This window comes from Thomasclavelia sp. (genome assembly GCF_017889095.1).
Classification (GTDB): Bacteria; Bacillota_I; Bacilli_A; order Erysipelotrichales; family Coprobacillaceae; genus Thomasclavelia.
In genome coordinates this window covers 1-48,665 of record NZ_JAGHEW010000124.1, presented here as the reverse complement: position 1 = coordinate 48,665, position 48,665 = coordinate 1, and the positions used below count along the sequence as shown (strand labels likewise).

The window sequence follows — 48,665 nt, the reverse complement described above, 5'->3', positions numbered from 1 at the left end:
ATCAATGATGCTGTTACCGTCAAAGGCTGCAGCGTTAAAGATATCTACAAAATTAACAGCTTTTTTTAGATGATGCTTTAAAATTGAATCATTTTTAATTTCTGTTTTCATCTTTATCCTCCTATCTCAATTAGAAGAATAAAGCATTAAATCTAAAGACATTATACTACATAATTTATTCCTCTACTATCTATATACAACCGCACTTAGTGTTTTTTCTTTTTTTATTTTAAATTTTTTAAAAAAAACTAGATTATCAATCTAGCTTGGTAACTTCAATTAATTGGTTTGTATAAGGATGGATAAACGATAACGAAATACTATCTAAATGGTAGGGTCCTGGCTGTTTAGAACCATATAAATCATCACCCGTTAAAGGATGATTAAGACTAGCTAGATGAACCCTTATTTGATGAGTACGTCCTGTTTCTAAAATACACTCTAGTTTACTTTGAAATTCATTATAAGATAAAGTCCGATAATGAGTTATTGCCTGTTTACCATCAGGAGAGATCAAACGTTTTACACTATTACTATCTTTAATAATAGGCTGATTGATCGTACCTGACCCCTTTAATTTACCATCAACCAAACAGTGATAAACACGTTTTACTTGTTTAATATCTTTAGAAAGTAAATAGTGACTATAGCTGTTTTTAGCAATCAGCAAAAGTCCCTGGGTATCTTTGTCTAAACGATTAACTAAATGAATCGTTGCTTTAAGCTGATTGTTTAAATAATAAGCTGTTAATGCATTAGCAAGAGTTTTATCTACGTAGCGTTTAGTTGGAATACTTGGTAATCCTGGCGGTTTATCGACAATTAAATAATAATCATCTTCATAATAGATTTTTAAAGGTAAATCATAAGGAGTTAACTGATTTTGTTCTAATGGCCAAACTAGTTCCACGATATCACCTACTTTTAATTGATATCTAACAGTCTGATGAATCCCATTAACTAATATATCTCCTTGCATTTTGATTCGTTTAAGTGCTTTTTTACTAATATTCTGGTTTAATAAAAAATCACGCAACAAAATATCTTGATTTGATTTTAATATCATTGCCAAATAAACGCCCTTCTAATTCGCTGAATGAAAGAAATCGGACGATATTCGATAAATTTAACGGTTTGATCAGCTATTTTAATTTCAATTTTTTTTACATCCGTAAAATCAAAATGAAGATTATCAATTCCCATGCTAAGCTGTTTAAAATGTTTACTTTCAAGTTTGATAACCCGACTAGCATCTAAAATCATACTCGCTCCTAAACTGCGATAAGCATTGTGCTGGATTGGAGCAACTTCACTTAACTGCATTAATGGTGTACCCGGATAAATTACAGCACCACCGATTGATTTATTATAAGCAGTAGAACCTGATGGTGTCGAAACACATAAACCATTACCTCTAAATACTTCTAATAATTCATCATCAATATAAACATCAATCACCTGGGTTACAAAACCATAATCAATACGCATTTCATTAAGGGCTAAATAAACTTCTTTTTGATCCTGATAAAAAACAGTAACTTCTAGTAAATTACGATGATTTATTTTGTATTGATTACTTTTAATCGCTTCGATCAATTCATCAATTTCATCTTTTAAATAATCAGTATAAAAACCTAAAGTACCAGTATGTACTCCAATGAAGCCAACATCTTGATTTAAATACTGATGAACTGATGTTAGCATCGTTCCATCACCGCCAATACTTATTACTAAATCCGGATTTTCCTGATTGTTGATAGCAAATGATGTCAGTCCTGCTTTAATCTGATTAGCTATTTGATTTGAAATTTCATCTTGTTTTTTAAGTATTGCATATTGTAACATTGTTTTCACCAACCTTAACGTCTATAATATATTATATAACAATGGAGGATACTATGGAAGAAAACTTAGAAATAGAATTTAAAATACTAATTACGAAAGATATTTATAATCGAATCATCAATGAATATCCGCCTAATCGTACTTACCAGCAAACTAATCATTATTTATTACATCCTCGTTTATCGAAACTGCGTTATTCACTTAGAATTCGGGATAAAGATAATCAGTTTGAATTAACTTTAAAACAGCCACAAAAACAAGGAACTTTAGAAACTAATTTAATGATTGATCAGGAAACTAAAGATAAAATCTTAAATCATCAGTTAGTTGAAAATGAAGTTTTTGATAAACTTAAACCTTTAAATCTAAATAGTATGATGTTTATCACTGATTATTATTTAACTACTATTCGTCATGAAATAGTCACTAATGAAGGATTAATCTGCGTTGATTTTAATTCCTATAATCATCTTTACGATTATGAATTAGAGTATGAGGTCAATGATTATCAAACTGGTAAACAAGCTTTTCTTGATTTTATTGGTCAATATAATTTAACATACGAACATAATTGTATGAGTAAAATTAATCGTATGCTTACTAGCATTCCAAAATAAAAAGCAGTGAATTTTATTATCACTGCTTATTTTCTTGGTGATAAGCCTCTTTAATCGAATTTGGATTATTTATGAATTGAGGGCAGAGGTCACTATTAGGACATTCTGCTAATTTCCGTAATTCACGAGGAATGAAAACTCTAATCTCCTCAGCATTATAACCAACCTGAAAACGACGTTCATCGATCATAATTGGTCTTTTTAATACTGATGGATTAGCTTGAATGAACTTAATTAATTCATTAATTGACATACTATCTAAATCAATATCATTTTCTTTGATAACTTTACTTCGTTTAGAAATGATATCATCAGTACCATTTTCACTTCGCTCTAACAATTCTTTTAATTCAACTTCTCTAAGCAAGGTTGAAAAAATATTTTTTTCCACATAAGGAATATTATGTTCTTTCAGCCATGCCTTAACCTTTCGACATGATGCACAACTTGGTGCAGTATAGATACGAATCATAATATCATCTCCCTTACCTATACTATTATACATAAAATTTATTTTTTTTCTATCTTTTTTAACGAATAAGTCAAGTTTGATTGTCTAATCACTCAACTATTTTAGTAAATAATAAAAAAAATCAAGGAATTTGTAACTATTCAAATTCCTCGATCATTTTAATAATCATATTTTTATCATAGCCCATTTCCTGCATTTCATTTAAAAAAGCAGCAATTTTTTCATTAATAACTTCTTTTTTCATTCTTTCAATTAATTCAATATCTTCACCTACATAACGGCCAACCGCTCTTTTACTGTAAATAATACCTGTCCGTTCTAATTCATTAAGAGCTTTTTGAATCGTATTAGGATTCACACCATAGGCCAGCGCCATTTCTCTAACTGAAGCAATTTTATCACCAGGATTATAATGATGGTCAAAGATCTCGTTTTTAATTATCTCCATTACTTGAAGATAGATTGGTAAATTAGAGTCAAATTCATATTTCATCTTATTCAACTTCAATTTGATGATTGATCAAATATACTGTTGCTACAAAAAAGATCAATGACAAACAAACTCCTAAGCAAATAGATGATATTTCATTACTATAGACAATAGGCAATCTTTCTAAAAAGCTAAAAATTACTATCCAGCTAATAAAATATATCGCAATTCCGACAAATGTTTTATATTTAGGTATAAATTTTGTTTTGGTAAAAGTAATCACTAAATAAAATGATAAAATAATTGCTGACATAAAAGCAAGATAATCAACTAAATAGATCAAAAAAACGTCAAAGTTACTAAATGTCCTTTTTACAACTATTATTAGTGCTTCAAAAAAATTTGCCATCCTAACTTCACCAGTTGTAAATAAAAGAATCGTAATCCCAACTAACAGCACAAGCATACTGGCACTGATCCAGATTAAGCTGCCAATTAATTTAGCACCAATTAACTTTTCACTGCTTACTGGCAGCGTCAAAGTTAAATAACCAGGTCGTTTATACATTGAACGATTAAAGCTGATGATCACATTTAAAAACATCGCAATAATAATTCCAAAAAAACAAACGGAAGTTAAAACGCTTAAAATACCCGTAATTGTTGTAATGGGCATTAAAGGAGTAACAACACACAATAATAAAAAGACTAAAAAAGTTAATAAATACTGCCGATATGATTCAATAATTTCATATTTTAATAGTTTTAACATTTAAATACCTCCCTAAATGCCTCATCGATTGATTGTTTTCGTTGTAATCTTAATTCTTCTGTTTCTTGATGTAAGACTACTTTCCCTTCTTTTAAGAAAACTACTTCATCAAAAATAGTTTCCAGATCACTAATTAAATGAGTTGAAATTAGCACTAAAGCATCTTTTTGATAATTATTTAAAATAACATCTAAAATAACTTCCCTGGCAGCGGGATCAACACCAGCAATCGGTTCATCCAAAATATAAATTTTCGCTTTTCTTGACATTACTAAACATAACTGAAATTTTTCTTTCATCCCTTTAGACATTGATTTAATTTTCATATTTGGATTTAAATCAAATCTTTTCATCAATGTTAAACAATTTTCCTGATCAAAATCTTGATATAAATCATTAAAAATATTTAAAACATCTTTAACATACATCCAGTCCTGGAAATAGTTTTCATCTGGTAAGTATGAAATAACTTTACGTGATTCAACCCCTATAGGATTACCAGCAACTAAAATTTCACCCCAAAAATCTTTTAACAAACCATTGATTATTTTAATTAATGTTGTTTTTCCAGAACCATTAGGTCCTAATAATCCAACGATCTTACCAGCTGATAAGTTTAATGAAACATTATCTAAAGCTTTAAAGGATCCATATTTTTTAGTTACACCTCTTATTTCTAATAAATTATTCATATTATACCTCCTACTGTATTAATACACTAATACAGTATCACAGTTATTTATTTTTGTCAACAATTCTATTTTTTTACAAACTGGTTATATAAAAGCTCATGAATAAACGAATAACCAACTTCTAATTTCTTCTTTAAATGCAAATATTTATCAATACTTTTATCACCATGAATTTCTAATTGCTTACATACTTTTAAAAAACGATTATAATCTTCTAAATATAATTTATCGACCATGTGTTCAACATACTGTTTTTTAATTCTTTCCTGTCTTGTTAATCCATATTCTTTAAGCAAACCTTCATCATACATATGATAATTAAAAACAGTAAAGGTTTGCTTATTTAAATAAATATTAATTTCCTGACGCTGTTTCATTGTCATCAAAGAACGATAAGCTAATTTTCCATTAGGATTGATTTCAACAACCACACTATATTTACCATCGCCAACAATAAAAATACGATTAAAATATTCTTGATCAAATAAATTAATACAGCCATAAATAAAATCATGAAGAGTTTTTTGATCAACCCGATAAGCTTCTAAGCGCGAAATAATCTCAAGATCATCATCTTCATCCCATTCATAGGGTTCTAATAACTCTTCATCTTCTTTGACCCAGTTTACAATAACATCTTTCATACATTCCTCCCATATAAATATATGTTATTTTTATTAAATCATGTTTTTTGTATCTTTTTATTTTCAATTAGGCTATAATGGTGCCTGAGGTGAAAAAATGGAATTAATCAAAAACATCATTGTTTATAGTATCCTTGGTGCTATTCAGGGATTTAGTGAACCAATTCCCATTTCAAGTAGTGGTCATCTAGTTATTTTCCAAAGTATTTTTGAAAAACTAGGATTAATGGTCCCACAAATGAATGACATAACTTTTGAAGTTATCGTCAATACTGGTTCCCTGCTTGCAATCATGTATTATTATCGCCAGCAAATAATTGGATTATTCATTGCCTTTTTTAGTTATATTAGTGGCGATACAAGAAAACGTAAATATTATGAATGCGAGTTTAGATATTGTATTTTATTAATAGTTGCTACTATTCCTGCAGCCATTGGCGGATACTTACTCAATGATAAAATTGAAGCAGCTTTTTCTAATCCTAAATTAGTTGGCTGTATGCTTTTAGTAACTGCTAACTTTTTATTGTTAGTACATAAATTTGGTTATCGGGGAAAACGCAAAGCACGAAAATTAAATCTTTTTGATGCCTTGCGGATGGGATTTTTCCAATTATTAGCATTAATGCCAGGGATTTCTCGTAGTGGTTCAACTTTAACTGGTGGGATGTTAGGCGGATTGTCACAAAAGGCAGCTCGGGATTTTTCTTTTTTCATGTTTATGCCGGTAAGTGTGGGCGCAATTATTTTAAAATTGCCTGATTTTATCAATTCAACTACTTTAGCTACTCTATGGCTACCATATTTAGTTGCTTTTATCGTCAGCGGAGTAGTCACTTATGCTGCCTTACAATTATTATTTAAACTGTTAGATAAGAAAAAATTGAATGTTTTTTCTTTATATTGTTTAATTGTTGGGGTTATTAGTATTTTATTTTTATAGGAATTTTAATTTTATTCGTACATAAACAAATAAAAATTGGAGACTTTAATCTTAATATAAAGTCTCCTTTTTTATATAATTATCTTTCATGACAAAATAGCTTATTACTTGTAGCTACCCGCTCTTGCCTAATTGAAAATTTATTTGCAATAAAGTAGTGTGTGGTCAACTCAAACGGTTGTACCCCAGCATACCACATAATGGTTTGTTTTAATAATGGTACATGTGATGATCCAATGATCTTACTTTGTTCTTTATCTGGTAAAGCTGCTCCTAATTCCATATATCCATATGAACGCTCAATTTTTAATTCATCTACGTATTCATTAAAAGAGCCTTCCAATTTTTTAATATTAATCGTTGGTAAAATTTCTTGTGAGATATATGTATACGAAAGGCAAATTAATGAATCATTCCCATACCTGGCACGTACAAAAAAGTGAACAAAATCATTTTCATCAATTTCTAATTTTCTAGCAACATCAGGAATATCTTTTCCTTTAATGATTAAATATTTAATCAATTCACATGATGGCGTTAAACCAGCATTACTAATCATCTCTGTAATACTTTCAAATTCTACTATATCTTTTTCAATTTTAGTCTTATAACCATCATCAACATAAGTCCCTTTTCCTTTTATTCTTTTAATATATCCATGCGCAGCTAATTCATTCATACTTCTAGATATAGTCATATGACTTACTGAAAATTGTTCGATTATTTCATCCTCTGAAGGTAATAAAGTATTTACCACTAACTCTCCATTTTCTATCTTGTCTTTAAAATAATTAAAAATTTCCATATATTTAGCAATTTTTTTCAAAATTTCACCACCCACCTATTTATAAGGCAAACCAATTGGTTTGCCTTATTAATTATTTTAAATAATGCGAAGAAACATAACGCTTTTTAATTGGACTAACCTTAGTATCAATACCAGTATCTTCACATATCAAAGCTGATAACACTTGAAATGGTATAATATAAATAATTGGGGAAAGAATATCAGATGTAGTAATGCTTAGCTTTAAATCTCGATCACTAACTTCTTGATCACTTTCACTCGTTATTACAAAAACATGCTTAGTAAATACATCTTTATAATATCCTAAAAGTTCATTTAATCTTTTTTTCTCAGCTTCACCTTGTGAAGCAATTAAAAAGATATAATTATTCTGGTCATAAGCACGCATTGGTCCATGCATTTGTTCTTCCATTTCATACGCTGTACATGGTCTGCCATAAGTTTCAAAAAATTTAAGACGCCCTTCTAATGCCGTTGGGTAATTATAGCCATATCCAGCAATCGACGATTTAGTCATTTGCAAAAACTCATTTCTATTACGATTATACCAATCAATAGATTCTTTTACAACTAAATCCAAACTATTACTTAACTCTTTTGCCACAAAATCAAGATTTTCAAAATCATCTTTTCCAATGATATTTTTTTGTTTTGCTATTTCAATTGCTTGCAAATAAAATTGAAAAATAGTTTCTGTATAGCCTCTTGTCTCAGGTCCTATTTCTTCCTCTTCACAAACCAAATGACAATATGCTTTACCATATTGTTGTAATACACTATCTAACTGTTCTGTAACAGCGATTGTAAAATATCCATCATCATATGCTTTCTTTAAAGCATCGCATGTTGAAATACTATCACCATGTTGTGAAAATCCAATGACACATATTTCTTGTGGTTCAAAAACTTGTGCTGGATTGATCTTTTCGTGATAAGTAAATAATGTTGGTGGAATTGCACATCCTTCTATATTTAAAAGGTCTACAAATATGTTTTTGATAACTAAAGCTACATGATGGGAAGTTCCCGAACCTAAAAAATAAACTTTCTTAAAATTATTATTTACAAAGGCATCTACAAAATCTTTCATATATAGATTTCTTGTTTCATATGCCTTTTTTAAAACGCGCGAAGTATCTTTAATATGTCCAATCATTGATAATTTATCTTTTTCCATAAATATTCTCCTCATAGTATATTTATCTGATAGTTCTACATTAAATATATCATAATTTTCTATTTTTTCAATATAAATATATATTTATTATGTATAAAATATTCTATTTCTCATTAAATATACAATTATTATTTACTTAAATATATATTTATGCTATTATGATTATAGTCTGATAGTTCTATAATATTGAAAGGAGGAACACATAGAGTTTATGAACCAAATAATTATTTCATCTCACGGTAAACTTGCTTCAGGTATGAAAAATACACTAGAATATTTTGGTGCAAAAAATATCATAATAATAGAACAAACTGTTGATGAATCTAATTTTGAAAATAAAATACGAAAAATTTTAAGAGATAATTTACAAAAAAACTGCATCGTTTTTACTGATTTATTAGGAGGTTCAGTAAACCAATATTTTTTTAAATGTTTAAAAGATTTTAAATTTCATCTTATAACAGGTATGAACCTACAAATGATCTTAGAGTGTGTTTTCAAAGCTGAAGATCTGTCAAGTCAAGAATTACTACAAATAATTGATGCATCAAAACAACAATGCTGTTATATGAATAATTTAATAACTGCTGATATTAAGAAAGGATGTAATGAAAATGATTAGTTTATTAAGAGTAGATGGTCGTCTAGTTCATGGGATGGTTGCTGTTACTTGGGTTGGTGAGCTCAAACCAAATGTTTTGATGGTTGCTAATGATAGTGCTGCAAATGACAATTTTCATAAAATGACTTTAAAACTAGCTAAACCTGCTAATGTTGATATGTATATTTTAACTTTAGACAATGCCATTAAACGAATCAATGAGCCTAAATTTCAGAAAAAGAAAATCTTCATGACTGTTGGAACTATTTTTGATGCTGAATATATGGTAAATCATTGTCCAGAAATTAAAAAAGTTAATATTGGTCCAGAAGTGGATGGTGCAAATGGGCGTACTATGACAGGAAAAATTGAAATAAGTAGTGGTGTATATGCTTCAAAAGAACAATTTGCCAGTCTTAAGCGAATGCATGATAAAGGTGTTGATGTTTTTGCTCAAATAACTCCGCAAGTCCCTCCAGTTTCTTTTAAAGAGTTTTCAAAAAAATTTATAAATGAGGAGGAAAATTAACATGATACTAGAAGCGATTTTAGTTGGACTCGTTGCTGGATATGGACGAATTGAACAATCCTGGTTCGGACAACAAATGATTGCTCGTCCAATTTGGCTTTGTACACTTGTTGGACTTGTTCTTGGTAATCTTGAACAAGGCATAATTATTGGCGGTACTTTAGAATTAGTATGGGCTGGTGTAGTTCAAATCGGAGCTGCACCAACCGAGGTAGTTAGTGGCAGTGTATTAGCATCAGCACTTGTAATAACTAGTAATCTAACTGTTGAAGAAGGTGTAGCTTTAGCTATTCCGGTTGCGTTGTTAGCTAGTGTATTAAATACATTTATTTCTACTGCCAATTCAGCAATTTTATCATCAATGACTAATAAAGCTGTCGAAACCTGTAATACAAAAATGATATGGTGGACTGGTATAGGTGGTGGCATTATTTATTTTATTGTATATTTTGTTGTTATTGCATTAGGATTTTTAGCTGGATCAGTTGCCATTCAAGCTGTAATAGATTCAATCCCAGATGTAATTAGATATGGTCTAAGTAATGCCAGTCAACTATTACCAGCAATTGGTATTGGTATTTTAATGAAGTTCACTTTTGATTGGAAATATGCTGGCTTTTTATTACTAGGCTTCCTTTTACCTACGTATTTTGGATTAAGTACAATGGCTGTAGCCTTAACCGGTCTTGTTTGTGCTTATATTTATTACCAGTTCAAACCAAATGAAGTGGAGGATGATTAAAATGTCAGAAATTAGACTTACAAAAAAAGAATTAAAAAAAGTTTTTTATCGTTCATATCAAGCTCTAGGCTGTTATACTTACGATAAACAACAAGGAATTTCTTACATGCGAGCTTTATTACCTGCATTAGAAAAATTATATCCGGATAAAGAAAAATTACAAGAAGCCTTAAACCGGCATAATGCAATGTTCAATACAACCTGTGCTTTTGTTCCATTTTGCTTAGGAATTACCTGTGCAATGGAAGAAGAATATGCAAATGCTCCAAAAGGAAGTTTTGACCCACAATCTATTAACTCAGTAAAAATTGCTTTAATGGGTCCTTTAGCAGGAATTGGTGATAGTTTCTTTTGGGGAACTTTTAGAGTAATTGCTTGTGGTATTGGAGCACCACTAGCTGCAAAAGGAAATATTTTAGGTGTTATTCTTTACTTGATCTTAAATTTACTTCCTTCTACTCTAACTAGAATTTATGGTTTTAAAATAGGATATCGTGGTGGCCGTGACTTTTTAGCCAAAATTCAAGCTGATGGTACACTAGATAAAATAACTGAGGCTGCAAAAATTCTAGGATTAGTAGTTATAGGTGGTCTAATTCCAAGCATTGTAATTGTCCCTGTTGCTTTAGAGTTAAACTTGGAAGGCGGATCTTTTATACTAGCAGATGTTTTAGATAGTATTATGCCTAATTTATTACCATTAGTTCTTTCTATTATAGTATATCGTTACATTCAAAAGGGAACTAGTGTAAATAAACTGTTATTTATTCTTTTAATATTAGGAATTCTTTTAACTGCTATAGGCTTTTTTCCAATGAAATAAAAATGGAAGTTATAATAATAGTTATATTAGTTTTAAGCAGTTTGATTTTAGGTAGTTGCTATCGCAAAAAATTATTAATCGAAATGTTCAATTTGTTAAATATTGCCTCCAATGATCATGATGAAAAAAATTTTTTAGCCACTTTAAATAATCCAAAATATAAGATGCTCATTTCAAAGGCAACATACATAATCTTAAAATTAAAATTTTATCTTAAGGAAGATAATCATCAAAAGATAATTGATATCCATACAAAAAAAGATCGGATTAAATTTAATAAAAATGACCAGTTAGCCTATTATAAATTACTATATTCATACTTTGTAGATTATGGATATCAACAAGATGCTAAAAACCTATTAAAGGAAATTCATAAAAATTATGATAACCAAAATGATTTAGCCATAAAATATTTCATTTATGATTGTGATATGATTGATGATATTTATTTTAATAAAAATATTACCAGAATTTTAGAGATAGAGAAACTTATTTCCTCTATCTCTAATCAAGAGCTTTTATCAGTCTATAATTATCGTTTAGCAAAATTGTATTCTTATCAAAAAAATATTAAAAAAGCTACTGATTGTTTAATCATTGCTAAAAACAATACTCATGATGAACTTTCAATAAATAAAATAAATAATATTTTAAAAGGAGACTGGTATTTATTATGATCCAAGCAATATTTTTTGATTTAGATGGTGTATTAATTAATAGTGAAAAAATGCATCAACAATTATTTAAAGAATATCTAGAAGAAACTAATTCCCCTATTCCTCCAGAGCGCCTTAATTATTTAATTGGTTCCCATAAATCTTTAGATCCTTGGGATAAAATTCTTGATGGGATAAAGCTAAAGGATACCAAAGAAGAATTTAAAATGAAATTTAAAAAAGCTCATCAAGAAAAATTAAAGCTAGTAGATTATAGTACACTAGCATTCGAAGAAACAGCTATTGTATTAAAAAAACTAAAAGAAAAAAAGATAAAGCTTGCTGTTGCTTCAAGTAGTAATTACAAATACATATATGAAGTTTTAAATAGTAATAAATTAGTTTCCTTTTTCGACCTTATTTTAAGTTGTGATGATTTTGCCAGCAGCAAACCTGCACCAGATATTTATCAATACTGTAAGAAATATTTTGGATACAAAAATAATAATTGTTTGGTTATCGAAGATTCACCAATCGGCATACAAGCTGGAAAAAATGCTAATATTAAAGTAGTTGCTAGAAAAGATAATTTATTTAACTTAGATCAAAGCAACGCTGATTTCTTTATTAATAATTTAAATGAACTTTTTGATATAATAATATATTTAAATAGTCAACAAGAGGATTGGAATATAATCCTCTTTTGACATCTATTTTATTAATCATCTATTTTCTTGATCTGTTCAAATTTAATTTCTTGATCAACAATCACTAATTTTTTTTGATTAAAATCAATCTTACTAACCATCCCCTCTAACATTAAATATTGATCATGATCATAATAGATTACTTTTAACATCATTCCTGGTTTAACGGTTTTAATTTGCCAATTTAAAGTAGCTAAGTCATCTTCACTCAACAAAACAACTTCTTCAACAACTTTTTGTTTTGCTTCAATTAATTCTTTAAACCCTTTTAAAGAATCAAAAGATAAAAACTGTTTAGCTCTAGAAGCATGATTAGATAGCATTATGACCACCAATTAGTTTATTTCGTTTTAAAGTTGTTGCTTTATCAAGTAAATTCATCCCTTTAAAGATGGCATTTTTACCATAACGATCTTTAATTTCAATTAATGCATTTTGAATTTGCCGTTCTTTTTCTATCTGTTTATAATCGATAAATAAATTATAATATTCATAGCTTTCATCAATAACATCACCAAAACTGATTCCAATTTGACGGATTGGATAATTAGGATTGGTCGTTTTTTGATATAAATTTATAAATTCAGTTAATAAAATTTGATAAGAATTACAACAAACCCCAATTTTTAAAGAACCGCCAGTAGCTTTGATGGCATGATTACTATATCCTACATATAAAGCAATATGACTAGTTACTAAATGTCTTTCCACTAAATCCAATACTTTTAATTCCACCATTTCTTTCATTACTAATAAAGCTTGCTGATAATTATAATCTTCAAATAAAATTTGTGAATGAGAAAGCGAATTACATTTAGGAATATATTTTTTTATGTCCGCAATCGTAACTGGTTCTTTACCATAGGCATGATCGATTAAATATTGACCATTTATGCCAAACTCTTTTAAAATTATCTTTTCATCACAATTTACTATTCCCGCCATATCATAAATTTGATATTTAGCTAACCGTTTAGCGATTCCTTTACCAACTTGCCAAAAATCAGTAATTGGACGATGATGCCATAGTGTTTCTTTATAAATTTGTTCATTTAAAATCCCAATATTATTATGATTATGTTTAGCACTGATATCTAAAGCCACTTTACTTAAATACAAATTAGTTCCAATGCCTACTGTAGCAGTAATACCAGTAGTTTTTAAAACATCATCAATGATCATCTTGGCAAGCTGATATGGTGTTTTTTGGTATAGTTTAAAATAACTAGTAATATCTAAAAAAGCTTCGTCAATTGAATAAACATGAATATCATTAGCACTAACATATTTTAAATAGATTTCATAGATCCTGGCTGCATATTCCATATATAAAGACATTCTTGGTTTTACGATTCGATAATCAATTCCCGGTGGAATTTCAAATAAGCGACAACGATTCTTGATTCCCCGGGCTTTCATTTTCGGTGATATCGCTAAACACAAAGCCCCTTTACCACGATCTTTATCAGCAACAACCATGTCGACTTTAAAGGGATCCCAGTTATTTTCAGCACACTCTACAGAAGCGAAAAAAGTTTTTAGATCAATACATAAATAAACTCGATTCATTTCGATCACCTCAATGCCATTATATGCTTTAAAATGTGCATATTCAATTAAATCATGCATGTTTGTATAACTTTTTAAGTTATAATCCTTTATTTTAACTTTATATTTCGTTATAATCAAAGTGAGGTGAAAATATTGGAACTAAAACAATTTATTAAAGAATACAAAAGTTTACATCATTTAACCAATCAGCAAATCGCTAAACAATTTGGAGTAACTCATACTACTGTGGGCCGCTGGTTAAATGGATCCGTAAAAGCTTTGCAGCAAGAAACAGTTGATAAAATGTCTGATGTTTTAGGTTATGATGTTGGGGCTTTATTAAATGGCGTTGCCATTACTTTAAAAAAGCCAATCTTAGGAATGGCTAAAGGTGGTTATGATTTATTTTTAGATAATAATTATTTAGGTCAAGAAAACATAACTTTAGAAGAATATTCTTTAGGTGATTATTTTTTACAAATTACCGGTGATTCAATGAAAGATATCGGCATCGTTGATGGCAGTTTGGTATATGTAAAAAAATGTGATCAAGTTAAAAATAATGAAGTTGCAATTATCCAAATTGGTGATGAAGTTACGGTAAAAAAATATTTCCAAGATAATACTGGTGTTACTTTAATTGCCTACAACAAAAAAGTGGAAAATAAACATTTTTCTTTTCAAGAAGTAAATGATTTACCAGTAAAGGTTATTGGTAAAGTAATTTTTGTGAAAACTTATTTTTAAAAGGAAGTTTGGATTTATTGTTTAAATTAATCTCATCCTTCCTTTTTATTTCTTATCATCTATTTAGCTAGTCACTTTTGCTTTTATTTCATTAATTAAAATATCAACAGTAGTGCAAGGAATCATCTTAGAAGGTTCCGTTAGTTTTTCGTCAAGACATTGTTTTCTTTTTTCTCTAGCAATTTTTATTGCCTTTCCTTCATTTCCATAATGACAAAGCTTATTATATAAATTTCTTTCTGCTTTATCATAGCGCTGACCTGTTTTCCTTTCATATTCAAAAGCGAATCTTTTACAACAAGTTATAGAATCTTGAATATTTGGCATACTACCAAAATAAGCAAATAACCAAATTTCAAGACAAGGATTAGACCATCCTACATGTATTCCATTTTGTTTAGCTTCTTTAATTATCCCATCAAAATTTTTGACTTGATCACGATCAAAGACAATCCAAGGCTCACTATATTGTGGAAATAAAGAAGCACCTTCTTTACATGTCTTTACCAAATTAATTGTTCTTGTTTTAGATACTTTAATAACAATTTTTCCTTTTAAATTTTCAGGAATAGAATCTCTTACCCCTTCTAAATAATTTTTTTCAGTTTGATCAGTATCCGTTACTATATAATAATATCCCAGTTTAGGAGTACGTATTTTACCACGATACATCCGTGGCTTTCTTCTTCCCTTTCTTTCGTTTCTTGACATTAATTATTTCTCCTTTAAAATTATTGTTTTCAACTCAGGAATAGCACCATATTTCCCTAATAAATAGTTTTTTTCATAATTTTCGTCTTTCCTAATTTTCATACCGTCTTCATCACTAAAATCGGCAAGTGAATAAAGTGATGAAATACCATCCTGATCTTTTTCAGTAAACCATATTTCATCTCGTCTTAATAAATTATTAGCTAATGTCCATGAATCATGAGTTGTAAAAATAATTTGAGCATGATTTTTATTAATCTTTGGATCTAAAAAACTAATTAAAAAATTACGAACTAATAATGGATGCAAACGTGAATTCAGTTCATCAATAAAAAAAACCCCACCAGTTTCCATAACTTCTTGAAAACTAGGATAAAGTGATAACATTTTTAAAGTACCTGCTGATTCTTCTTTTAGTGGTAAAGCCACCATTTCATTAGAACCAATAACTTTATGAAGTGCTTTTACATTTAAGTGTTCATCACCATCTTCATCTTTTACTTTTTCGACCTCAAAATCTACAATCGATTCATCAAAAGAAGAAAAATAATTAAGAACAGCTTGTCTAACTTTTTTATCTTCATCAAATCCATCGGGAATATACCTAGATAATACAAAATTTTCTAAAGGATCCCCAAAATTAGCTATTTCATGTTTTAAAAACCAATCCCTAATTTTTTTTAAAGCCTGCACTTTTAATTTTGCCCCTAACGAAACAACTAGTGTTTCTTTTTCTAATGCAGTTAAAATATTCTCTTGTGATTTTTTAGGCAATCCGCTTAAATCTAACTCATTTTCATCTCTATTTCGATAAAATAACGATTTAAAATCACCCCGAGCCGTTTTAGCTCTTGTATTTAACCATTCTTCCTTTACTCCTAAAGCATCAATACTAAAGCCGTAATTATATGATTTAAACTTATCACTTTCATCCTCGATAAAATAAACTTCAAACACTGATTCACTATTTTTGCTGCTATTATCAAATAAAAATGGTGTTGGTTTTAAAAAGTTGCTTTTATTCTTTTTTTCTTTAGCATCGCCACCGAATCCAAAAGAATTAATCACATAAGCACGCATATATCGAAATGCCAATTGTACGTTTGATTTACCACTAGCATTAGCGCCAAAAATTGCAGCAACTGGTAATAATTTTTCATTTCCAATTTCGATAACTCGATTATTAAACTCAGTAATTTTAGTTGCTGATAAGTCTATTGTTGCATCATCTTTAAAAGATCTAAAATTTTTAAAACTAAATTGAATCAACATATAATCATCTCCTCATTCATATTATATGTTATTTTAAGAAATTTTCAACATCTATTTGAGATATTTTCTCATTTAAAAGTATTTTTATTAAATAAATTTTATTAAAATACTATTAAATTATAAAAGTTTTGCTATCAAAAGTAGATTTAATGGATTTTTTATTTAATGAAACGTATAATTACTTTGAGGTGAAAATAATGAAACAAGCATTAGTTTTAGCTGGTGGAGGTGCTAAAGGAGCATATCAGGCCGGATGCATTAAAGCATTAAAAGATTTGAATTATGATTTTGATATTGTGACTGGGACTTCAATTGGTGCTTTAAATGGTTTATTAGTGGTCCAACAAGACTACCAGGCATTATACCAGCTTTGGGATCAGATGAAAGTTAGTGATGTATTTAAAAATCCCGTTAACTTTGATTTTTCAATCGAATCACTATTATCACAAACTAATTTAATCAAACCCTTTTTTAAATCTTATTTAAATGAAAAAGGTGCTGATATTACCCCATTAAAAAATATGATCTATCATTTATATGATGATCAAAAAGCTAAAAATAGTAAAATTGATTATGGAATCGTAACTGTCAAATATCCTAATTTAGCACCGATAGAGATAACTAAAAAAGAAATGACTGAAGCAAAACTAGTAGAATATGCACTAGCATCAGCCTCCTGTTTCCCTGCTTTTCCCGTTCATTATATTAATAAACAGGGCTATATTGATGGTGGTTATTTTGATAATTTACCAATATCTTTAGCTTTAAAAATGAAAGCAGATAAAATTATTGTAATTGATTTAAAGCAGGAAGTAATTCATCCCCATTTTTTAAATCGACCAAATATTACCATTATTCGTCCAAGTCATGATTTAGGTGGTTTTTTGGATTTTAACCGAGAAATATTAGATTGGCGAATTAAACTAGGCTACTATGATACTTTAAAAACTTTTAATCAGCTTGATGGTTATCTTTATAATTTTAAAAAAACAGAATTAAATCAAGATAGAATCAATAAAATATATCATTTAATTCTTAATTATGAAGATGAAATCAATCGTAATATTGTCAATAAAACTTTAAGCTATAATACTACACCAATAACTGATTTATTGAAAAAAGATACTTATTTAAATACATTAGAAATTGAAGATTATTTTATTCGTTCTTTAGAAATAACAATGGCTCGTTATAATTATCAAAGTGATTTACTCTATGAAATCGATCAAGTATGTAAAGAACTTTTAAAAACATTTTTAAAAGAATATCAAAATCGTTATCATTTATTAGAAAACCGTTTTCGTGATATTCCCATTAAAGAAATCTTTTCAACCATAAAAACATTAGGCAGTAAAGATGCTATTTGTGTTTTCTATCATTCGCTTAAAAACCAGGAATCAATTGAACCAGGATTGATTAGTAATATTTTTTTACCTGAATATTTGATTGCTTTATTTTTATATACAATTAGTAATTAATTTAAAAACATGAGTTTTAAATTATACTCATGTTTTTTCATTTCTAAAATTACCAAGAATCGAGTTATCTAGACAAAGACTTACACATATAGTATAGTTTTATATATAATAAACATCTTAATTAAAATTGTTAAGTAATCAAATATGCTATCAAAAGTGATTAAACATTTTTATATCAAACGCGCTAAAACATATAAGTACATTAAATATCCCAAATTACTAATCAAAAGATTTTACCAAATAATTAGCCATTTATATCAAGTTCCTATTATACAAAGAAAAATATTTAAAGCAAACCAAACTCCAACCAACAGATATTATTATTTTTGCGTATACTCTGCGACTTTACAAATATAAAAAATAAATGGAAGGAGATGAGAAAATTACTAAGGAGTTTCATGTAAATGATGAAACATTTATGAGTAAAGAAATCATAGAAATTTAACACACAAATAGAAAAATTTATAGAAAGGAGAGTCTGCTCAAAAACAAATATACAAAAGTAGAAGCTAATGGTTAAAAATACATTATAAGATAGATAATATTTACACTGCCTGCATCAATAAGATAATCACCAAGATAGTGAAAATCAACCTGTCTTATATTACAATTAAAGATTTGAATGTAAAAGGAATATTATGAAAAACAGACATCCCGAAAAGACTGTTGCATCGCAGAAATTTTATTAATTCAAAAGAAAACAATATTATATTAAAAATTACTAATAGATTCTATCTATCATCAAAACTATACTACTGCTGCGAGTAAGGGTTATTTATAACTGCCCAAGTATACACGACAAAACCAGCAAGAAGTATCAGTAAGAAATTCAACTTTCAATGTAAGTATATTTAATCATATTTTGAGTGGCAAGTATCATGTATGGATATTAATAAATTAAAAAGAAAATTTCCTTCATATTTTCAAAATTTTAAGATCCCAGAATGGGCTGAATTTCAAGAATTAGAAGTATATAGAGCATGTCGAAGTGGCAAAGTTGATCGAGAATCATTCCTAAATTCTTACGAAGAACATAACTTTCTTATATCAAAAGAGAGAAAAAATGATCCTCAAGAATACTCACTATCTACATATACTAAATATAAAGATGTTAGACGATTTATGGCTATGACAAGTGACTATGGTATTCCATTTGTTATTGCAAAAGGAATAACTCATCCGATATGTGGGCCATCCTTAGAAACACGCATATGGAAAAAACATTTAGGGATTAAATATAGAGGCTCTCACGTAGATTGGTGGCTTTTTACAAAAGCAAAACCATGGGAACATTTTAAAGAGGTGAAAAACAATGAACATTAATGATATTTTAAAAAAAATAAATGAATTTGATAAATTAACAATCGATTGTATCTTATTTGAAGCACAATACCCTATTCTTTTTACATGTACAGACTCACAAGATAATCTTTATTTAATAATATGCTGCCAAGTTTTATCAAAAGAAATCACTTTAATTGGAACTAAAACTTCAAGTGACATTATTATTGATTTGTTGAGCAACAAAATTACTATTAGAAAAGCATTTGAAGAATTTGAAAATGAAAAATTTATTATTCATTATTATGGTAATGATTATTTTTTAGACAAAGTAGATATTTCTAATATGGATAATCATTTATTACCTACTCCTGGAGAATATATGGATAGTCAAGATAATGAATATGAGCAAGAAATTAATTATTATTCTTTAAAAAAAACTTATAAACAAACTATATTAAATTTAGAACCAAAAACAATTCAGTATTTTCACCAAAAATCCATAATTCAATTTACCAGCTCATTAAATACAACAGTTTCATTTTCAAAAAACAATATAATTTTTAATAAGTTAAAATTTAAATGCCATTAAATGGAGGACATATATGCAATACATTCAAAAGAAACATATAATAAAAGAATGCAACTTTAAAATCAACAAATTAGAGGATATTGATAAAAGTAATATAAGCTTAAATATTACTGGAAACTCGATGATTCCAAAAAATTTAATTTTTGCTAAAAAAGGCGATATCATTATCCAATTAAATCTTTGTTTTGGTAGCGAAAAAGAACCTTTCGAATTAACCATGTCTACTGAAATGTATCTTGATGTAAAAATTGATCCCAAAGAAAAAATTTCAACCAATTCTCTTGAAAAATATTGTGCTGATATTGCTCTTAAAAAATTATTAGAATCTTCAAATAAATTTATTGAATTATCAGGCCTTCCACCTTTAACTATTCCTAATATAGAATTTGAAAATAATTAAATGCACATACGATTCAAATTACTCTTACCAGTTTTTTCATTTCTAAATTATTGTCCCATTATTTAATACCAATTTGTATTTAAACAAATTAATTGTTTTAATCTCACAACCAAGTCTATAAAGAATGTCTTTTATTGATGTATAATTAAGTTACTAATTATTATATTAAGCTTATAATAATCTTTTAATGCACTTTATTGAGGATAATTCGTAATTAAAATGACAGCTTTTTATGCTGTCATTTTAATCCTTGAATTCCATTTTCAAGCAATTCGATTTGTAATAAAGTTTGTTCAGGTGTTACTAATACATCTTGATGATTGATTAAAGTTTCATATAAAGCGTCGTAATAATATCCATAGTCACCTTTTATAGATTCAACTTTTTCTTCATGATATTTACCATTTTCATCATAATAAATTAACGTTCCATATTCATTTGGTAGATCGATACCAAAGTCTTCATGATCTTCAGGTAAATAGAATAATTTTAAATGTTCTTCCTGTTTATCTTTCTTTTCTTTAATAAACATTCCTTTTTTACCATAAACAATAAAACTTGGACGTTCTTTTACTCTAAAATAACTAGATTTTACTGATACTTTTAAATTTCCATAATATAAATCTAAATCAAAATAATCGTTCATTCTCCCTTCACCTAATAATTGTCTTACATCATAGTGGACATGATCAGGTTTTCCAAAATAACTAATTACTTGATCTAATGTATGACAGCCATGACCATATAAATAAGAGTTAATAACACTAAATTCTTTAGCGCTTTCAGGAATATATGGACGGTAGTAATCAAAATGCATTTCTAGTTCCAATAAATCTCCTAATTTACCTGATTCAATTACTTTTTGAACTGTTAAGAAATCACTATCAAAGCGTCGATTTTGATAACATTGTACCATCAAACCTTTTTCTTTAGCTAAATCAAAAATTTCTTTTGCTTCTTGATATGTACTAGCAAATGGTTTTTCAACAACACAGTTTTTACCAGCATTTAAAACCATTTTAGCGTATTCATAGTGATAAGTAGAAGGCGTACTGATAATAATTACATCAATATCCTGATCAGTTAATAAATCATTTAGATCTTCACAATAGATTACACCAGGAATTTCATCCCACTTATCATGAGCGTGATTACGTGTATATATCTTTTTAATGTTTATTTTATCTTTTCTTGTTTGAATGAAAGGAATATGATAACGATTAGCACTTTTACCATTACCAATAAATCCTACAGTTAGCTTCTTTGCCATTTAAGTTCCTCCTTTTTTCTATCTACTATTATATAATAATCAAGCTATTTTTAAATATCCTTTTGCATTTCTTTAAGTACTTTAACAATCAAATTATGATCTTGATCATGTTCTAACCCTGAAATACAAAAAACACCTCTAAATTGATCATCAATTATTAACGGATAACCACCACCACAAACAGCATAATTTTCGTCATTTAAAATTTCTTTAAACTTTTCTTGATGATTGAAAACAAATAATGATGAATGTTTAGTTTTGATAACGGTATTAGCTTTACGATCTAACCACAATACACCAGTTTTACCTGACATTAGATATTGAAAAATAATATCATCATCTTTAATGACACGAATTCTAAGCGGTTTTAAGTTTTCTTGTTTAGCGATTTCAATTACTTTTAAACCAAAAGTTAAAGCATCTTCATTATTAAATTTACTAAAAGTTATTAATTTTTCATCCATATTATCACCCACCTAAATTTATTTTGGCATAATTTAAGTTATTTGAAAAGATAATTGTTTATTTTTAAAAAACTTGTAAGTTTATTAGAGGTTTGTTAAAATGGTCGAGGAGGTTTTGAGTTTTGAATACAAAAGTTAGAGATATGTTGCTTTGTGCTTTGTTTGCTTGTATTATTGCAATTTTAGCACAAGTTCAAATTGCTTTACCAACTTTGGTTCCAATCACTTTACAGACATTAGGGGTTTATTTAATTGGAGCTTTATTAAAACCTAAACTAGCGTTTATTAGTACTTTGGTTTATGTTTTAATGGGAGCTATTGGTTTACCTGTTTTTAGTGGTTTTAATGGTGGTATTGCCAATTTATTAGGACCAAGTGGTGGTTATATTTATAGTTTTCCAATTATGGCTTTAGTAATTAGTTTGATTATTACTAAAAATAATTCGCTTTTATTTAAAGTTATTGCAATGGTTGCTGGAACGGTTGTATGTTATGGTATTGGTACTATCTGGTTTATTTATGTTACCAATACATCTTTATTACCAGCTTTAACTATGTGCGTAATTCCGTTTTTACCAGGTGATACTTTAAAGATTATTGTTGCCATTGTTTTAAGCAAAAAATTGGATAAAAAAATTGCGAACTAATCAGTTCGCTTTATTTGTTTAGATTAAATTTTTCTACTGCTTTTAATAAAAATGATTTAGCTAATGAATTAGGTTTGATTGCCTTAATCGCATCATTAATTGGATACCAGTTAGCTAAATCAACTTCATTAGTTAACTGATAATCTTCACTTTTTACGATTGCTAAATAATTATGAATCAACGTATCGGTTGGTTTAAAATATTCATTATCATTATATAAATAATCAACAACTTCTAATCCTGTTTCTTCTTTAACTTCACGAATCAATGTTTCTTTAGCATTTTCACCTTTATTTATATATCCAGCAATCAAAATATTATCAGTTTTACCATATTGTTGGATCAACAGAATCTTATCACGATTTGGATTTAAAATAATAGCAGAAATCGCACTGCTAAACTTAACAAATCTAAATTCTTTACAATTAGGACAATATGGCACTAATCCATCATTTCCACATTCCTTTTCAATCAATTCATGCCCACATTTTTCACAATACATATTATTCCCTCCAAATATTTATATCGTAACATAATTAATAATAAATTTAAATATGGTTATTTTTTTGATGATATTAAACATCAACTTGGATAAAAAGGCTTTTTTGTAAGCAAAACTTTAAACAAACAGGTGTAATAAAAATACAACAACGATAAAAAATTAAGCTACAATGATGATGTTAAAACAATTAGAAAAGTCACAAATGTATCATAAAGTTCAAATAATATGTTATAATTATGGGGATTGGAGGGAAAAGAATGAGAGAAAAAGGGAAAAAGATATTAAGAGGTATTCGTAATTTTTTAGGATATTTAGTAATACTATCAGGATTAGCAATAACTACAGTATATATATTACCAGGTATCTTGATAATGATTGTTGGTTTGATTATAACCTCACATTTTAATACCATTTTAGATAAAAGGAATCTTACGATGAAAAAAAGATATAAAATAATTTTATGTTTGATTTTATTCTTTGTAGCAGTAGGACTTTCACCTACTAGTTCACGTACTGATATAGAAAAGAACTATGATGATAAGCAAACTGTTACTAAAAAAACAGAAGAAAAAGTGGAGCCTGAAGCTAAAGCTTCAAATATTAAAATTCATTTTATTGATACTGGAAATTCTGATTGTACTTTTATCCAAAGCAGAGATAAAAATATGTTGATTGATGGTGGAAATAATAATGATGAACAAAGAATAGTAAATTATTTAAATGATCTGGGAATTAGGAAAATTGATTATCTAGTAAGTACGCATCCTGATGCTGATCATTGTGGTGGCCTTGATGCTGCAGTTACTAATTTTGAAATTGGTCAATCATATGTATCTAATGGATCATCAGATAGTAAAACATATCGTGATTTTATCTATTCACTTTCATCTAAAGGATTAACACCGGCTGTTCCGTTAGAAGATACAGCAATTGAACTTGATGGTGATACAAACGTTAAATTCTACAATACTCAAGCAACCGGTGAAGGAAATGAATTATCATTAGTTGCCCTTTTAACTTCTGGTGATCATCAAATGTTATTTATGGGTGATGCAACAGAAAAGGTTGAAAAAAGTATTTTAGATAAAATCCCAAATTCTATTGATATTTTAAAAGTATCTCATCATGGTAGTAAAACGGGAACTAGTGAAGAATTATTAGATTCTATCTCATTAAAATATGCAGTTATTGAATGTGGGAAAAATAATAAATACGAACATCCTAATAAAGAAGTTTTGGATCGACTAGATGATAGTGATGCAAAAGTATTTAGAACTGATAAAAAAGGTAACATTATTTTTACAACTGATAAAGATAAAATCAGTTATGAATTTACTGATACTACTTCAAAAGAAGGATCAGCTCCAGTTACTAGAGATCCTAGTGATGAAATAAAAAAACAACAAGAAGAAGCTGAAAGACAAGCTCAAATCGCTGCTGAACAAGAAGCTAAACGTCAAGCTGAAGAAGCCCAAAGGCAGGCTGAATTAGAGGCTCAAAGACAAGCACAAGAGGCACAAAGACAAGCTCAAGCTCAACAGCAGCAACAACAAAACCAAACTAGAGTATATATTGCAAGTAGTGGAAATGGTAAAAAATATCATTCAAATCCTAATTGCAGCAACATGAAAAATCCAACTGCTGTATCAATAACCGAAGCACAAAATCGTGGCTTTGATGCATGTAAAAAATGTTATTAACTATAAAAATCAATTAATATTATTAAAAAGCAAAAAACAAGCACCACTTTCACATTGAGGTGGTGCTTGTTAATTTCAAAAAAGATAAATATATAAATATTAAAAAAGTTAATATCATAAACACAAAGATGATTGTAAAAAAATCAATTTTTGACTTTATTTAAATTATTGTAACATCATGGATATTTAAGCTCTTATACTTATTTTATAACCTATATTTTTAGCATTGCAATAGTCATTATAATAACCTTTAACCGATAATTCTTTATATTACATTAAAAATAAATTACCTTTACTATTTAGATAAAATCTTATATCTAATTTTCAATTAAAAAAATAGAGAAATTCTTTAAATAAATCTTTACCTAAAAATAATTAATTTAATTGATCATGAAAAATGTATATACTAATCCAAAATGCTTATTGATGATTAATTATTAACAATTTCCTTTATCTAGTAGAAAAGATATATTCTTTACAGATCTTCTATTTATTCGTAATATATTTAAAAATAATTGAAGCATTATCCCCATGAACCCTATTTATTAAATTGTGTTCTCCAATCATTTTAACCAGATTCATGATAAGATTACCTAAAGATTTTCTATCATGATAAAATATAGTAATTTTTGCATTCCTAAAATTAATTATTTGGCTTATAATATCTTTATCAGTAATATCTAAAGAGTGTCCATAAATATAGACATTAAGATTTTCTTTATCATAAAACAAAACATTAGTCCTATTTATCTGATCTAACCAATCTATATATACGCATCCTGTCATCTTATATATTCTTTGAAAAAATTTTTTGAACTCTATAAACTCATTATCACTATCCTGTTGTGAACTACTTAGATATTCATCTATACCTAAAACTAAATTGCAACTTTCTAAACTGCTTTCACAAGATGCTTTTCCATGAATATAATCATATTCCACTTTTTCATCACCATAAAATCTTTCAAAAGTATTAGTATAATTAAAGCTTAATACTTTATCTATATCTAATTCTAATATTTGATTTAATTTATTGTCACATTTTATATTATTAACATAAAAAGAAAGATATATTTCTAGTGCTCTTGTTAGTTTATTTAAATCAGATAACAGTCTTATTTTAAATTCATTGTATTGTTTTTTCAAAATAATATTATTATCAAAATAAAATAAGTCACCTAATTTCTTTATTTGCCAGTTTTCTAATGATATAACTTCTTCATATAAATCATTATGTCTTGTCTGTTTCCTCAAACTGTCAATAAGTTGGATAGATTGCGAAATTTCATTTTCAAAATCAACCCATCCCTTATCAACATTTAATTCAGTAAAATAAGAAAACCATAAATTATCTTTAATTAAATTATATAATTCATCTAAAATATTATCCGTAAATAATTTAAAAATATCAGATCTATATCCATTATTTTTTATATTGTAATAATTATTTTTAAAATCATTTACAAAATTTAAAAAATCACTATATTTTGTTGGTAGATTATGTGCTATATCAAATCCATTACCAATAATTAAAATATTCATACATTTAACCTCTTTTATCGTTAGATGATAAATTTAACTTTTCAAATGTTTTAAATACTTCATCTATATCTATGTATTCGAACAAATTAGGTTTAATAACCCTACTTATAATGCCAATACCTCGTCTTGCTTCAATATCAAAAATAATTGATCCTACTACCTCTTTTTTCAATTTTTCAATATTATCACAGATAAAAACTTTTCTACTGGCATTAGATAATTCACACTTCACTTCTATAAAAGGTTGATTTTTATCATTTTGAAAGTAGAATACGAAATTATTATTATTAACATTTCCACCAAGAGAAATTTTTATTTTAGGATAAGGTATATCAATTTTCCTTTTTTTGACTGGTTCAAATATTGTTACTTTTTCTTTATATAAGAGTTTCAAATCTATAGATCTTTCCAAATGATCAACTGCATAATATTTACTAGTACTATCCAATTTTAATGTTGTTACTATATACCATTTTGAATTATACGGTATATAAACTGCCATTCCTTTCTTTAATGAATCACCAAATTCATCATTAGAATTGTTTTGATCCTCATAAATAACTAACATTTGTTCTAATAAAATAGCTTTAATTTCATCTAAAGTATAACTTTTCAATAGAAGATCAGATGTATCATAAAACTCATCTACAACAGGAAAATATCTTCTATCAATACCACGAATAGATATCTTCCTTAAATTCTCTATTGAATACTTATACCTTATAAATTTCATATTCATATTTTGCTCTCTACCACGAATAACAACATACTCACTAATGTGCTTCGAATTTGAAAAATATCTTTTATTCAAATCTAAAATTTTTCTCTTAGCAAAATTAAATGTATCGGTTTCTGACTTATTCAAATTTTGATTTTTCATTTCAATAGCCAAATAAATACAATTTTCTTCTTTTTTTATGAGCATTCTATGATTTTCTAATATAAAATATAATTGTTTTTTATTAGGCAAATAGGCATTATTATCATCAAATGCTATTAATTCTTTGTAATATTGCCAAAAAGCAACTTGTAGTGAAGGAAATAAATCTACAGGTATACTAGTATATTCAAAACAATATTCATAACAATTTCCTTTATCATAAAACGTTTCATATGACACATCCTCTATTGAATATGCAAAAAAACATGGGAAAATATAATGGTCATCTTCATCTTTTATACAAATTTTTATTTTCTCTAAAATTTCTAAAATATACATACTCTCGCCTGTTTGATACTGATAAAGACCATCTTGATTATTTTCTATAGCTGAATATATTTCTTCAGAAGTTAATTCCCATTTATAATAAGAATAATTTTCAAATTTTAAAAGTCTATTTAATGCGCAAACAAGCCAGTCTGGTTTTATAATAATTGTTGTCCCCATTTCTTTTCTATAAATACATATACCAGCTTCATCAAGTAATTTTAATGTTTCTTTAACTTCAAACTTACTATCAGGTAAATATTCTTTATATTTTTTAGCAAAAGTACTAAAATCAATGTACCCATTTTCCGTCTTTTGAAGATACAGTTTAAATTCGTTAATTCCAATATCCCATATTCTAAGATATTTCTGCTCTATTGATTGAATAGTATCAACCAATGTTTTTTTGATAAGGGTTATTTGACTCAAAGGATGATTAACATTCTTACACGACAAATTATATATACCAACAAGATTCTTGTATGTTTTATAATAATAAGATACATCTAATCTGCTATACCGATTTTTATCTTTATCATTAATCACATTTGCATCATCAATCTTATTTAAAACAATCATTATCTTAGCATGAGGAGCGTATGTTGAAATATATTTTAACCAATGATCTGGATAATCTTCATGCCGTGAATCTAAAACAATAATACACAAACACGCTGATTGAATTAAATAGTTACTTATAATTTGATCCATTTCCTGTCCGGCAAAGTCCCAAACACTTATATAATCTATTTTATATCCATCTTTTTCAAGCCATGGCAAATCTTTCCATAAGTCATTTTTTATTGTAACACCTATCGTTTTTGACTCATTAATATTAAAAGACAATCCTGCCATGACATTTGCAAAGTTCGTTTTTCCAGAACCACCATTTCCTAACAAGAAAACTCTAGGTTCCCAAAGCATTTCATATTTATTTTTTTGTTGACTTAACTCTGTTAATTCAAAATAAGTTTGAAATTCATGATCATTGATCAGTTGAATATATTGTTGACTATCATTGCTATCCATATTAATAAATTTTATTTTTTCTTCATTATATCTAGTCAATAACAGTTTTAAATACATTTTCGGAAATGAATTAAATGTATAATTTTCATAAATGAGTTGGTTATGATATATTGGTGTTGATGTAAAACACTCGGTATTTTCCTTTACTAAATCTGCTATGCTATAATAATGAACAGCATCACTTTCATTATCTACAAATCTATATAAAGCAAATTCTGGACTTTGCATAAAGATAAGAAGGTCATATGTATAAAAAACTTCTTTTGAAAAAGAAAAATCTTTTATAAAATGAGAAATATCTTTCGTATGTTCAAAATCCTCGCCTATAAAAACATAATACATTTTTTTCTTTAAAAAATCTTGATTTTTATATATTAGCGTTCCCATTTTATATTGATTAAATAAAGTATCATATCTTTCACATTTCTCTAATATTCGCTCTTTTTCATCATCACAATTTCTAATTGATTCAATAATCATGATTGATTTTTCAAATTCAATAATTGATGTGGGTTTTATTTGTGTCCCTAATATTCTTAGTTTACATTGGACATGATAATTGATATGAGAACTAATCCGTTCTTTACAAGAGACAAAGAATTGATTAGCTGCTAAAATACCTTTTATTCTCTCTGCTTTTAATATATCAATTAAATAAGAATTGCCTGGTGTTGTTTTTTTATATATATTTTTTATTACTTTTTTTCCTAATCCTGATATTTTGTAAAAATTATAATAGGCAGGTGTGTCCCCTGAACTTTTAAAGTTATATATTTCAATTAATTGACGTTTTTTTAATGAATTAATCCTGTTGAAAAATTTATCAGAATTTAAATGTAGATATTGTTCAGAAGTATAGTTAAATGATCTTAAATGTTTAGTAGTTGTATAATGTAAGTCATTAATGATTTGTAAAATGATTAAATGCTCTTTCGTTATTATTTTTTCCTTTATTAAATTTTCAATAACACCATACGAATATCTGGTTTTAATTTTAAATTCCATTTCTTTTATTATGTAAGTTTCATTAGCTCTATAAGCATATGGACTCACTACAGCATTGATAGATTTTTCAAATAATGATCCTAATTTATTTTCAGGAATTGATGGTTTTAATATCTTTTTTAGATTTTCATTATTTTCTTTATTAATAACCTTACCATGAATTTCTTCATTTTCATGATCAATACTTGTAATTTCCACATCAAAAACATCATCTTTATTAACAAGATATTCATATTGAATTTTCACGCAAAAATAATTATTAAACCTTAAATAATAAATATCTTCTTCTAAAATATCTTGTCTTAATAAACCTGATATTATTTGACCTTTTTTTAATTCACTACTCATTTTTTGAAAATCTAATATATAATTTTTGATTCTCATAAAAAATAGAATAGAATTATTGTTATTATGTTGAATCGTTACATAGCCATTAATTATTTGATCTTTTCGTAGGACATCATCTATATTGAATCCAGTTCTAGGTAAAAAAGATATTTGATCAAAACCTAGAAATGCATGATTCCCTTCCATAATATCTACTAAAGCATAACTTTTATCACTACCAATTTTTCGTACAACACCCATACATTCAACATCGGGATTATTATCTTTAATAAATTGTCTAGCATCTCTTTCAATCTTAAGTCTATCAGCATAAAATACATTTTTTTCTTTGTTAATATCAGTAACATAGCATTTGATAGTATTTCCTATAAAGTATTGTATATCTAGAAATTGATTATTTGTTAAATAATCTCTAGGTAAATATCCAAGGATACCATGATAAAAAAGTAATAAACATTCATCAACTTTATTATATTCAAAGACAACACAAATTATTGCCTCTTTACTTTGATATGCTGATTGAATATTTTCCCACGCTGATTCATATAACTCTTCATTAGTATCATAATAATATTTTCCAATTGGTAAGAAAGGATATTGCAATTCATTATTCTGATTGTCCTGATTTTTTAATGATAATATAACATATTTGTAATTTTGATCTGAATTTATTTTAAAATCTTTTATAGTCATAAAGTCTAATATCTCAACCAATTCTTCTAATCTATATATATTAAATATATTTCTCCAATCAATTTGATTTAGTTCTAATATATTTTCTACTTCATCTATTGGTATCAATCCATAAATAGATGCATTTTTTAATAATTCATATATATTTTCAATTATTTGGGATTGGCCAATATCATTAATCAAGTAATTGTTTGAAGTTATTCTTTGTGTACTATATTTTATTTTTGAATCATTGTTTTCAATCATAGTATTATAAGCATAAAAAATAACATTTTCTAAATATTGTCTAGCTTTTGAATTTATAGGAAATATATCATTTTTATACTTTGCCCCTATTTTCTTTACTGGGAAAGCAACTCTCATTAAATTATTTTTAGTTTTTTTAATTTTTAAAAAATCAATAGCCATAATATCATCTAATATAATTCTTACAAATGCTAAACAATAGTTATTATCATATTTATTAATGCTCACATCAATTGAATTAAAAGGTATGATATATTTTTTATCATCAAGATCAGTAAATTCTTTTAGCATATTAAAATGCTGAATTTCTTGATCAAAAAAATCTAATCTTCTAAAACGATTTTCAAGAACAAATATACTTGTATTTTGAGTATCTTTTTCAGATATATGATAGGCCTGAAACAATAATTTTTCTAATTGTTTACGTGATTTTTTATTAATTGGAAGTACTAAACTTATGTCTTTGTTATTGATTTTCGTACTAGGTATCGATAATTGATATTGACCATTATACTCAAATATCTTTATTGCTTTAACACATACAACATTATTCAAATTAATATCCACTAAAGCTTTGTAATTATTTTTATTAATTATTGTTACTTTTATTTCTGTTATTAGCATATATCCCTTCAACTCCCCTCATAAGCTATTTGCACCAAATATCAACATAATTGTCTATATAATATCTTACCATTTTTAATTAAATTTTTGCAGTTCATTAACTAACTTCTTTTTTCTATACACATTATAATATTAACTTAGAAAATAATCAATTTTTTAGGTATAATTAATCACATTTTCAAGAACAATTAATCATAAATAATACCCCTCATCTTATTTTGATATATTCACAGAAAACTGTCCATATTTTTCTGTTTTCAATAATTCAATAAAACTCCCGCGATTATCTACATTCATTCTTAATGAAATTGAGACTTCTCCCTTTGGCAAATATGAAAGATATGTACTGTACAGTTTCTTTTCTAATGAATTATTTGGTATTTCAGGCATAATTAATGTCTTTGTCTGTTCTTTAAATGAATAGATAATTTCACTTAATTTCTTTAAACTGACTTCATAAACTGGCTCAACTGTATAATAACCGTCTTTCTTAATAGGAGTCTGTCCAGTAACAGTATGCATAATTTCATCAACAACATCATCTATATAGCATAAAGGAACTATTGCATTAGGATTATCGATCTGAATATCAAGATCGTGAGTCATATTATAGCACCATGTTGCTACAACACTGTTGTAATTTAGTTTGCATTATTTTTCCAAATAAATTTGCAAAAACGGTAAATAAAAAAACAGGATTCTCGTGATCCTGACCAAAATTTGACAAATACTTTTCTCATATTTTCTTAGATTTTCCATAATCATTTTCTCTACCAGCCTGAATAGAAGAGGAAACTAAAACAAGATAATAATTATGATGTTTTTTTAGATATTTACATAATAGCTTTACTGTTCTATGTCCTCTTACTCCAATTTTTGCCTTTAATAAATTATCTTTTACATCTTCATTTACTAACCATTTAATTATTGACATTGCTCGATTAACATCTACCATATGACTAAAAGGATATCCTCCACCAAACCTAATATTCATTTCCAGTATATAATAATCTTTTCTATCACTTAATATATCTATTAAACAGGTTTTGAATTAGATTTAAAAAGCAAATATAATTATATTTAAACACCAAAAAATAGTTTAATTACTTGTTACTATAATATTATATAAAAATTTTTTTCTATTATTTAACATTATATTTTCATTAAATTGTTTTATTGGATTATTGAACAATCTAGACTGTTGTTCAATAATTCCTTTTAAATTATTTATAACTTTATCAAAACATTCATCCACATTAACTGCTAGGAAAAGTGATTCATCATAGCAGTGATTTTTAAATACCTGATCCAGTACGCCCTTTGATTTTGTATAGTAGTATGACTTATTTCCTAAAACATCTTTCAATATCTGGATTACCGGTATATTGTTTGCAATTGAAAATACAAATAAATGATATCTATTACAGATAACAAATTCAGCATTTTTTACAAGATTCAACGTATCTTCAATTTTTAAAAATCTTCCATTTTGAATATGAAAATATCTTAAGTTCCTAATTTTGGATGATAAATATTTACCCTGGTATTCTCCGCCATATTTAACATCAAAAGGTAAAAATATTACTTCCAAACCATATTTACTCTTTATTTTGTCAACAAATTCTTTATAATACTGTACATTTTCTTCTAATTCTTGCATTGAATAATATACTTCAAGAATAATATATTTTTTTTCAATTATTCTTTCTGATCTGTTTTTTAATACATCATTCAAAAAATATAAATCATCTGGCAATAAATCTAGTCTTTTATCACAAACTGTTTTAAACCATATAGGTGAATAAACATTGTCACGGGTTGCAAATTTTGCTAAATCCAGTGATGAAAAAAATAATCTGAACATTTCTTCACTTTTTAAAAATGGGCCGTATGTATTGCCTAAAAAATAAATTTGTTTTCCTAATTCGTTTGCCTTCAGGATAATACTCATAATTGACAGCAACTTATTTTGACGATGTTTAGCATTCCATAAATGATTAAAATATCCTCCACCTATAACAATTAGTTTATCTATTTCTTTTATTTTTTTAAATATCTCATCTCTATTGATTATTTTTTTATACATTTCTAAAGGTATAAATGGATAATCATTGAATTCTACAGTATATTCCTTGCTATATTGAATCTCAGGTTTTTCTATATCTATTTGTAAATATTCAATATCGTAATCTTTCAAATAATAATTACATATCTCTTCTGTATTTATACTATCATATGTAAAAATTAAATTTTTTTCTCCTGTATTTATATCCAATACATTATTAATAAGCATTGCATAATCTCCAAAATTCGAATCTCCAAAAGGACCTATATATCCTATACACACTGCTATTTCCTCCAATCGATTAAGCATTCTATCATATCTATATCAAAAACATATATCCCCAGCTTATTTTTGACATCATTCCGTTCTGCAAATGAATCATCAATAAAAATACTATTTTTAGGATCTATATACTCCGCTTTACTTTTAGCTGAACCAATATGATAAATATTTTCAAAAATTTCTTTTGAAATCTTGTGTTTTTTCAATGTAGCATCTACATTTTTCGCATGTCTGGTTAACAGAAAAATACTTATATTTTTATTGATACACTGATATAGATAGCTCATAAGAGTTACATTTATTTTTTCGTTTATGATCAATGTATCATCTAAATCAACATAAACCTTATTATAATTAATATTCAGTTTGTATCTGTTTATAAATGCTCTATCCAGTACAATACTGTAATCATTTGTTATAATAGAGCAGTCAATTCCCTTATTAGCATATATAGACAGTAAAGGAAAATTTATTCCTCTGTTTCTGCTCAATCCCATTGTTCCAGGAATTCTTGGTGATATTTCCAACAGTTTATAGTTATCTGCTGAATCTCTTTTCAATTGAAAAAACCATGCTCCTAAAAACTTGAACCTGCTGTTGATAATTTCTGCAATCTGTCTGATTTCATCTGTTAATTTGATATTTTCTGATTTTACAGCTATCCCATTACGTATCCTTAAACGCGATCTAGGAGATATAACTTTTAACTCGTTTCTGCAACCGGTATAACAGTCTACTGTAATTTCTTCACCTGGTAAATATTCACAAATTATATCTGTATCCGTATAATATATTTTTAATTCTTCTTTAGACCATATGATTCTGGCACCTTTCGATCCCTGACCAACCTTAGGTTTTAAAAAAACAGGAAATTTCTTACATTCACATGCTGAATAGATTTCAGGAATAAAATTTTCGTCCTTCAAATATTTATATGTTTTTTCTTTTGAACGGCATATTTCTACTGTTTCTAATTCCGTAGTAATTATATTTGCATTAATTTTTTCCCTGTTCTCAGTTAAATTCATAACAACACTGTCATGAGCTGGATAAACATAATCGATATCATATTTATCAATTATCTTATTTAAAAAAGGTATGAAATCTGGATCGTCAACAAAGGGGAAGCCAGTAATTATTCGTTCATATACCATTAATGAATGATCATCAATACTTGTACCGCCAAATAAAGTAACAAATTTAGAATTTTTTAAAGCATTAAATATTTCAAATGAGATTTCTGTTCCCGCGGGAAAAATCAAAATATTATCTTTTGCCATAATAATTACCTCGCATAATTTGATTTCATATCTAAAATAAGCTTACAAATTCGATCTACTTCATCTGGTTTTAGATCTGCATATAATGGTAATGTTAAAACTCTTTTAGAAATATGCAATGCCTCAGGAGTCTGATTTACATCGTATTTTCCATGAAAGCAGTCAAATGTATTAGTTAGCGGATAAAAATACTTGCGCGCAAAAACATCATATTTCTTTAGCTCATCATATATTTCATTTCTGGATACACCGAATACTTTCTCATCGATAACAATTGGAAAATATGCATAGTTTGATTCTACATTTTCCTGAACCGGTGACAGTTTGATGCCATCAATACCATTGAAATTATCACGGTATCTTTCAACAATTTTTTTTCTTTTTTGAATTTCTTCATCTACATGTTTTAAATTGCATAGTCCCATAGCGGCCTGAAATTCATTCATCTTCGCATTAGATCCAACTCCATCGACAACTGTTTCATTTTTGATTCCAAAGTTTTTTAATTTATAAAGTTTTCTTCCAAATTCTTCATCGTTAAAACATACTGCTCCGCCTTCTATCGTATTAAATACTTTTGTAGCGTGAAAGCTGAACATTGATGCATCTCCAAATGAACCGATTCCTTTTCCTTTATATCTGACACCAAATGTATGGGCAGCATCATATATTACTTTTAAATCATATTTTTTTGCTATTCTTTCAATTTCTTCTACATTACATATATTTCCATAAACATGTACTGGAATAATTGCTGACGTCCTGTCAGTAATTAACTCTTCAATCTTTGTAACATCAATGGTATAGTCATCTGGATCGATATCACAGAATACTGGTGTCAGTCCATTTCGTACAATTGCATGCGTAGTTGAAGCAAAAGTAAAAGGTGTGGTTATCACCTCACCCGTTAAATTCATTGCCTGTATTCCTAATTCCAATGACAAATGTCCATTTGTCATCAAAGATATATTTTCTACATCTAAATATTCTTTTAATTCACTTTCCAGTCTTTTATGTTTACTTCCCATATTAGTAAGCCAATGAGTATTCCATATATCTTTTATCTCATCAATATATTCATCTATTTCTGGCATAGATGATCTTGTTACTAAAATTTTATTCATATTTTACCTCCATAATCATAAACTTTAATACTTTCTTTTAACCTATTAAATGTTTCTATTTGATAAACAGCTTCTAAAACTTGCTTTTCATTAATCGTATTCTAAACAATTCTAAGAAAGCAAAAATAAAATATATAACCAAAACACTTATCATTGTTTAAACATACAAAACACTAAATAGTGTTACTAATAGCTAATTAATTCATTTATTATTTGTCATATTTAAATTTAAAAAAGTGGTATAAATAATATAATAGCAAACTGTTTATTTTTATTTATTATCATAATACGTACCATAAGATAAATTATCCAAACATAAAATATCTCTTACAATTTAAGTTGTATTAAAATATTGATCATAATCATTACTATCCTAAGTACTCTATATTAAATTTTATTACACTAACATTTATTTTTTGAATTTATATTTTTAATAGTGTTTACTATATATGTATATGGTTCTAATTTAAACAATATTGAAAAAAACATATATATGACTGCACCCAATATCACTTGAACTATAATCAATAAAAGAGATTTATCAATTATATAACTAACTGGATAAATAATAATTGCCATTAATAAAGATAATAACAAACTGGGTAAAAGATCTCTTATTTGATCCATATAGCTATATCTTAATATTTTTGAATTTGGAAAAGCGTTGATAAAACTGCTTAACAAAGTTGAAACTATCATGCTTAAAGCTATTGCCATAACTCCATAATTCATTGAAATTACTAATAATACTATACCTATAATTTTTTTTATAATTTCCAGTTTTAAAAATAAATCACTTCTACCTATTGCCTTCAATGCTTCTAAATTTGCAGTATGAATAGGCCAAAATCCATAAGTAAAACAGGCTATTTGTAAATAAGGAACACATGGCAACCATTTATCAGTAAGCATCCATGAAATTAAAGGTTTAGAAATAACAGCCAATCCAAACATTAATGGCCACATAATATATGAGCTTGTTTTTATAGCCTTTCTAGTCATATTTCTTACAATTTCTAAATTCTCCTGATTTTGTGAAATTGCCGGAAATAAAACACTGCTAATAGAAGTATTAACATTTGTAACGACTAACTGAGGATACTGTTGCCCTCTATTATAATATGCTAAATCAGATGAACTGTATTTACCGCCAATAACTAAACTTCTAAGCTGCTGATATCCCGTATCTATTAAGCTTGAAAGTAACAGTTTCCATCCAAAAGAAAAAAGAGCTGTAACTCTTTTAAATGAAAATACAAGATTGGGTCTCCACTTTACAGTAAACCATAATACTGTAGTATCAACAACAGTATTAGTTAAATACTGGGCTACTAAAGCCCATATTCCAAACCCTTTATAAGCCATTATACATCCAACAAATCCTGATAATATTGTTCCAAATAACGTAGAAAAGAAAAACCTTTTAAAAAGCATATTTTTAGAAACATATGCCTGCTGTATAGAATTGAACGCAGCTATAGGCACTCTTAGTCCTAAAACTCTTAAAATCATGGTTAATGACTCATTATTATAAAGATCAGCAATATGAGGAGCTAGAATAAATAATAAGATATAAATTATAAAAGATAAAAATATACTAAAATATAATACAGAAGAATAATCTACATTATCTACATTTAATTTTTGTATAAGTGCATTTCCAAAACCAGCATTAGCAAATACATCAGCAATCGAAATAAAAACCATTACCAAAGCTATTGTTCCATATTCTGAAGGTGAAAGTAGCCTAGCAAGAACTATCGAAACAATAAAGGTTACTATTTGTGCCAGCATTCTTTCGCTAAATTTCCATATTAGATTTGAAATAATTTTATTCATCTAAATTCCCCTTAATTTATGATGTATTTTAATTAAAAATGGAAAATAACTTTTACAAAATAAAATAATTCTTTGTTTATAACTTAATCTATTAAAATTATATCGATCATTTTTCTTAAATTCATAATACTTATAATAACGAATTGCTTTTTGCATATTATAATTTTCAATTTCTTCCTGTAATATGTTATCATATTTATAATTATAATGTACATTTATTTCATCCAAAATCGATTTCATTTTTTCTATATGTTTGTTAAAAAAATCATTATCTTCAATATATTTTTGCGTCCATGATCCCTCAGAAGAAAATCTGTATACACTCATTATTTGTGACATATAATGAACTTTTCCCATACTTGCATAATAAATACACATAATATAATCTCCTATATCAGAGTTATGATAAAAATCCGGTAGAGAAAAAAACAACTCACTTCTGAAAAGCATTGAATTTGTAGCAATAAAATCTCCACCACCTAATATAATATCTTTTATACTGTAATCTATATTTTTATTACCTCCTATTGTTTTCATTATTTGTCCTTTAATATTAACCATATTGGCTCGATGAACAACTAAGGAATAGTCATCATTCTTTTCTAAAAAATCAACCTGTTTTTGGAGTTTAGAATTATCACACCAATAATCATCACCTTCATTAATCGCAATATACTTTCCCTTTACATAAGGGATAAACAAGGGCATAATCTTTTTTCCTTTACTATATTGATTTTCTCTTTCTAATAATAATGTAATTTTATCTGGATATTTTTTCTTGTATCTTTTTAAAATTTCAACAGTGCCATCTGATGAGCAATCATCATGCACTAAAACTTCAAATTCAAAATTTGTTTTTTGATCTAAAATACTATTTAAAGCTTGTTCAATATATTTTTTTTGATTATAAGTAATGACACAAACACTTACTCTATATTCTTGTTCCATACTATTTCTCACTATGAAGCAATCTGATTAAGATAAACAACAATTTATAAATATATTTATATGTTTCAAAATAATAAAATCTAACGTTAAATCAATTTTTTTCAACAAATTGTATTCTAAATAACGAAAACGAAAGATATCAATATCAATAACAATGTCATCTCTATTTATGTTTTAAAAATTTTATACATACTATTGTTATTATTCGCCCTTTCTCAGCTCTTCATATCCTTTCTTTTAAAATTTTAACATATAGTTAAGTATACTTGATACATCTCTACAAATTCAAAACTATTATAAAATTGTAAAAAATTATAGAATGCATAATCTAAACACTCTATTTCACAATTTCTTTCTACGAACTAAAAAATATATTTAATATCTTGATCCCACCTTTTTTATTACTGAAGAAAAATAAACTTTGTTTATTAAAAACATAGTTCTTACTTTTACTAAAATAAAAAATATTTAGCATTAATTAATCAAACTAATTTATTAATCTTTTTCATGTGTAAAAATCAAAAAATTTTGAAATTAAATATCTATTTTTATCTTATTAAACAATTCCTACATTAGTCTTATATTCTATTATTTTTTATGAGAAGTTTATTAACAACAGATATAATCATATAAATAAGAACCAAATTCCAAACATAAACTCTAACAAAATCTCTAAAATATCCTCTAATCCACATCAAAAGAATAACAAAAATAGGTAGAATTTTAATTACACTAATCCAGTTATTATTTTTTGCCGAAATTATAAATTTTTTTTCTATCCATACAATAATTATTCCTATAAATAAAGAAAATATCAAACTATACCACCCGAAATTAAAATATAACTCACCAATATATGATCCGCCTAGTCCAGCCCTATAATAAGATGGAAAATTATTAGTATATAACAAATACTTATCCACTAAACCAAACACACCACTTACACTAGGAAATACAGTAATTATAGGTGTAATATATGTAAGGCCAAACCCATATGGATTTATTAACGGAATACACAACATACTATAATATACAGAATAAAATGTAACTCCAAATTCACCAAAAGCATCAAAAATGATATTATTTCCAGTTAAATATTTTATAAAATTATTAGCAACATCCGAATATGATAAATTAGATTGTCTATAATCAGCAATTATATTCAAGAAGGCTAATAGTAATAAGGAAAATATTAGTAATTTAATTATTTTTATATATGATATTTTTGTTTTTAATATTATAAAATAAACATATGCGCCTACAATTATAAATAATATAGAATTAAATCTATTACCACTAAACATGGGAATAATTAAAAAAAGATTATACAGAACATAAAGTATAGTTAACTTTTTCTTTTCCTTTCTATATGCTATCATTAAAAAAATTATTCCATATTTAAAAAAATTTGAAAAAGTATTTATTATTCCTGATTCGACAAATTGAGTAGTTGCTAGATATCCACCAGTTAAATAGCTACTAATTAGATTATAATCAACATATATTTCAAAAAATATACCTATAAAAATAAATACTTTACCAATAATCTTAAAATAATCATTAGGTATCATCTTATTATTAAATTCATATTTAAATCTTATATTGTTTCCTATTATCATTCCTATAATGATTAATCCTATTATTGTCGAGATAAATATTCCTGGTTCCAAAATATCAGTAATTTCTAAATTATTGAATGTATCAAAATAGTATGGTACATCAGCATCAATATTGAATGTATAAATAAAAAAATGCCCTAAATGGGTAATAATTGTCAATATCACAAATATATATGAAATAGAAAATATCTTCATATTTGATTTGATAATCGAAAAAGTAAATAATATTATTTGAATAATACTAATAAAAGTTATCATATTAATATTTTTAAACATCCATAACATGAGAATTGAACTTATTAACAGTAATATTACAATGCTATCATATTTTTTAATTGTAAATATTTTTTTCATACAAATTCCTCATAAAATAAATATATTTTTAATTCCTTACCTAAAGTTATATGATATAATTTAAAATTTTTTATTAGCTATTCTTTTATATAGCTTTATATCAGTCGTAAAGATCAATAGTTTAATTAAGGTTTTTAATGTTTTAGATGTTTTTATCAAAAATATATAATCCTCTTTGCTTTTATTAATATTTATGCCTTCAAAAGACCATCTTCTCATATATTGCCGAGCTAAATAATCATAAAGAACTCTTTTATCACTTTTTTTTAAATTCATTTTTTTATAATAATTAAATAATTCATTACAATTTAATTTAATTGCTTCTATATTTTTTGACTTATCTTTTTTTGTAGTAATAGAATTATCCCTTATTCTGTAATTATATAATGTCTCATCAACATAAATTATTTTAGAAGCATTTATATATAATTTTGGTGTCCACAATTCATCTTCATGTATTCTATCTTTTTTAAAATAAATATTATTATCAATTAAATACTTTTTGTTTACACATTTTAACCATGCTGGCGCAAAAATGCACCTTTTTTTTATATTCTCGCTCATGTATCGAATACCCTCGATAGGTTTATCAGTTTGTGAATAAACAAAATTTAGTTTATGTAAATTATCTTTAGATCTTACAGTTGCATTATACTCAACTATCTCTATCCCAGGATATTGATCAATAGTTTTGCTTATTAATTTCAAACAATTCAACTCTAAATAATCATCACTGTCTACAAAAATCAAATAATCACCTTTTGATTTATTTATCCCATAATTTCGTGCATCTGATAAGCCACCATTTTCTTTAACAAAATAAAAAAAATTACTATAACCTTCAGCAAAAGTTTTAGCAATTTCACCACTACTATCTGTCGAGCCATCATCTACTAATATAACCTCATAATCTTTATATGTCTGATTTATTATACTTATTAAGCATTCGTTTAACCACTCTTGTACATTATAAATTGGTACAACTATACTAAATCTAATTTTAATCACCTCTTTTTATCTAATTAAATGAACTTAAAAATATTTTTATAATCAAATAAAATGAATTTACTTACTATTAACTAAATCTAAATTATTAATATCCAAGTCTTTGCCTTATAAAAAATGATTTTAATAACCTCATTATTTAATATAAATTTAGTGTTTTAAATAAAAAACAGAAAATATATTTAATCAATCTATAATACTTTTCTAATCCTTATAGTCAAAATTTTATAGTTTTTTTAAGAGAAAAATAAAAAATTTGTATAATGAAGTCAATTAAGCAAAAAATTAAAAAAAATTTTTTTTAGATACAATAGATTTCTAAAATTTATGAAATAACTAGAGCAATCTACAAATCCATATTTTCATCTTGTCTAATAAAAATCGAAAATCATTTTATAAATATAACTTTGAGATTATGATTCTTCTAAAATATTTCAATTCATAAAAAATATACAATATTAAATAAAAAAATATGGAGAAATATCCCAATCGATAAAATTCTCTAATATTTTTTTTTCTCCTTTATGCATCTCTTTTAAATTTCTTGATAATCCGGATTTTCTCGATTCTCCCTGATGATTATCATAAATTACTAATTGTTCAGGAATATAATAATAGTTAAAATCATGTGCAACTTTAATAAAAAAATTAGCATCTTCTGAATATCTCTGTTTTTCATCAAAATAACCACATTTTTCACAAACTTTCTTTTTAATTAAAACTGTAGATGTTTGTGGATACATTTTTATACAAAGTTCCTTAACTGTAGCTTTATGAATAGTATCTATTTTCTTTCCTAAGATTTTCAATACCTTTTTCGTGTGATTTGTTCCAACAAAATCAACATCAATGTTATTATTAATAAAATTAGCTTGTACTGCCAATTTTTTAGGTACCCAAAAATCATCAGAATCACAAAAAGCAATCCATTTTGTATCACATGATTTTATGCCAATATTCCTAGCTGATGAAACACCACTATTTTCTTTTTTTATAATTCTCACATTTGTTTTTGCATGGTTCCTATAATCATTTACAATGTTATATGTTTCATCTGTAGAACCGTCATCAACTAATACAATTTCTTTGATATAGTTTATGCCAGTTTGATTACATATTGAATCCAATGTTCTAATAATTGTCTTTTGCGAATTATACATTGGAATTACTACAGTAATATCATTATTATTTATATTCATTTTTTATCCTTTCCCAGTTATTTGTTTTTAAATTATATTTTTTAATTACTTTTGCCGGTATTCCTGCAATAACACTATAATCATCATAATTTCCTCGAACAACTGCATGAGCACCTATTACACAGTGATCTTTCAACTCTGTTCCAGCCTGTATTACCGCATTAAATCCAATAAAACAATTTTTTCCAATAACTGTTTTTTTTGATATAAAGCCTTGTTCAAGAATTGGTTTGTCAATATCAGAATAATTATGATCCATATTTGTAATGCAAACATTTCCAGTAATCGTAGTTCCTGATCTAATTCTCAATTCCTTTTTTCCAGAAGTTATATGAACATTTTGTCCTATGGAAACATTATCTTCAATTACAATACTTCCATTGTCATGACATTCCAATCTTGCTCCAGGATATATTCTAACTCTATTACCGAGATAAATTTTTTTAGGATTAATGATAGAGATTGGTTTACCAAAATACCCAATCTTACCTACTTTTTTTAAATATACTTTGTAAAATTGAAAACGTATTGCCCACATTATTTTCCTAAAATCCATCTATATCACCTCAAAATGTATTAAAAATATCACTTTATCATTATCTGTGTCTCATATTACAAAAATCTTTAATGTGCCTAATATCTTTTATTTCATAAATAATTAATATATTTGCATAATATTCATTATTTTTTTATCTATCCTTAAATATTTATTTTACATTTTTTTCTATTATATTTATCTTAAAATCATCTCCCCATATTGCCTTTGAATCATAAGGTCGGTCTGGAAATGCACCATATTGAAGTTTTATACTGTAGTTATTTTCTTTAATAAATCTTTCTACTCTGTCAGCTAATTTTTCAGGTCTTCCAGAACAAATGTTTATTATTCCATTAATTTCTGTTTGTGACACAGTATCAGCTACCAGTTTACAAAATTCATCATAATCCAAAAAATCAAACTGATTTAATCCTAATGTAAATGGAAATTCCTTTTTTCCTTCATTAACAGCCTGAGTTATTTTGGAAAAAATTGAACTTCCACTTGTACTGTTTCCAACTATATAAAAACCTCTCAGCCATTGGAAAACCACTTTATCACCACAAACAAGTTCAACTGCTTTTCTTAATGCATTTTTGCTTATCCCATATAAACTTTGAGGATTACATGAAGTATGTTCATTAATGCTTCCTTCATAAAATCCAATTTCATGCATACTTCCTAAAACAGCTACATGCTTGATATCTGAGTTAATCATTTTGTTAATAAAATTATAATGTTTTGGTAAATCATTGATATGATTTACTGAATCATGTACAAATCCATCTCGCCATGCTAAATGAAGCAAAATATCAGGTCTTCCAAAATATTTATATGGATCTTTTATGTTAAAGATATCTGCTGTTTTTATTTCTGCTCTTTTATCAATTTTCTCATCATTAAAATCAGTTGCTACAACATCTAAACCTCTTTCCAGTAGTTCCCTTGTCACCCCCTGACCAAGATATCCATTAGCACCAGTTACTAATATTTTCATTTTAAATCACCTCCGAATACTTCCATCAGCCATCCATGAAGGCTGTACTTTTCATATATATATCCTGGTATTTTTTCATATGGCCTTTCCATAAAATTTCTGTCTATTTTGAAATCATTTCTGCTGCAAACTAATATATTATTTGGATTATAAAAATCATAGTTGACTATATCTTTATTAGTAGTTACTATTTTTTTATTCATTCCAATCATCTCAATTGTACGCATTGTAAGTCCAGTTTGATTGGGATGCTGAATATCTATTACTGCATTGGAGTCATTAATAATTTCTGAAATTTTTTTTGACGAAATTTTATCGAATTTGAAATCTCTGATTTTTGTATCTCTAAACTCTTTTTTTGTTATTTTATAAAAATAATAAATAAACTTACTCTGCAAATATGGATAAAAAAATATGTCCGATTTGCCGTCTTTTTCTAACTCTTTTATTTCTTTCAAAATTTTATATCTGTCAGAGTGTACAGTTCCAACAAAACATAAATAATATTTATGATCTATACTTTCAATATTGTTTCTTTTATATTCATCGCAGTAAAATAATGGTCTAAAATGAATCTTTTTATTTTTTAAACAATCATTCCGATCAAAAGAGCATATAAAATCAAAATATTTTAATTTGTTTTCTATATTTTTTATATTTATTAAGGAATCATATAAATATAAACAAAATTTAGCTTTTGAAAATTTATTCCTGTATATTGTTAAAATTTTTTCTGTTGCCATTTCACATTTTATAAACAATACATAATCGTAACTTCTTTCACCGATATTTTTTAATATATTTAAGTAATAGTTTTCCGTCTTTCTTTTAAAAATATCAGGATTTATTTTTAATAAAGATTTTTGCCAACTGCTGCTGATTGATCTTTCATCAAACATATCAACTTTTGCACCTAACTCTTCCATTTTAATTTTAATTTTCTTCTCATAGCCAAAAAAAGATGGTGCAAAAAAAAGAATTCGTTTGTTTTTTAGTTCTACCATAAAACACCTCATCTTTATCTCTATTTCTATTCATAAAATATATTTAAATATATTTTTTATATCTTAGATTACCAAAGCATTTAGTGACTAACCCTATTTTTCCTATCAATAATCTAATTAACCAATTAAAAAAAGGTATGTATAATACTTTTACCTTTTCATCTTCCATTTGTTTCTTTACTATTTCATATGTACACATATACTGTTCATTCTGTGGTAAAAACATTCCAAACTTATTATTCGAAATTATTTTTTCAATTTGTTCACTTAATTTTTCTACCGTTATAGAACTGCGCTCATTCTTTATGGTTGGAAAAACATGAAATTTTCTTACCGCCTTAAACAGTCTAGTTAAATTACCTGGACAATTTTCACCGTAGACCATTGGTGGCCTTACAATAGATACTATAAAATTTTCATCAGCCATTTTTAATATTTCTTTTTCAGCTTCAAGTTTACTTTTGCCATAGTTTGTCTTTGGTTTAGCTGGTGTATAAATACCAATCAGTTTTTTAGAATGATCTAACCCATAAACACTCATTGAACTCATAAATATAAACTGTTTTACTTTTGATTCCTTTGCTTTTAATGCTGTTTTAACAGCTAAATCACGATTTACTTTATAATACAAATAAGCATTTTCCTTTGTTTCTTTTTGATGTGCTATCCCGGCTACATGAAAAACTGTATCGTAATTAGAAAAGTCATATTCCTTCCACTTAGGATCTTGCATATCTAATGTATCTATCTGATAGTCGTTTGGATGGTATTCATTTATATACTTTTCAAATGATGTTCCGATATAGCTGTTGGCTCCAGTTATCAGTACTCTTTTCATGATACTTCACCATCCTTTTTATGTATCTCTCCTGTTCCTCCTTCAACTACTCCATCACTCTTTAGTACTGATGTGATCGTTCCAAGGAAACATTTGATGTCAAATAAAAAAGAGATACGTTTTACGTATTCTCCATCTAATCTTGCCTTTACCGGTATTTCCAGTTCATCTCTTCCGTTAATTTGTGCCCAGCCTGTTAGTCCCGGTCTTACATCATTAGCGTGATATTTATCTCTTTCTTCAATTAAGTCATCCTGATTCCATAAGGCCGGTCTTGGTCCAATGATTGCCATTTCCCCTTTTAGGATATTTAATATTTGTGGTAATTCATCTAACGATGTCTTTCTTAAAAACTTGCCAGCTTTAGTGATATACTGATCAGGATCAGCTAACATATGAGTTGGCATATCCTTAGGTGTATCAATATACATCGTTCTAAACTTGTAGATATTAAAATATGTTTTATTGATTCCGATTCTTTTCTGTTTAAATAAAACTGAACCTTTACTGTCCAGTTTTATCCAGATACAGAGAATTAAAAATATCGGGCTTAATACAATTAATCCGCATAAAGAAAGAATAAAATCTAATATTCTTTTAATTCCATTTTTATACATTGAACCACCTGCTTAAATAAAACAATAAATCTTTTATTTTTCCTCTCTCCCATCTAAAAAGCAAAAAAAAGAATATAGTCTCCCCTACCCCAAGTAGAGTTGACTATATTCAAGATACATGCTGGAGGCGGTAAACCATTCTCCCCAGCTTATTCTTTGCTTGTTAATTCTATTCCTGCTTTTATGGTTCTATCCATAAAAGACAAATCTAAATAAGCAAATCGATCATGCTTGTCTATTTTAATGATGTTTTTTTCAAAGTATCTTAGCGGTCCACTAATTACTTTAGCTTTACCATCTTGTAAAAATACTTGGGATATTCTTACAACGTGGTTTTCATCAAGTAGTTTTTCAAACATCTCGATTTCTTGCTTTCTTAGTGCCGATGCATCTTTGTTTTTTAGCTGTCTTATTAGTCCATCTTTTTCTTCTTTCATGTCATAAAGAAATTGATTAAACTCTATTTGTAAAAGATTGGACTTTACAAAAACATAGCCGTTAAACATCGGCTTAATTTCATAGCTTTTACTACTGCGACGATAATATTCATAACAGGGAATAAAAGCTTCTACTGTTCCCTTTTGATTTAGTCTTTTTACCAGTTGGGCACTTTTAACACTTAGTGTGTGTAATACATACCAATTGGTCATGATTTACTTACTACTTCCAAGGGAACTTTCATTTGTTTGTTTGATAGACTAAGTTCTAAGGTAGCTAATCGTTTATGACGGTCGATTTTAATAACCTTGTCTTCTAGTCCGATTAATGGTCCTTGATCAACAATCAAAACCGAATTAACAATATTACCGACTGAATGGCGAACGATTTTTTCGTTATTAAGCATTTTTTCTAATAACACCACTTCTTGATCGTCTAAAGCATAAATTTCATCGTGTTCAAGTAATGATGCTAAATTATCAACACTATTAAAAAAGTGATGAAACTGCTTTTTAAACTCATCAAGATTTAAACTAGTTTTGATAAAAACATAATCAGGATAAAGATCTTTGATCAAATAATCTTTTTTTCCTTTGATGTTATACCAGCGTTCCATTTTAGGAACAAAAGCACTAATGTCATCAAAGCGATTAAAAAATTCAACGACCTGATTAGTGTAATTAGTTCTTACATGAACAACATACCAGTACAAATGACCCCTCTCCCTTCATAAAAAAGCATCCTAGAATAT

At 27.0% G+C, this 48,665-nt stretch carries 50 protein-coding genes; 15 read left to right on the top strand and 35 right to left on the bottom strand.

The genetic code is table 11. The features are described from left to right. Positions 1-256: 256 nt before the first annotated feature. Together J7M77_RS05725 and J7M77_RS05720 are read right to left on the bottom strand one after the other, a co-directional pair. Complete coding sequence (locus J7M77_RS05725; protein ID WP_296876876.1) at positions 257-1,066, bottom strand: RluA family pseudouridine synthase; 810 nt, start codon at positions 1,064-1,066, stop codon at positions 257-259. Continuing rightward, entirely contained in the window at positions 1,063-1,845 is a 783-nt protein-coding gene (locus tag J7M77_RS05720) for an NAD kinase (protein WP_296876875.1), read from the bottom strand. Before J7M77_RS05720 ends, J7M77_RS05725 begins: the two co-directional genes overlap by 4 nt. Before the next feature lie 53 nt (positions 1,846-1,898). Here J7M77_RS05720 and J7M77_RS05715 point away from each other — a divergent pair, with 53 nt between their 5' ends. Then, the gene (locus tag J7M77_RS05715; protein WP_296876874.1) at positions 1,899-2,462 is read left to right on the top strand and encodes a CYTH domain-containing protein; all 564 of its coding nucleotides are present in this window, start codon (positions 1,899-1,901) and stop codon (positions 2,460-2,462) included. Between the two features lie 19 nt (positions 2,463-2,481). Here the strand turns inward: J7M77_RS05715 and spx are convergent, their stop codons facing one another. The 5 genes from spx to J7M77_RS05690 all read right to left on the bottom strand — a co-directional run bounded on the left by spx (position 2,482) and on the right by J7M77_RS05690 (position 5,472). Then, complete coding sequence (gene spx / locus J7M77_RS05710) at positions 2,482-2,934, bottom strand: transcriptional regulator Spx (protein WP_296876873.1); 453 nt, start codon at positions 2,932-2,934, stop codon at positions 2,482-2,484. A gap of 136 nt (positions 2,935-3,070) precedes the next feature. Next, on the bottom strand, positions 3,071-3,427 hold the full coding sequence (locus J7M77_RS05705) for a GntR family transcriptional regulator (protein ID WP_296876872.1): 357 nt from the start codon (positions 3,425-3,427) through the stop codon (positions 3,071-3,073). A gap of 1 nt (position 3,428) precedes the next feature. Beyond that, positions 3,429-4,136, bottom strand: coding sequence for a hypothetical protein (locus tag J7M77_RS05700; protein WP_296876871.1), 708 nt, complete (start codon positions 4,134-4,136; stop codon positions 3,429-3,431). Further along, positions 4,130-4,828: an ABC transporter ATP-binding protein gene (locus tag J7M77_RS05695; RefSeq protein WP_296876870.1), complete on the bottom strand. Its 699-nt coding sequence runs from the start codon at positions 4,826-4,828 to the stop codon at positions 4,130-4,132. The genes J7M77_RS05700 and J7M77_RS05695 overlap by 7 nt, the downstream gene beginning before the upstream one ends. A gap of 65 nt (positions 4,829-4,893) precedes the next feature. Then, a complete protein-coding gene (locus J7M77_RS05690) occupies positions 4,894-5,472 on the bottom strand; it encodes a hypothetical protein (RefSeq protein WP_296876869.1) in 579 nt (192 codons plus the stop codon). Positions 5,473-5,569: 97 nt separating this feature from the next. Between J7M77_RS05690 and J7M77_RS05685 the strand changes: the two genes are divergently transcribed. Further along, on the top strand, positions 5,570-6,415 hold the full coding sequence (locus J7M77_RS05685) for an undecaprenyl-diphosphate phosphatase (protein ID WP_296876868.1): 846 nt from the start codon (positions 5,570-5,572) through the stop codon (positions 6,413-6,415). A gap of 79 nt (positions 6,416-6,494) precedes the next feature. Here the strand turns inward: J7M77_RS05685 and J7M77_RS05680 are convergent, their stop codons facing one another. Together J7M77_RS05680 and J7M77_RS05675 are read right to left on the bottom strand one after the other, a co-directional pair. Continuing rightward, on the bottom strand, positions 6,495-7,241 hold the full coding sequence (locus tag J7M77_RS05680; RefSeq protein ID WP_296876867.1) for a GntR family transcriptional regulator: 747 nt from the start codon (positions 7,239-7,241) through the stop codon (positions 6,495-6,497). Positions 7,242-7,293: 52 nt separating this feature from the next. Beyond that, on the bottom strand, positions 7,294-8,400 hold the full coding sequence (locus J7M77_RS05675) for an SIS domain-containing protein (RefSeq protein ID WP_296876866.1): 1,107 nt from the start codon (positions 8,398-8,400) through the stop codon (positions 7,294-7,296). 211 nt (positions 8,401-8,611) lie between these two features. Here J7M77_RS05675 and J7M77_RS05670 point away from each other — a divergent pair, with 211 nt between their 5' ends. The 6 genes from J7M77_RS05670 to J7M77_RS05645 are packed head-to-tail and all read left to right on the top strand — an operon-like array spanning position 8,612 to position 12,458. Next, positions 8,612-9,022, top strand: a complete 411-nt coding sequence (locus tag J7M77_RS05670) for a hypothetical protein (protein WP_296876865.1) — start codon at positions 8,612-8,614, stop codon at positions 9,020-9,022. Beyond that, complete coding sequence (locus tag J7M77_RS05665) at positions 9,015-9,530, top strand: PTS sugar transporter subunit IIB (protein WP_296876864.1); 516 nt, start codon at positions 9,015-9,017, stop codon at positions 9,528-9,530. The genes J7M77_RS05670 and J7M77_RS05665 overlap by 8 nt, the downstream gene beginning before the upstream one ends. Before the next feature lies 1 nt (position 9,531). Next, positions 9,532-10,272 carry a PTS sugar transporter subunit IIC gene (locus J7M77_RS05660; RefSeq protein ID WP_296876863.1) on the top strand — a complete coding sequence of 247 codons (741 nt, stop codon included), beginning with the start codon at positions 9,532-9,534 and terminating at the stop codon, positions 10,270-10,272. 1 nt (position 10,273) lies between these two features. Next, the gene (locus J7M77_RS05655) at positions 10,274-11,095 is read left to right on the top strand and encodes a PTS system mannose/fructose/sorbose family transporter subunit IID (protein WP_296876862.1); all 822 of its coding nucleotides are present in this window, start codon (positions 10,274-10,276) and stop codon (positions 11,093-11,095) included. Positions 11,096-11,097: 2 nt separating this feature from the next. Next, positions 11,098-11,772, top strand: coding sequence for a hypothetical protein (locus tag J7M77_RS05650; protein WP_296876861.1), 675 nt, complete (start codon positions 11,098-11,100; stop codon positions 11,770-11,772). Beyond that, positions 11,769-12,458 (top strand): HAD family phosphatase, encoded by a 690-nt coding sequence (locus J7M77_RS05645; protein ID WP_296876860.1) that lies wholly within the window; start codon positions 11,769-11,771, stop codon positions 12,456-12,458. The genes J7M77_RS05650 and J7M77_RS05645 overlap by 4 nt, the downstream gene beginning before the upstream one ends. Positions 12,459-12,469: 11 nt before the next feature. On the opposite strand, the gene J7M77_RS05640 is transcribed toward J7M77_RS05645, so the two are convergent. Further along, the gene (locus J7M77_RS05640; protein WP_296876859.1) at positions 12,470-12,781 is read right to left on the bottom strand and encodes a hypothetical protein; all 312 of its coding nucleotides are present in this window, start codon (positions 12,779-12,781) and stop codon (positions 12,470-12,472) included. Continuing rightward, positions 12,771-14,027: a DNA repair protein gene (locus tag J7M77_RS05635; RefSeq protein WP_296876858.1), complete on the bottom strand. Its 1,257-nt coding sequence runs from the start codon at positions 14,025-14,027 to the stop codon at positions 12,771-12,773. Before J7M77_RS05635 ends, J7M77_RS05640 begins: the two co-directional genes overlap by 11 nt. Before the next feature lie 135 nt (positions 14,028-14,162). Here J7M77_RS05635 and J7M77_RS05630 point away from each other — a divergent pair, with 135 nt between their 5' ends. Then, positions 14,163-14,756, top strand: coding sequence for a S24 family peptidase (locus tag J7M77_RS05630; RefSeq protein WP_296876857.1), 594 nt, complete (start codon positions 14,163-14,165; stop codon positions 14,754-14,756). A 63-nt stretch (positions 14,757-14,819) separates the two neighbouring features. On the opposite strand, the gene J7M77_RS05625 is transcribed toward J7M77_RS05630, so the two are convergent. Together J7M77_RS05625 and J7M77_RS05620 are read right to left on the bottom strand one after the other, a co-directional pair. Then, on the bottom strand, positions 14,820-15,467 hold the full coding sequence (locus tag J7M77_RS05625) for an RloB family protein (RefSeq protein WP_296876856.1): 648 nt from the start codon (positions 15,465-15,467) through the stop codon (positions 14,820-14,822). A gap of 3 nt (positions 15,468-15,470) precedes the next feature. After that, positions 15,471-16,739 (bottom strand): ATP/GTP-binding protein, encoded by a 1,269-nt coding sequence (locus J7M77_RS05620; RefSeq protein WP_296876855.1) that lies wholly within the window; start codon positions 16,737-16,739, stop codon positions 15,471-15,473. 197 nt (positions 16,740-16,936) lie between these two features. Between J7M77_RS05620 and J7M77_RS05615 the strand changes: the two genes are divergently transcribed. The 4 genes from J7M77_RS05615 to J7M77_RS05600 all read left to right on the top strand — a co-directional run bounded on the left by J7M77_RS05615 (position 16,937) and on the right by J7M77_RS05600 (position 20,490). After that, positions 16,937-18,217 carry a patatin-like phospholipase family protein gene (locus tag J7M77_RS05615; protein WP_296876854.1) on the top strand — a complete coding sequence of 427 codons (1,281 nt, stop codon included), beginning with the start codon at positions 16,937-16,939 and terminating at the stop codon, positions 18,215-18,217. Between the two features lie 882 nt (positions 18,218-19,099). Then, complete coding sequence (locus tag J7M77_RS05610) at positions 19,100-19,540, top strand: hypothetical protein (RefSeq protein WP_296876853.1); 441 nt, start codon at positions 19,100-19,102, stop codon at positions 19,538-19,540. Continuing rightward, on the top strand, positions 19,530-20,090 hold the full coding sequence (locus J7M77_RS05605; RefSeq protein ID WP_296876852.1) for a hypothetical protein: 561 nt from the start codon (positions 19,530-19,532) through the stop codon (positions 20,088-20,090). The genes J7M77_RS05610 and J7M77_RS05605 overlap by 11 nt, the downstream gene beginning before the upstream one ends. Positions 20,091-20,103: 13 nt before the next feature. After that, positions 20,104-20,490, top strand: coding sequence for a hypothetical protein (locus J7M77_RS05600; RefSeq protein WP_296876851.1), 387 nt, complete (start codon positions 20,104-20,106; stop codon positions 20,488-20,490). Between the two features lie 238 nt (positions 20,491-20,728). On the opposite strand, the gene J7M77_RS05595 is transcribed toward J7M77_RS05600, so the two are convergent. Both J7M77_RS05595 and J7M77_RS05590 read right to left on the bottom strand, forming a co-directional pair. Further along, the gene (locus tag J7M77_RS05595; protein WP_296876850.1) at positions 20,729-21,760 is read right to left on the bottom strand and encodes a Gfo/Idh/MocA family oxidoreductase; all 1,032 of its coding nucleotides are present in this window, start codon (positions 21,758-21,760) and stop codon (positions 20,729-20,731) included. 50 nt (positions 21,761-21,810) lie between these two features. After that, positions 21,811-22,224, bottom strand: a complete 414-nt coding sequence (locus tag J7M77_RS05590) for a heme-binding protein (protein WP_296876849.1) — start codon at positions 22,222-22,224, stop codon at positions 21,811-21,813. 122 nt (positions 22,225-22,346) lie between these two features. Between J7M77_RS05590 and J7M77_RS05585 the strand changes: the two genes are divergently transcribed. Next, the gene (locus J7M77_RS05585; RefSeq protein ID WP_296876848.1) at positions 22,347-22,871 is read left to right on the top strand and encodes a biotin transporter BioY; all 525 of its coding nucleotides are present in this window, start codon (positions 22,347-22,349) and stop codon (positions 22,869-22,871) included. A 10-nt stretch (positions 22,872-22,881) separates the two neighbouring features. Here J7M77_RS05585 and J7M77_RS05580 read toward each other — a convergent pair whose 3' ends face one another. Then, the gene (locus J7M77_RS05580) at positions 22,882-23,373 is read right to left on the bottom strand and encodes an NUDIX domain-containing protein (RefSeq protein WP_296876847.1); all 492 of its coding nucleotides are present in this window, start codon (positions 23,371-23,373) and stop codon (positions 22,882-22,884) included. Between the two features lie 257 nt (positions 23,374-23,630). On the opposite strand from J7M77_RS05580, the gene J7M77_RS05575 reads away from it, so the two are divergent. Then, positions 23,631-25,073 carry an MBL fold metallo-hydrolase gene (locus J7M77_RS05575; protein ID WP_296876846.1) on the top strand — a complete coding sequence of 481 codons (1,443 nt, stop codon included), beginning with the start codon at positions 23,631-23,633 and terminating at the stop codon, positions 25,071-25,073. Between the two features lie 486 nt (positions 25,074-25,559). Here J7M77_RS05575 and J7M77_RS05570 read toward each other — a convergent pair whose 3' ends face one another. The 19 genes from J7M77_RS05570 to J7M77_RS05480 form a co-directional block, all read right to left on the bottom strand. Then, positions 25,560-26,615, bottom strand: a complete 1,056-nt coding sequence (locus tag J7M77_RS05570; RefSeq protein ID WP_296876845.1) for an AbiH family protein — start codon at positions 26,613-26,615, stop codon at positions 25,560-25,562. A 4-nt stretch (positions 26,616-26,619) separates the two neighbouring features. Further along, positions 26,620-31,767 carry a septation protein SpoVG family protein gene (locus tag J7M77_RS05565; protein WP_296876844.1) on the bottom strand — a complete coding sequence of 1,716 codons (5,148 nt, stop codon included), beginning with the start codon at positions 31,765-31,767 and terminating at the stop codon, positions 26,620-26,622. A 213-nt stretch (positions 31,768-31,980) separates the two neighbouring features. Continuing rightward, the gene (locus J7M77_RS05560) at positions 31,981-32,373 is read right to left on the bottom strand and encodes a hypothetical protein (RefSeq protein WP_296876843.1); all 393 of its coding nucleotides are present in this window, start codon (positions 32,371-32,373) and stop codon (positions 31,981-31,983) included. A gap of 130 nt (positions 32,374-32,503) precedes the next feature. After that, entirely contained in the window at positions 32,504-32,722 is a 219-nt protein-coding gene (locus J7M77_RS05555) for a hypothetical protein (protein ID WP_296876842.1), read from the bottom strand. A 144-nt stretch (positions 32,723-32,866) separates the two neighbouring features. Beyond that, on the bottom strand, positions 32,867-34,114 hold the full coding sequence (locus tag J7M77_RS05550; RefSeq protein WP_296876841.1) for a polysaccharide pyruvyl transferase family protein: 1,248 nt from the start codon (positions 34,112-34,114) through the stop codon (positions 32,867-32,869). Positions 34,115-34,116: 2 nt separating this feature from the next. Further along, positions 34,117-35,394 (bottom strand): ATP-grasp domain-containing protein, encoded by a 1,278-nt coding sequence (locus tag J7M77_RS05545; RefSeq protein WP_296876840.1) that lies wholly within the window; start codon positions 35,392-35,394, stop codon positions 34,117-34,119. A 5-nt stretch (positions 35,395-35,399) separates the two neighbouring features. Then, complete coding sequence (locus J7M77_RS05540; RefSeq protein ID WP_296876839.1) at positions 35,400-36,518, bottom strand: DegT/DnrJ/EryC1/StrS aminotransferase family protein; 1,119 nt, start codon at positions 36,516-36,518, stop codon at positions 35,400-35,402. Positions 36,519-36,920: 402 nt separating this feature from the next. Then, the gene (locus tag J7M77_RS05535) at positions 36,921-38,357 is read right to left on the bottom strand and encodes a lipopolysaccharide biosynthesis protein (protein ID WP_296876838.1); all 1,437 of its coding nucleotides are present in this window, start codon (positions 38,355-38,357) and stop codon (positions 36,921-36,923) included. Beyond that, positions 38,358-39,305, bottom strand: coding sequence for a glycosyltransferase (locus tag J7M77_RS05530; protein ID WP_296876837.1), 948 nt, complete (start codon positions 39,303-39,305; stop codon positions 38,358-38,360). 578 nt (positions 39,306-39,883) lie between these two features. Further along, positions 39,884-41,278 (bottom strand): O-antigen polysaccharide polymerase Wzy, encoded by a 1,395-nt coding sequence (gene wzy, locus J7M77_RS05525; protein ID WP_296876836.1) that lies wholly within the window; start codon positions 41,276-41,278, stop codon positions 39,884-39,886. 60 nt (positions 41,279-41,338) lie between these two features. Then, positions 41,339-42,286, bottom strand: coding sequence for a glycosyltransferase (locus tag J7M77_RS05520; protein WP_296876835.1), 948 nt, complete (start codon positions 42,284-42,286; stop codon positions 41,339-41,341). Positions 42,287-42,741: 455 nt separating this feature from the next. Then, entirely contained in the window at positions 42,742-43,482 is a 741-nt protein-coding gene (locus tag J7M77_RS05515) for a glycosyltransferase family A protein (RefSeq protein ID WP_296876834.1), read from the bottom strand. Then, positions 43,469-44,038 carry an acyltransferase gene (locus tag J7M77_RS05510; protein WP_296876833.1) on the bottom strand — a complete coding sequence of 190 codons (570 nt, stop codon included), beginning with the start codon at positions 44,036-44,038 and terminating at the stop codon, positions 43,469-43,471. The genes J7M77_RS05515 and J7M77_RS05510 overlap by 14 nt, the downstream gene beginning before the upstream one ends. A gap of 151 nt (positions 44,039-44,189) precedes the next feature. Beyond that, positions 44,190-45,017, bottom strand: a complete 828-nt coding sequence (locus tag J7M77_RS05505; RefSeq protein WP_296876832.1) for an NAD(P)-dependent oxidoreductase — start codon at positions 45,015-45,017, stop codon at positions 44,190-44,192. Then, a complete protein-coding gene (locus J7M77_RS05500) occupies positions 45,014-46,021 on the bottom strand; it encodes a hypothetical protein (protein ID WP_296876831.1) in 1,008 nt (335 codons plus the stop codon). The genes J7M77_RS05505 and J7M77_RS05500 overlap by 4 nt, the downstream gene beginning before the upstream one ends. Positions 46,022-46,064: 43 nt before the next feature. Further along, complete coding sequence (locus tag J7M77_RS05495) at positions 46,065-46,859, bottom strand: NAD-dependent epimerase/dehydratase family protein (RefSeq protein ID WP_296876830.1); 795 nt, start codon at positions 46,857-46,859, stop codon at positions 46,065-46,067. After that, the gene (locus J7M77_RS05490) at positions 46,856-47,476 is read right to left on the bottom strand and encodes a sugar transferase (protein ID WP_296876829.1); all 621 of its coding nucleotides are present in this window, start codon (positions 47,474-47,476) and stop codon (positions 46,856-46,858) included. Before J7M77_RS05490 ends, J7M77_RS05495 begins: the two co-directional genes overlap by 4 nt. 149 nt (positions 47,477-47,625) lie before the next feature. Next, positions 47,626-48,126 carry a transcription termination/antitermination NusG family protein gene (locus J7M77_RS05485; protein WP_296876828.1) on the bottom strand — a complete coding sequence of 167 codons (501 nt, stop codon included), beginning with the start codon at positions 48,124-48,126 and terminating at the stop codon, positions 47,626-47,628. Next, complete coding sequence (locus tag J7M77_RS05480) at positions 48,123-48,626, bottom strand: transcription termination/antitermination NusG family protein (protein WP_296876827.1); 504 nt, start codon at positions 48,624-48,626, stop codon at positions 48,123-48,125. The genes J7M77_RS05485 and J7M77_RS05480 overlap by 4 nt, the downstream gene beginning before the upstream one ends. Positions 48,627-48,665: the final 39 nt, after the last annotated feature.

Bases quoted from the DNA above. Each gene is read 5' to 3' on its own strand.
- J7M77_RS05725 (WP_296876876.1), bottom strand. From the start codon at position 1,066: ATGATATTAAAATCAAATCAAGATATTTTGTTGCGTGATTTTTTATTA.
- J7M77_RS05720 (WP_296876875.1), bottom strand. From the start codon at position 1,845: ATGTTACAATATGCAATACTTAAAAAACAAGATGAAATTTCAAATCAA.
- J7M77_RS05715 (WP_296876874.1), top strand. From the start codon at position 1,899: ATGGAAGAAAACTTAGAAATAGAATTTAAAATACTAATTACGAAAGAT.
- spx (WP_296876873.1), bottom strand. From the start codon at position 2,934: ATGATTCGTATCTATACTGCACCAAGTTGTGCATCATGTCGAAAGGTT.
- J7M77_RS05705 (WP_296876872.1), bottom strand. From the start codon at position 3,427: ATGAAATATGAATTTGACTCTAATTTACCAATCTATCTTCAAGTAATG.
- J7M77_RS05700 (WP_296876871.1), bottom strand. From the start codon at position 4,136: ATGTTAAAACTATTAAAATATGAAATTATTGAATCATATCGGCAGTAT.
- J7M77_RS05695 (WP_296876870.1), bottom strand. From the start codon at position 4,828: ATGAATAATTTATTAGAAATAAGAGGTGTAACTAAAAAATATGGATCC.
- J7M77_RS05690 (WP_296876869.1), bottom strand. From the start codon at position 5,472: ATGAAAGATGTTATTGTAAACTGGGTCAAAGAAGATGAAGAGTTATTA.
- J7M77_RS05685 (WP_296876868.1), top strand. From the start codon at position 5,570: ATGGAATTAATCAAAAACATCATTGTTTATAGTATCCTTGGTGCTATT.
- J7M77_RS05675 (WP_296876866.1), bottom strand. From the start codon at position 8,400: ATGGAAAAAGATAAATTATCAATGATTGGACATATTAAAGATACTTCG.
- J7M77_RS05670 (WP_296876865.1), top strand. From the start codon at position 8,612: ATGAACCAAATAATTATTTCATCTCACGGTAAACTTGCTTCAGGTATG.
- J7M77_RS05665 (WP_296876864.1), top strand. From the start codon at position 9,015: ATGATTAGTTTATTAAGAGTAGATGGTCGTCTAGTTCATGGGATGGTT.
- J7M77_RS05660 (WP_296876863.1), top strand. From the start codon at position 9,532: ATGATACTAGAAGCGATTTTAGTTGGACTCGTTGCTGGATATGGACGA.
- J7M77_RS05655 (WP_296876862.1), top strand. From the start codon at position 10,274: ATGTCAGAAATTAGACTTACAAAAAAAGAATTAAAAAAAGTTTTTTAT.
- J7M77_RS05650 (WP_296876861.1), top strand. From the start codon at position 11,098: ATGGAAGTTATAATAATAGTTATATTAGTTTTAAGCAGTTTGATTTTA.
- J7M77_RS05645 (WP_296876860.1), top strand. From the start codon at position 11,769: ATGATCCAAGCAATATTTTTTGATTTAGATGGTGTATTAATTAATAGT.
- J7M77_RS05640 (WP_296876859.1), bottom strand. From the start codon at position 12,781: ATGCTATCTAATCATGCTTCTAGAGCTAAACAGTTTTTATCTTTTGAT.
- J7M77_RS05635 (WP_296876858.1), bottom strand. From the start codon at position 14,027: ATGAATCGAGTTTATTTATGTATTGATCTAAAAACTTTTTTCGCTTCT.
- J7M77_RS05625 (WP_296876856.1), bottom strand. From the start codon at position 15,467: ATGTCAAGAAACGAAAGAAAGGGAAGAAGAAAGCCACGGATGTATCGT.
- J7M77_RS05620 (WP_296876855.1), bottom strand. From the start codon at position 16,739: ATGTTGATTCAATTTAGTTTTAAAAATTTTAGATCTTTTAAAGATGAT.
- J7M77_RS05615 (WP_296876854.1), top strand. From the start codon at position 16,937: ATGAAACAAGCATTAGTTTTAGCTGGTGGAGGTGCTAAAGGAGCATAT.
- J7M77_RS05610 (WP_296876853.1), top strand. From the start codon at position 19,100: ATGGATATTAATAAATTAAAAAGAAAATTTCCTTCATATTTTCAAAAT.
- J7M77_RS05605 (WP_296876852.1), top strand. From the start codon at position 19,530: ATGAACATTAATGATATTTTAAAAAAAATAAATGAATTTGATAAATTA.
- J7M77_RS05600 (WP_296876851.1), top strand. From the start codon at position 20,104: ATGCAATACATTCAAAAGAAACATATAATAAAAGAATGCAACTTTAAA.
- J7M77_RS05595 (WP_296876850.1), bottom strand. From the start codon at position 21,760: ATGGCAAAGAAGCTAACTGTAGGATTTATTGGTAATGGTAAAAGTGCT.
- J7M77_RS05590 (WP_296876849.1), bottom strand. From the start codon at position 22,224: ATGGATGAAAAATTAATAACTTTTAGTAAATTTAATAATGAAGATGCT.
- J7M77_RS05580 (WP_296876847.1), bottom strand. From the start codon at position 23,373: ATGTATTGTGAAAAATGTGGGCATGAATTGATTGAAAAGGAATGTGGA.
- J7M77_RS05575 (WP_296876846.1), top strand. From the start codon at position 23,631: ATGAGAGAAAAAGGGAAAAAGATATTAAGAGGTATTCGTAATTTTTTA.
- J7M77_RS05570 (WP_296876845.1), bottom strand. From the start codon at position 26,615: ATGAATATTTTAATTATTGGTAATGGATTTGATATAGCACATAATCTA.
- J7M77_RS05565 (WP_296876844.1), bottom strand. From the start codon at position 31,767: ATGCTAATAACAGAAATAAAAGTAACAATAATTAATAAAAATAATTAC.
- J7M77_RS05560 (WP_296876843.1), bottom strand. From the start codon at position 32,373: ATGACTCACGATCTTGATATTCAGATCGATAATCCTAATGCAATAGTT.
- J7M77_RS05555 (WP_296876842.1), bottom strand. From the start codon at position 32,722: ATGGTAGATGTTAATCGAGCAATGTCAATAATTAAATGGTTAGTAAAT.
- J7M77_RS05545 (WP_296876840.1), bottom strand. From the start codon at position 35,394: ATGGCAAAAGATAATATTTTGATTTTTCCCGCGGGAACAGAAATCTCA.
- J7M77_RS05540 (WP_296876839.1), bottom strand. From the start codon at position 36,518: ATGAATAAAATTTTAGTAACAAGATCATCTATGCCAGAAATAGATGAA.
- J7M77_RS05535 (WP_296876838.1), bottom strand. From the start codon at position 38,357: ATGAATAAAATTATTTCAAATCTAATATGGAAATTTAGCGAAAGAATG.
- J7M77_RS05530 (WP_296876837.1), bottom strand. From the start codon at position 39,305: ATGGAACAAGAATATAGAGTAAGTGTTTGTGTCATTACTTATAATCAA.
- wzy (WP_296876836.1), bottom strand. From the start codon at position 41,278: ATGAAAAAAATATTTACAATTAAAAAATATGATAGCATTGTAATATTA.
- J7M77_RS05515 (WP_296876834.1), bottom strand. From the start codon at position 43,482: ATGAATATAAATAATAATGATATTACTGTAGTAATTCCAATGTATAAT.
- J7M77_RS05510 (WP_296876833.1), bottom strand. From the start codon at position 44,038: ATGGATTTTAGGAAAATAATGTGGGCAATACGTTTTCAATTTTACAAA.
- J7M77_RS05505 (WP_296876832.1), bottom strand. From the start codon at position 45,017: ATGAAAATATTAGTAACTGGTGCTAATGGATATCTTGGTCAGGGGGTG.
- J7M77_RS05500 (WP_296876831.1), bottom strand. From the start codon at position 46,021: ATGGTAGAACTAAAAAACAAACGAATTCTTTTTTTTGCACCATCTTTT.
- J7M77_RS05495 (WP_296876830.1), bottom strand. From the start codon at position 46,859: ATGAAAAGAGTACTGATAACTGGAGCCAACAGCTATATCGGAACATCA.
- J7M77_RS05490 (WP_296876829.1), bottom strand. From the start codon at position 47,476: ATGTATAAAAATGGAATTAAAAGAATATTAGATTTTATTCTTTCTTTA.
- J7M77_RS05485 (WP_296876828.1), bottom strand. From the start codon at position 48,126: ATGACCAATTGGTATGTATTACACACACTAAGTGTTAAAAGTGCCCAA.